Below are 55918 nucleotides of genomic sequence, written 5' to 3' on the forward strand. Positions count from 1 at the left end.
GTTCGATGCGGGGGTTTTCTGCGTTCCGGACCCATCCGCGTCATCTAGGCTCGACGGCATGCGCTACGACCTGGTGATCTTCGACAACGACGGTGTCCTGGTGGACAGCGAGTCCATATCGAACCGGCTCCTCGCCGCCTATCTGACCGAGCTGGGACACACGACGTCGTACGAGGACTCCATCCGGGACTACATGGGCTCCGCCATGCACCGGATCCACGAGCTGGTCCTGGAGCGGACCGGACGGCGACTCCCCGCCGACTTCGACGACGTCTTCCACGCGCGCGTCTTCGCCGCGTTCGAGCAGGAGTTGCGGCCCGTGGCCGGAGTGGCCGGCGTACTGGAGAAGCTGGCCGCGGACGGCATGCCGTACTGCGTGGCCTCCTCCGGGAGCCACGCCCGGATCCGGGTGGGGCACCGGACGACCGGGCTCGACCGCTGGTTCGCGGAAGAGCGCATCTTCAGCTCGGAGGACGTCGGGCGGGGAAAGCCGGCGCCGGACCTCTTCCTGCACGCCGCCGAACGGATGGGCGTGACCCCCGACCGGTGCGTGGTCGTGGAGGACTCCCCGCTGGGCGTACAGGCGGCCGTGGCGGCCGGGATGGACGTGTACGGGTTCACCGCCATGACACCGGCGGCGAAACTCGCGGCAGCCGACGAACTCTTCTCCGACATGGGCGAGTTGGCCGACCTGCTGGTATGACCCGCGTCGGCGGCCCGGGCTGACATTTGTCATGCGGAGCTCCGGACGATCGTTTCTACTGCCGGACCCGCTCCGACAGCGAAGCTGGGGGCATGACGAAGAACACGGGGTCCCAGGTCCGCAAGCCGAGCGTGCTCGACAACTTCAAGCCGCTGCTCATCGATGTGGCGGTGCCGCTCGGCTCGTACTACGTCTTCAAGGACGCCCTCGGCATGAGCACCTTCGCGGCGCTCGCCTGGAGCAGCGTGGTGCCCGCCATGCGGACCGTATGGGCCCTGGTCAAGGAGCGGAAGACCAACGGACTCGCGGCGATCATCCTCGCCGCGAACCTCGTCTCGCTGCTCCTGACCTTCGTCACGGGCGACCCGCGGCTCATGCTGGCCAAGGACAGCGGTGTCAGCAGCACGGTGGCCATCGGCATCCTGGTGTCCGTCCGGCTCGGCAAGCCGATGATGACCGCCGGCATGAAGCCCTTCCTCATCAAGGGCGACACGGCCAAGGAAGCCGCCTGGCAGCGGCTCGCGTCCGGTGCGGCGGCCGACTCCGCGGCCTTCCGGCGCAAGGAGAACGCGTTCTCGGTCGTCTGGGGCACGGTGCTGCTCGCCGAGTGCATCGCGCGGTTCGTGGGCGCCTACACCGTCCCGGTGGACACCATGGTGTGGCTCGGCAGCGTGTTCATGATCGGCGCCATCGCGATCGGCTTCGTGGTCAGCGGCGGGCTGGCGGTGGAGCCGATGGAGCGGATGCTGAAGGCCGAGGCCGAGGCCGTGGCGGAGACGGAGGCCGGCCAGGCCGAGCAGCCGGCCATGTCCGTCGCCGCCTGACCGCGGAACCCTGCGGGTAAAGCTGAGGGAAATTCATCTTTGGCTGGATCTACCCACAGGTAGCCTGGGGCCCTACTCTCGCCGCCATGACTGATGTGCTGCGGCGCGGCAGGGCCTCGCTGGCGTTCGGCTTCTTCGCCCAGGGCGTCGCCTTCGCCCTGCTGGTGACGCGTATCCCGGCCATCCAGGACCGGTACGGCATCTCCGACGCGCTGCTGCCCGTCTTCCTGGCGGCCGTGCCGATCCTCGCCGGGGTCGGCAGCGTGACCACCGAGCAGCTGGTGAAGCGAATACGGCCCAGCCGGCTGCTGCGCTGGTCCCAGCCGGTGGTGCTGCTGGCGCTGCTCGGTGTCGGGGCGGGCGGACACGGGCAGGTGGCCGCGGTGGCGCTGGCACTGGGCGTCTTCGGCCTGGCGGTCGGGGCGCTGGACGCGTCGATGAACATGCTCGGCGTCAGCCTCCAGCGGTCGTACGGGCGGAGCATCATGCTCAGCTTCCACGCCGCCTACAGCCTGGGCGGGATCCTGGGCGCCTCGCTTGCCTGGGCCGGGGCGCACTGGCATCTCGCGCTGTGGGTGTCGTACCTGCCGGTGGTGGCCGTGCTGCTGCCGGGGACGCTGGTGGGGAGCCGGTGGTACGTCGACGCGGAGCCCGGGGCCGTGCCGGAGGGCCGGGCGCAGGGCGGAGGCGTGGTCTTCGCACTGCTGCTGCCGCTGTGCCTGGTGATGACCTTCGCCTACATCGGGGACTCGACCGTCTCCAACTGGAGCGCGAAGTACCTGAAGGACGTGCTGGGCAGCTCGGAGCAGCTGGCGACCGTGCCGTACAACGTGTACATGCTGACCACGCTGGTGGGGCGGACCATCGGGGACCTCGGGGTGCGGAGGTTCGGGGCGACGGCGGTCGTACGGCTCGGGGCGCTGGTGGCGGCCGGCGGGTTCGCGGTGGTGGCGGCGGCACCCGGCGCGTGGGCCGGGATGCTCGGGTTCACCCTGCTGGGTCTCGGGCTGTGTGTGCTGGTGCCGCAGACCTTCGCGGCGGCGGGACGGCTGTTCCCGGGGGCGTCGGACGCGGCGGTCGCGCGGCTGAACATCTTCAATTACGTGGGCTTCCTGATCGGTTCGCCGCTCGTGGGTGCCCTGGGCGACGCCTGGAGCTACCGGGGTGCCATGCTCGTGCCGATGGTGTTGGTCCTGGTGACACTGGGGTACGCCAGGTCGTTCGCGGCTCAACCGGACCGATACGGTGGCGGGCATGAGCGGCCGCGCACAGCTGATGTGGGACGAGGCAGTAACGGGCTATGACTTCGGCCCGAACCATCCGATGGATCCGGTCCGGCTGGACCTGACCCGTCGGCTCGTGGGTGCCTTCGGGCTCGACCGGGAACTGAAGGTCGTCGCGGCGAAGCCGGCCGGCGAGTCGACGCTCCGGCTGGTCCACCGGGAGGACTACATCCACGCCGTGAAGGTCGCGTCGGCGGATCCGGCGGGGGCTCGCGGGGAGTACGGGCTGGGCACGATCGACGATCCCGCGTTCGCCGGGATGCACGAGGTGTCCGCGCTGATCGCGGGGCAGTCGGTCGGGGCGGCCGAGGCGGTGTGGCGCGGGGAGGCCGATCACGCCGTGAACTTCGCGGGCGGGCTGCATCACGCGATGCCGGGTGGGGCCTCGGGTTTCTGCATCTACAACGACGCGTCGCTCGCGATCGCGCGGCTGCTGGAGCTGGGGGCCGAGCGGGTCGCCTACGTGGACGTCGACGTGCACCACGGGGACGGTGTGCAGGCCGCGTTCTGGGAGGACCCGCGGGTGCTGACGATCTCGCTGCACGAGCATCCCCGTACGTTGTTCCCGCAGACCGGGTGGCCGCAGGAGACGGGGGCGGGCGCGGGGGAGGGTTCCGCGGTGAACGTGGCGCTGCCGGCCGGGACGGGGGACGCCGGGTGGGTACGGGCGTTCCACGCCGTGGTGCCGGAGCTGCTCGCCGACTTCCGGCCGCAGGTGCTCGTGACCCAGCACGGCGCCGACACGCACTTCGAGGATCCGCTCGCGCACCTGGCCGTCTCGCTGGACGCGCAGCGGGCGGTGCAGGTGGCGTGCCACGAGCTGGCGCACGAGTACGCCGGCGGGAAGTGGATCGCGCTGGGCGGGGGCGGGTACGCGGTGGTGGACGTCGTACCGCGGTCCTGGACGCATCTGGTGGGGATCGTGGCGGGGAAGCCGGTGGCGCCGGAAGCGGTGATCCCCGAGGGGTGGCGGCAGGAGGTGTTCGCCCGGACCCGGCAGTTGGGGCCGCAGCGGATGACCGATGGGCGGTGGCCGGTGGGGTACGGCGAGTGGGAGGCCGGGTACGACCCCGCGGACCGGATCGACCAGGCTGTGCTGGCCACTCGGCGGGCCGTGTTCCCGTTGCGGGGGCTGCTGCCTTAGCGGGCCCGCCGCCTCGCCTCGGCTCACTGTCGCCGGCCCGGGGTGTCACTTGCCCGCGTTGGCGGGGTGCCGCTGCGCCCACCCGGGCCGCCCCGGCGGCACGACTGCCCGCAGCTGGGTGTCGACGGCGGGGAGTCACTTACCCGCAGCCGGGTGTCGAGGGTGGGGGAGTCGCTTGCCCGCAGCCGGGTGTCGTGGGTGGGCGGGGTGTGGTGGGGGTTCGTTAGGCCGACCGTGGGGTGTTGCGGGGTTTTCGTCGCGAGCCCTACCGCAATGGGCCACCATCGCATCCGTGTCGACCCCCGCCCGTCTCCGCGCGCATCTGGTGGCCGTACGGCTGGCCGGGGTGGTGGCCACCACACGGGAGGAAAGCCTGCGGAGCTACCGGCTCTTCGCCGCCCGGGATCCGCGCGCGCTGATCGGCATCGATCCCGAAGGCACGTGGGGGCTACGGGAATTGCTCGGGCTGATGGCGGAGAGGTGCGGGGTTTCGGCCGACCCCCGGTACACATCCGGGCCGGATGTGATCGATCCGGAGCGGACGGTCGCCGCGCTGGACGCCTTCGCCGGCCGGATCCGGGAGGTGGCCCGGCGCGGCGCGCCCGTGCTGTTCGGCACCGGGCACCCGCAGCGGCTGCTCGGCTTCTACGCCGGCTTGGCGGACGCGCTGTCGGCGGCGGGATGTGAGGTACTCACCCCGGCGCAGGGTCGCTGTGTCGACATATTGACCCGGTTCGGTCTACGTACCCATCGCCTGGACTACGTACGAGGGGTTGCCCTGGTGCGGGAACCGGCGAGCGAGCGCCCCGGTTGTGAGCCCGGTGCCCACAGCCACTCGCCGCTCCCGGTTCGGGTCGCGCTGGACGCCGCGGCGGAGGCCGGCGGACCGCTGCCGGAGCTGGTCGTCGGGGATCACGGGTGGGTCTGCGGTGCTGGTCAGCTGGGGTTCGAGGCCATCGGTCTGGCCGACACCGATGATCCCGCGCTGTTCGTGGGTGAGGCCGAGGGGCGGGTGTCCGTCGTCGTTCCGGTTGATGACGCAGTGCGGTCTAGTTACTACGGGCCGCTCACTCGCTACGTGCTCAATCGCGCGAGTCTGTCACAGTAGGCCGCCGATGGGTGCACCTCTTCCCCACTCGCATCACCCGCCCCTAGTCTGGGGAGTGAGCACGCAACGACGAAGAGTCACCGGAAGGGGAAGCCGGTGGCCGTCGAGTGCGGAAGGTTCAGGTGTGTCATGGCTGCAGCTGGCGAGAGGCCTCTGAACGAGGTTCAGTTCCTTACCGTGGCGGAGGTCGCCTCGGTGATGCGAGTGTCGAAGATGACCGTGTACCGCCTGGTGCACAGTGGTCATCTGCCCGCGATCCGGGTGGGACGGTCGTTCCGCGTCCCGGAACAAGCGGTACACGAGTACCTCCGCGACAGCTATGTGGGGGTGGAGACGGCCTGACGGTGACCCCCGGGTAACCGGGGGCCACCCCCTCGATTACGACCTCGGCGCTCGGTTGGGTAGGCTAGCCCCTCGTAGGTCGTGTGGGCCCATGGCGCCCAAACAACCGAGTCATGAGAAGTGAGCGAGGGTAGTCGTGGGCTCTGTTATCAAGAAGCGGCGCAAGCGGATGGCCAAGAAGAAGCACCGCAAGCTGCTCAAGCGCACGCGCGTTCAGCGCCGCAACAAGAAGTAAGCGGCGCCGCGAGAGCGTGGCCCTGTGGCCCCCCACCGATATCGGTGGGGGGCCACAGGCATGTTCCGGCTGTTCCGATGGGGGAAATTCCGTCACCTCGCGCATCAGGGGTCATCACAGCGCAACGTCGACCGGCTAGGTTGGCCGCAGACGGGGAACGCGGGATACCGGTTCGCGGGAAGGAAGGCGCTGATCTTGGGAAAGGTCGTGCTCGTCACCGGAGTGGCCCGGCAGCTGGGCGGCCGGTTCGTGCGGCGGATCCAGCGGGACCCGGAGGTCGACCGTGTGATCGCCGTGGACGCGGTGCCACCGGCGCATCATCTGGGCGGAGCCGACTTCATCCAGGCCGACATCCGGCAGCCGACGATCGCCCGGGTGCTCGCCGAGACGGGCGCCGACACGGTCGTCCACATGGACGTGACGGGGACGGCGCTGGGCGGCGGCAGCCGGGCCACGGTCAAGGAGACCAACGTCATCGGCACCATGCAGCTGCTCGGCGCCTGCCAGAAGTCGCCGGCCGTGCAGCGGCTGGTGGTGAAGTCCAGTACGAACGTCTACGGCTCCGCGCCGCGTGATCCGGCCGTGTTCACCGAGACGACGCCGGCCAAGTCGCTGCCCAGCGGCGGTTTCGCGAAGGACGCGGTCGAGGTCGAGGGGTACGTGCGCGGGTTCGCGCGGCGCCGGCCGGACGTCGCCGTGTGCGTGCTGCGCTTCGCCAACATCCTGGGGCCGGCCGCGGACACCCCGCTCGCCTCCTACTTCGCGCTGCCCGTCCTGCCGACCGTGTTCGGCTACGACCCGCGGCTCCAGTTCGTGCACGAGGACGACGTGATCGAGGTGCTGCGGATCGCCTCGCACGAGCCGCGCCGGGGCACCCTCAACAGCGGCACCTTCAACATCGCCGGGGACGGCGTGCTGCCGCTCTCGCAGTGCTCCCGACGGCTCGGACGGCCCACCGTGCCGCTGCTGCTGCCCGCGGTCACCTGGGCGGGTTCCCTGGTCCGTACGCTCGGAATGACGGACTTCTCACCGGAGCAGATCCGGCTGCTCACCCACGGGCGCGTGGTGGACACCGTCCAGATGCGCGAGACGCTGGGCTTCACGCCCCGCTACACGACGGCCGAGACCTTCGCGGACTTCGCGCGCGGCCAGGCCCCCGGCCTGCTGCCGCCGGAGACCCTCTCGAAGGCCGTCGACCGGATCGCCGCGCTGACCGCGAGGGCAGCCGGCCACCCCCAGACGCACAGCGCCAATTGAGGAGAGCGGCAACGATGGCGGACGCCAAGGTCATTCCGTTCGACGACGACCGGTCCCGTGGGAGCGCCGCACAGCGCCAGTCGCGGCGCCGCGGCGGGGGGAGCCGGCGCGGGGCGCTCGGGGAGCCGGGCGAGATCGGTGCGGTCCAGCCCCTGCCGGGCCGGGAGCGGGCGCAGGAGGATGGGCCTGTGAGCCGTGAGGAGCAGCCGCCGGTGCGGCAGACGGCCGACGGGCGGGACGGCGGCCTGGAGCGGCGGGTGGCGGCCGGGCTGGCCTTCCTGCGGCGCCGGCTCACCGGGGACTACGAGGTCGACGACTTCGGTTACGACGAGGAGCTGACCGACCAGGTCCTGATGTCGCTGCTGCGGCCGGTGTACGACAAGTACTTCCGGGTCGAGGTGAAGGGCGTCGAGAACATCCCGGCCAAGGGCGGGGCGCTGATCGTCGCCAACCACTCCGGGACGCTGCCGCTGGACGGCCTGATGATGCAGGTGGCGGTGCACGACCAGCACCCGGCCGGCCGTCATCTGCGTCTGCTCGCCGCCGACCTGGTCTTCGTGCTGCCGGTGGTCAACGAGCTGGCCCGCAAGCTGGGGCACACGCTGGCCTGCGCGGAGGACGCGGAACGGCTGCTGGGTCAGGGCGAGCTGGTCGGGGTGATGCCGGAGGGCTTCAAGGGCATCGGGAAACCTTTCAGCGAGCGCTACAAGCTCCAGCGGTTCGGCCGGGGCGGGTTCGTATCGACGGCCCTGCGCCAGGGTGCGCCGATCATCCCGTGCTCGATCGTCGGGGCCGAGGAGATCTACCCGATGATCGGCAACGCCAAGACGCTGGCCCGGCTGCTCGGGTTTCCGTACTTCCCGCTGACGCCGACCTTCCCGTGGCTGGGGCCGCTGGGAGCGATTCCGCTGCCGACGAAGTGGACGATCCAGTTCGGTGAGCCGATTCCGACGGACGGCTATCCGCCGGAGGCGGCGGAGGACCCGATGCTGATGTTCAACCTGACCGATCAGGTCCGGGAACAGATCCAGCACACGCTGTACAAGCTGCTGGTTCAGCGGAGGTCGGTGTTCTTCTGAGGCGTGCCGTACCGCCTGGCGCCGTGGCGTGGCGTGCCGTGTCGTGGCGGTGAGGGGCGGGTGGAGGCCGGCCCGTTCGCGGTCACCCGTGTTCGGCGTACGGCGGTGGGGGCGCCCCTGCTCGGAAAGGGGCGCCCCCACCGCTGTGGCCGTGTTCTCCGGGGCTAGTCCGCGTCCTGGCCGTCGATGCCCAGGCCGGGGAGCAGGTCCGGCAGGAGCGGCGGGATGGTGACGTCCGGCTGGCCCGTCGGGGTCTTGCCGGCGGACGGTGTGCTGCTGTCGGATCCGGTCTTCGGCGGTTCGAGCAGGCCGCCCGTGTCGCCGCCGATGAGTCCCTCGCCGCTGGTGCCGGTGGCCGAGCCGCTCGGTGTGCCGGGACCGGTGTGCTCGCCGGCGGACGGTGTGCTGCCGGCGGAACTCGGCGCCGTCGACCGGTGGCTGCCGGTGGAGCCGGCGGACGGCGTGCCGGAACCGTCCTGGCGGGTGCCGACGCTGGGCTGGGCCGGTGGTTGCGGCAGCAGGGACTGAAGCGGGGCGACCTCTTCGTCTATGGCGTCGAAGACCGAGGACACCTGCTGTTTCACATCGCCCAGCTGCACGGGCAGCCTGTCGCTGAGCGCGCTCCAGGCCTCCCGGTGGGACCGTGAGAACGCGGACAGCGCCTGGATGGGGCCGAGGGAGTCCGGATCGGCCTCGTAGGCGGCGTGGAGCAGGCGGTGTCCCTCGGTGACGTCCTGCTGCATCCCGGACAGGGTGCGGCGGATCTCGCCGATGGACTCGTGGTCCAGATGGCCGCCCCGGCCGCGCTCCAGCAGCCGGCGGGCCTCGCTGAGCCGGGTGGAGGCCTGGTCGAGGTAGGTCTGGCCGCGCTGGTCGTCGCCGTCGGTCAGGTAGTTGAGCTTGAAGTCCTCGATGCCGCGCTTCAGGCCGTACAGCGAGTCTCCGGGCAGGGCGTCGGAACTGGCGGCGGCCACTCCGCCGAAGGCTCCGGCGGCCACGCCCACGCTGAGCCCGCCGGCCGCGAGCCCCTTGGTCAGCCTGGTGCGCGGGCGGAGCTTGCCCAGTGGGCTCGCCCGGTGTGCGCCCCGGTTCCGGTGCGAACGCTGTTCCGGTACCGACGCGTCCGTCGCCCCCGCGCTCTCCTGGAGCATGGCCTCCATCGCGGCCACCAGCTGGGCCCGCTGGACGACCTTGACTTCCGGGTCGAGCTGCGGTTTGGGCAGCGCGGCGAGACCGGCTGCCAGCGTCAACAGCTCGCCCTGCGCGCCCTGCTCCTCGGCGGTCGGCGGTGACCCCGCCGGTGCTGCGGACTGCTCGGCCGCCGTGTCCCGGTCGGACTGCTCATCCAGGGCCTGGGCGAAGGCGTTCGCCCGCCGGTGTGCCGATACGTTCGCGATCACTGGCGGCACCTCCTCTCGTCATGACGGTCGACTCCCCAGGGGGTCCTGAGGGTTGCACGTCCACGACCACTTCCCCCGATCGAGCGATCGGGGTCGGCCAGGACGTGACCACAGGGAGCCTGTATCCCGCACAACGACTGGCGCGGCACTTGGGTTACGGATGGCGGATGGTCGGATCGGAAAGGCAACGCGCTTTCACGGAGCGTGAGTTGAACGTCGCCCACCGTAGCCCGGTTCAGCGGGCGTCGTCCGGAAGCAGCCGGGCGAGTGTGCGCACGGCGCGGTACTGGAGGGTCTTGATGGCGCCCTCGTTCTTGCCCATGACCCGGGCGGTCTCGGCGACCGAGAGGCCCTGGAGGAAGCGGAGCGTCACGCACTCCTGCTGCTGCGGGTTGAGCCGCCGTACGGCGTCGAGCAGGGCGGCGTTCGACAGGGACTCCAGGACGGAGTCCTCCGGGGAGCGCTCGACCTCGTTGGCGTCGAGCATCTCGCCGGTGGTGACCTCCAGCCGGAAGCGGCTGGACTTGAAGTGGTCGGCGACCAGGTTCCGGGCGATGGTGACCAGCCAGGCCCCGAAGTCGCGGCCCTGCCAGGTGAAGGTGCCGATCCTTCTGAGCGCCCGCAGAAAGGTCTCGCTGGTGAGGTCCTCGGCGGTGGCCCGGCCGCCGACGCGGTAGTAGATGTACCGGTAGACGGTGTCGCTGTACTGGTCGTAGAGCCGCCCGAAGGCCTCGGCCTCACCCGCCTGGGCGCGTTCGACGAGGTCCATCATCCGGGCGCTGTCGCTGTCGGCGGCCGGGCGGCGGGCGGTGGCCGCGCCGGTGGCGCGCCCGCGTCTGCCGACGGTGGCGCTGCCGTCGGCCAGTGCGTAGCACGGGCCCACGGGCGCGGCGGCGGCGAAGGCGGGGACGGCGTACGCGGGGGGGACGAGGCCGCGCAGCGTCCGTTTGACCGTTGCGACTGTTGCGCGCAGCGTAGCCAGGCCCGAGGCGTCAACCCCGACGTGTGGGTACACGGGACTCCCAGAGGCAGAGCTTCCATCACGTGCAGTGCGGGACCGTTCACCCGTCGTGGCGACGGAGGGGTACCGGTTTGCGTCTGAGGAGAATAACGCTTCGTGCAGGCCCTGCTACACCGAGTTGCTCAAATCATCGATTGCGTCGCATCTGTAGCCGTTTGATGGCAGGTCAAGTTCCGCAAGATGATCGATGGTTGACCGGAAAAGGGCGTGTTTCGGTGAAGTGCGGGGCGTGTTGAACGAGGTGATGTACATGCGTCGTTCAAACAACATGAGGTGCCCGCGCCGTTCGAAGGGCACACCGGACAGCGCCCCGGAGGGGCACGGGGAACTGCGCGCGGAAACCGTGGCGCCTCCGCGGCCGCGCCACGGCCCGTGGTTCTCGTGGCGCCGATCCGTCTCCGCCGGCCCGGTACTACCGGCGCCGTCGGCTCAAGGCGATCGCGGCCGCCGTGCCGCCCGCGACCGCGCCCACCCCGGCCGCCGCCGGGATGCCGACCTTGGCCGCCTTGCGGCCCGTGCGGTAGTCCCGCAGGCGCCAGTCCTGCTCGCGGGCGTGCCGGCGGAGCTTGGCGTCGGGGTTGATGGCGTACGGGTGGCCCACCAGGGACAGCATCGGGATGTCGTTGTGGCTGTCGCTGTAGGCGGCGCAGCGGGAGAGGTCCAGCCCCTCGGCCGAGGCCAGGGCGCGGACCGCCTCCGCCTTGGCGGGCCCGTGCAGCGGCTCGCCGACCAGCTTGCCGGTGTAGACGCCGTCGACCGACTCGGCCACCGTGCCGAGGGCGCCGGTCAGGCCGAGGCGGCGGGCGATGACCTGGGCGATCTCCACGGGGGCCGCGGTGACCAGCCAGACCTTCTGGCCCGCGTCCAGGTGCGCCTGGGCGAGCGCGCGAGTGCCGGGCCAGATGCGGTCGGCCATGTACTCGTCGTAGATCTCCTCGCCGATGGACTCCAGCTCGGCGACCCGGTGGCCCTTGACGATCGACAGCGCCGAGTCGCGGGCGTCCTGCATGTGCTCCGGGTCCTCCACGCCGGCCAGCCGGAACCACGCCTGCTGCCAGGCGAACCTGGCGAGGTCGCGGGTCTCGAAGAACTTCCGCTTGTACAGCCCCCGGCCGAAGTGGAACAGCGCGGCGCCCTGCATCACCGTGTTGTCGAGATCGAAGAAAGCGGCGGCCCTGTCGTCGCCGATCACCGGGAACTGGGGTTCCTCCGGCGTCGCGGGCGGTGCCGCCTGCGAGGACTTGCGGGCGGCCTCCGCCGAGGCCTCGCCTGCCAACACGCTCCGCGCCGTGGCGGAGCGCCTACGGGGAGTGAGCCATCCGAGAGCGGCCATGACGCGAGCATAGCCAGTCTGTTCGGTGGTTCCGGAGTCGAGAGGTTGGCAAGGTGTGAACTCTGCGCGACAGGGGCGTCAAAGAAGCGATCCGGAATGGGTGCGGAGCGCGCGAGAATGGCCCGTATGAGCCCCCTCTTCCGGCGCAGGCGCGCTCCCCGTGAGCGGCTGGTCACCCTCGTCCGCAAGCCCGGCTGCCATCTGTGCGACGACGCGCAGCTCGTGGTCGAGAAGGTGTGCGGTGACCTGGGCGTCCCGTTCGAGCTGAAGGACATCACCGAGGACCGGGAGCTGCACGACCGGTACTGGGAGCAGATTCCGGTCGTACTGGTCGACGGTGAACAGCACACCTTCTGGCGCGTGAACGAGGAGCGACTGCGCCGTGCACTGACCGACTAGTCCAAACTGGTCGGAAAGTCGCTTAGGATCGACGGCGGTTTGATCTCGGGGGCGGGATTCGTGAGGAGTGTGTGCGGTTTTGCCCCCAGTAACGAAGGAGCACCGGTGCGTATGCACCGGTTCCCGCCACGGGTGCGAAACCGGCGTGACCCCGGTCACTTCTGCCGGGCAAATCGGACACCATCTTTGTGCACGCGTTCACAAAGACATAGCCTGCTGTCGACGGGGCGGTCTGGGGACGTATGACCGCTCGCAGCCCCGCTCTACCCGCAGGAGCACCGTGGCAACTGGCCGAACACACCGACCGGCGACCCGTAGCCGAGGGATTCCCGAGGCCACCGTCGCCAGGCTTCCGCTGTACCTCCGAGCCCTGACCGCACTGTCGGAGCGCTCGGTCCCCACGGTCTCCTCCGAGGAGCTGGCCGCGGCTGCGGGAGTCAACTCCGCCAAGCTGCGCAAGGACTTCTCGTACCTGGGTTCGTACGGAACGCGCGGTGTCGGCTACGACGTGGAGTATCTCGTCTACCAGATCTCCCGCGAACTCGGCCTGACCCAGGACTGGCCGGTCGTGATCGTCGGTATCGGTAACCTCGGCGCCGCCCTGGCCAATTACGGCGGCTTCGCCTCCCGCGGCTTCCGGGTCGCCGCGCTGATCGACGCCGACCCGGCGATGGCCGGCAAGCCGGTCGCGGGCATCCCCGTGCAGCACACCGACGACCTCGAGAAGATCATCAAGGACAACGGGGTCTCCATCGGTGTCATCGCCACCCCCGCCGGTGCCGCCCAGCAGGTCTGCGACCGGCTCGTGGCCGCCGGGGTGACCTCCATCCTGAACTTCGCGCCGACCGTCCTGTCCGTCCCGGACGGCGTCGACGTGCGCAAGGTCGACCTCTCCATCGAGCTCCAGATCCTCGCCTTCCACGAGCAGCGCAAGGCCGGCGAGGAGACCGCCGCGGGCGACGGCGCGCTGCCCGCCACCACCCGCGACGCCTCCACCGACCAGGGACCCGACGGGGACGTCCCCGCCGTGATGCCGGCATGAGTCTCCTCGTCGTCGGACTGAGCCACCGCAGCGCCCCGGTCAGCGTGCTGGAGCGGGCCGCGCTGAGCGCGGACGCCCAGATGAAGCTGCTCCAGGACACGGTCGCCGCGGAGCCCGCCACCGAGGCCGCGGTGCTCGCCACGTGCAACCGCATCGAGCTGTACGCCGACGTGGACAAGTTCCACGCCGGTGTCGCCGAGCTGTCCACGCTGCTCGCCCAGCACAGCGGGGTCGGCCTGGAGGAACTGACTCCGTACCTCTACGTGCACTACGAGGACCGGGCCGTCCACCACCTGTTCTCGGTGGCCTGCGGGCTGGACTCGATGGTCGTGGGCGAGGGGCAGATCCTCGGACAGATCAAGGACTCCCTGGCCCGCGCCCAGGACCTGCACACCGCGGGCAAGCTGCTGAACGACCTGTTCCAGCAGGCCCTGCGGGTCGGCAAGCGCGCCCACTCCGAGACCGGAATCGACCGCGCCGGGCAGTCCCTGGTCACCTTCGGCCTGGAGCAGCTGGCCGCGGGCGGCGACGTCCGGGACTGGGCCGCGGGCCGGACGGCGCTGGTCATCGGCGCCGGTTCGATGTCGTCCCTGGCCGCCGCCACACTGGCGCGCGCCGGGGTCGCCGAGATCGTCGTCGCCAACCGCACCTTCGAGCGCGCCGAGCGGCTCGCGGAGATCCTCGCCGAGGGCGACGACACCGGCACGGTGACCGCCCGCGCGGTGCGGATGGACGCGGTCGCCGCCGAGCTGACACGTGCCGACGTCGTCGTCTCCTGTACCGGGGCGACGGGTCTGGTGCTCACGGCGGAGGCGGTCGCGCAGGCGGTCGAGGGCCGCACCGGCGCCCCCGCCGCCGAGATCACCGGAACCCCTCGTACGACCGCGCACGCCAAGGCGCCGCTGGCGTCCGCCGGCCCGGGCGACGACAACTGCCCGCTCGACCTGTCCGCCGTGCAGCCCGGCTTCTCCCTCATGGGCGAGGCCGCCGTGGCCGGCATGGACGCGGCCACCCTGGAGCAGCACGCGGCCTGGGTGGCGGGCGGGACCGTCGACCGCCGGGACCGCCGCACCCCCGAGACGGACGCCGAGCTGATCACCGCGCTCGCCGCGACCGCCGCGACGGTGGGCCGCATCCCCGAGCGGCGCAAGCCGGAGCCGGTGGCCGAGCGCCCGGCGCCCTTCGTCTTCCTCCTCGACCTGGCCATGCCCCGCGACATCGACGCGGCCGTGCACCGGCTGGCCGGGGTGCGCCTGGTCGACATCGAGTCGCTGGCGGAGGCCTCCGCCGACGCGCCGATGGCGGCCGACGTGGACCAGGTCCGGCGTATCGTCTCCGACGAGGTCGCGGCCTTCGGCGCGGCACAGCGGGCGGCACACATCACGCCGACCGTGGTCGCGCTGCGCACCATGGCCGCCGACGTCGTCGCCGGTGAGATCGCGCGGCTCGACGGCCGCCTGCCCGACCTGGACGAACGCCAGCGCGGAGAGATCCGGCAGGCCGTGCACCGGGTCGTCGACAAGCTGCTGCACGCGCCGACCGTACGGGTCAAGCAGCTCGCGGCCGAGCCCGGCGGCGCCGGGTACGCGGACGCGCTGCGCACCCTGTTCGACCTCGACCCCGAGACGGTTGCCGCCGTCTCCCGGGCCGGGGACAGCACAGACACGAAGGACCGACCGGCATGAGTGAGAAGGCACTGCGGCTGGGGACCAGGCGGAGCAAGCTCGCCATGGCCCAGTCCGGGCAGGTGGCGGAGGCCGTCCGGCAGGTGACCGGGAAGCCCGTCGAGCTGGTCGAGATCACCACCTACGGCGACACCTCCCGCGAGCACCTGGCGCAGATCGGCGGCACCGGCGTCTTCGTGACGGCGCTGCGCGACGCGCTGCTGCGGGGTGAGGTCGACTTCGCGGTTCATTCGCTCAAGGACCTCCCGACCACGCAGCCCGAGGAGCTGGTCCTGGCCGCCGTACCGGTGCGCGAGGACCCGCGGGACGTGATCGTCGCCCGGGACGCGCTGAAGTTGACCGACCTGCCGCGGGGCGCCCGCATCGGCACCGGTTCGCCGCGCCGCATGGCGCAGCTGAACGCGTACGCCCAGGCCCACGCCCTGGACATGGAGACGGTCCCGATCCGCGGCAACGTGGACACCCGCATCCGGTACGTCCGCGACGGCGAACTGGACGCGGTCGTGCTGGCCGCCGCCGGACTCAACCGGATCGGCCGGATCGACGAGGTGACCGACTTCCTGTCGGTCGACACGGTTTTGCCCGCCCCCGGCCAGGGGGCCCTGGCGATCGAGTGCGCCGCGGACAACGCGGACCTGATCGCGGCGCTCGGCGAGCTCGACGACCCGTTCACGCGGGCCGCCGTGACCGCCGAACGGTCACTGCTCGCCGCCCTGGAGGCCGGTTGCAGCGCCCCTGTGGGCGCGCTGGCCGACCTTCCCCCACTCTCGGCTCCGCTCGAGCGGGGGGACCCCCATGCCGACGAACAGATTGTCAAGGAAATGCGCCTGCGCGGCGTCGTCGGCACGACCGACGGCACCCGCATGGTGCAGCTGTCCACCACCGGTCCCGTGCCCCACACGCACGAGCAGGCGATGGCGCTCGGTCGCGAACTCGCCACCGAGATGCTCGCCCAGGGCGCGGCCGGTCTGATGGGGGAGCGAGCACATTGAGCCCCACCGCCTTTCCCGCCGCCGGTCCGGAACACGGGCACGTCACCTTCCTGGGTGCCGGACCCGGAGATCCGGGACTGCTGACTCTGCGCGCCGTGGAGGCGCTGTCGAGCGCGGACGTCCTGGTCGCCGAGCACGAGGTGCTCGACGTGATCCGGACGCACGCCCGACAGGGCGTCTCCGTCGTGCAGACGGACGCCGATCCCTCTTCGGTCTCGCCGCCGGGCACGGGCACGCCCCAGCTGACGGTCGTTGACGGCACGTCAACACCCGCCGCTGTCCCGGCTGCTGCCCGGGATGCCGCTCATCTTGTCATGGAGGCTGCGCGGGGCGGCAGGCGGGTCGTCCGTGCGGTGTCCGGGGACCCGGGACTTGATACGTACGCGGCGGAGGAAATGCTCGCCTGCGCCGCCGCCGGGGTGCCCTTCGAGGTCGTCCCCGGTGTCGCGGCCGCGGTCGGCGTGCCCGCGTACGCCGGTGTGCCGCTGCGGGACGCCGACGGCGCGGACGTCCGGTTCGTGGACGCCCGTACCGCCTCCGACCGCTGCTGGACGGAGGTGGGCGCCTCGGACGGCACGGTGGTCGTGTCGACGACCCTGGACTCCGTGGCCGCCGCGGCGGGCGAGCTGGTCTCGGCGGGCCGCAAGCCGGACACCCCGCTGACGGTGACCGTCGCCGGTACGACGACCCGCCAGCGCACCTGGACGGCGACGCTCGGCACGATCGCGCAGACGCTGAAGCAGGCGAAGGTGCTGCCGTCGCCGGACGGCGGCCGGCCGGTGATAGCCGTGGTCGGCGAGCGTTCCGCCGCCCGGCGCGACCAGTTGTCGTGGTTCGAGTCCAAGCCGCTGTTCGGCTGGAAGGTGCTCGTGCCGCGGACGAAGGAGCAGGCGGCGTCGCTCTCCGACCAGCTGCGGTCCTACGGCGCGGTGCCGCACGAGGTCCCGACGATCGCGGTGGAGCCCCCGCGCACCCCGCAGCAGATGGAACGAGCGGTCAAGGGCCTCGTCACCGGCCGCTACGAGTGGATCGCCTTCACGTCGGTCAACGCGGTGAAGGCCGTCCGCGAGAAGTTCGAGGAGTACGGTCTCGACGCCCGTGCCTTCGCGGGCATCAAGGTGGCCGCGGTCGGCGAGCAGACCGCCAAGGCGCTGGTGGCCTTCGGTGTGAAGCCGGACCTGGTGCCGAGCGGTGAGCAGTCCGCGGCCGGCCTCCTGGAGGACTGGCCGCCCTACGACCCGGTGTTCGACCCGATCGACCGCGTCTTCCTGCCCCGGGCCGACATCGCCACGGAGACCCTGGTCGCCGGTCTGATCGAGCTGGGCTGGGAGGTCGACGACGTCACGGCCTACCGGACGGTGCGCGCCTCGCCGCCGCCGGCGGAGACCCGTGAGGCGATCAAGGGCGGCGGCTTCGACGCGGTGCTCTTCACGTCCTCGTCGACGGTCCGGAACCTGGTCGGCATCGCGGGCAAGCCGCACAACGTGACGGTCATCGCGTGCATCGGTCCGGCCACGGCGAAGACCGCCGAGGAACACGGGCTCCGGGTGGACGTGATGGCTCCCGAGCCGTCGGTGCACAAGCTGGCCGAGGCGCTGGCCGACTTCGGCATGAAGAGGCGGGCGTCCGCCCTGGAGGCCGGGGACCCGGTGACCCGTCCGAGCGAGCGACGGCCGGGGGCCCGCAGGCGGCGGTCGACGACCTAGCCACGGTCCCACCCGCCTGCCCGACCGGCAGACGCCCTGCGCCCCGTCGCCCGCACAGCGGACGACGGGGCGTCGCCGTGCGGCAGGGTGGCGAGCCGGCGGGGGCGTGGGCGTGCGGCCGGGTGGTGAGTCGACGGGGGCGTCACTGTGCGGTCGGGTGGCGAGCCGACGAGGGCGTCAGTGTGCGGCCGGGCGGCGAGCCGACGGGCGGCTGTGACGGGCCGCGTGCCGGCCTCGCCGAGCCGATGACGGGCCGGCCGGGCGCCGACGTCGCGTCGGCAAAGTGGCATGCGGTGCGGGCGTAGCGTAGAGGGCATGACGAAGTACGGATCGTTTCCCGGTACGCGTCCGAGGCGGCTGCGGACCTCGCCCGTCATGCGGCGGATGGTCGCCGAGACACGACTGCATCCCGCCGACCTCATCCTTCCCGCGTTCATCCGGGAGGGCGTGAGCGAGCCGGTGCCGATCGCCGCCATGCCCGGTGTCGTCCAGCACACCCGCGACAGCCTGAAGAAGGCCGCGCTGGAGGCCGTGGAGGCCGGGGTCTCCGGGATCATGCTGTTCGGCGTGCCGGAGGAGTCCAAGAAGGACGCCCAGGGCACGGTCGGCACCGACCCGGACGGGATCCTCCAGGTCGCGCTGCGCGATGTGCGGGCCGAGGTCGGCGACGACCTCCTCGTCATGTCGGACCTGTGCCTGGACGAGTTCACCGACCACGGTCACTGCGGAGTGCTGGACGCCGAGGGCCGCGTCGACAACGACGCCACCCTGGAGCGGTACGCCGAGATGGCCCAGGTGCAGGCCGACGCCGGTGCCCATGTCGTGGGCCCCAGCGGGATGATGGACGGCCAGATCGGCGTCATCCGCGACGCGCTCGACCAGATCGGCCGCGAGGACGTCGCGATCCTCGCCTACACCGCGAAGTACTCCTCGGCCTTCTACGGTCCCTTCCGCGAGGCCGTCGCGTCCTCGCTCCAGGGTGACCGCAAGACCTACCAGCAGGACCCGGCCAACTGGCGTGAGTCCCTGCGGGAGCTGGAACTGGACCTGGCCGAGGGCGCCGACATGGTGATGGTCAAGCCGGCCGGCCCCTACCTCGACATCCTCGCCCGGGTCGCGGACGCCGTGGACGTGCCCGTCGCCGCCTACCAGATCTCCGGCGAGTACTCGATGATCGAGGCCGCCGCCGAGAAGGGCTGGATCGACCGGGACCGGGCCATCCTCGAGACCCTGACCGGCATCAAGCGGGCCGGGGCGCGGAACATCCTCACCTACTGGGCCACCGAAGCGGCCCGGCAACTGCGCTAGCGGGCCGACCGGCAACCGCGCCTGCGGGCCGACCGGTAACCGCGCCTGCGGGTGAGTCTGGCAACCGCGCCGGCAGGCGGTCCCGGCAGTTGCGCCGGCCGGGGAGCCGCTCACCAGCCGCTGATGAGGTCCAGGTCCTGCTCCCAGTACGTCACCTTCAGGGCGCTGTCGTAGTAGACGCCCTTGGCGGGCAGGGCCGGGGTCGCGGACGGGCCGCCGCTGCTGTTCGGGGTGTAGCCCTGGAAGGCCAGGGTCAGCTTGTGGGCGGTCTGCCCGCCGGTGCCGCTGCCGTCGGCGGCCGACAGCAGCGCCATCGCGTACCCCGACTCGCCCGGCGCAAGGGAGACCACGGCCTGCGGCTGGGTCGCCTCGTCCGCCTGCGGCACCCACTGCATCTCGTCGAAGCGCAGGACCGGGTAGTACGGCAGGCTGCAGATCTTGCCTCCGGTGTTCTTCACCGTGAGCAGCATGTGGTTGAGGGGCCGCTTGAGCACCTGGGCGGTGACGGTGGTGTTGGTGCCGTTGCACAGCACCGTGCTGCGGGTGCCGGTGCCCTTGGAGGTCCGGCCGGCGGAGGCGTCCGGCTTGGCGCCGGGCGTGTGGCTACGGGTCACGGTCGCACCGCTCGCCGTGCCGCCGGCGGTGCCCGTGGCGTCGCCGGTGGTGGTGCCGGTGGTGCCGGCGGCGGTGCCCCCGGACGTCCCCGACGCGTCCGTCCTCGCCACGTCCGGACTGGAGGCGCCCTCGTCCTGGGCGCCCGTGCCGCCGCCGCACGCCGTGAGCGCCAAGGCGGCGACGGCGGCGCCGGTGGCGGCGAACAGACGAATATGGCGCATACGCATGGCAAGTCCTCTTTCGGGCTGGGCCGGTTGGCGTGCTTGGATGACCAACAGCCTGTGGGCGGGTCCGTCCCGGCGGCCAGCGGCTGCCGGAGATCCGGGACGCTGGAACGCCCGCACCGGCTTCGACCAGCGAAAACGTCTCAGCCCTGGAACGCCGGGGTGGGACGAGGGGGAAGGAGGAACGGTGGCCGACGGCACGTCCGAGAGCGCTTTCGCCGAGCTGCTGCGGGAGTTGAAGAACCGCTCCGGGCACAGCTACGGCACGCTCGCCAAGCGGCTCCACATGAGTACGTCGACGCTCCACCGCTACTGCAACGGGGACGCCGTACCGACGGACTACGCGCCCGTGGAGCGGCTCGCCCGGCTCTGCAAGGCAACGCCCGGGGAACTGGTGGAGCTGCACCGGCGGTGGGTGCTGGCGGACGCGGTACGGGGGCGGAAGGGAGCGGAGCCGGCACGGGCGGCGCAACCGCCGGCGCCGGAAAGGCGGGCTCCAGCCCGGGAAGGCGGGGCTCCGGCGCCGGGAGAGCCGGCTGCGGTGGCGAGAGACCGGGCTCCGGAGCCAGAAGAACAGGCTCCGGCGGCTCAGGGGGAGCCGCACGCGGAAGCGGGGTCGAGGGCGGCGGCGGAGCCGGGTTCGGCGGCGGCCGGACCGGGGCCGGTTTCGGCGGCCGGACCGGACGCGGAACGTGTGCAGGACGTGCCGAATGCGCCGGCCGGGCCGGAATCGGTGCGAGGGCCGGGGCCGGTGCCGGGGTCCGGACCTGAGGCCGGGCCGGAATCGGTGCGGGGACCGGGCGCTGTGCCGGAGCCCGAGCGGGTGTCTGATCCGGTGCCGGAGTCGGAGCGGGGGCCGGGGCGGGTTGGGGCGGCTGGTGCACGGCGGCGGGGCCGGACCGTTCTCCTCGCCGCTCTCACCGTCACCGCGCTGCTCGGCGGTGTGGCGGTCGCCCTGAACCTGCCCTCCGGCGACGAGAGGCCGGACGGCAAGGGCGTCACGGCCACCTCGGACGCCGCGGTCCCGGGCAGCGCGCCGACCGCGTCGACGGGCAAGACCCCGTCGCCGCGCCGGTCCACCACCCCTTCGGCCTCACCTTCCGCCAAGGCGCCGAAGACCTCCGCCACCGCCGACGACACACCGACGGCGGCGCCGCGCGCCTCCACGACCCCGCCCGTCTCCGCCGCCCCGCCGCTCGCGATCACCACCCACCCCTACGCCTGGCAGGACCCCTGCTCCCAGCACTACCTGATCGACCGGCCGCCGGCCGACGTCTCCCCGCCGCCGCTGGAACAGGACGCTCCGGCCTGGGTGGACGTCCACCATGCGGTGTCGTCGGGGGAGCAGTACGTCACCTTCACCGTGCAGGGCACCGGCAACGAGACCGTCGTCCTGGAGCAGTTGTCCGTGCGCATGGCGGGCAAGCGGTCCCCGCTCGCCTGGAACGACTACGCCATGGGTTACCCCGGCGTCGGCTGCGGCGGCGGTGTGCCGGACCGGTCCTTCACGGTCGCTCTGGACGCGATGCGCCCGGCGCCCGTCCCCGTGGCCGGGAGCCGAGACTTCCCGTTCAAGGTGAGCCGGACCGACCCGGAGGTCTTCCGCATCACGGCCGACGCCTCCGCGTACGACGTCAGTTGGTACCTGGAGCTCCAGTGGTCCAGCGGGACGCGCCACGGCACGATGCGGATCGACGATTCCGGCCGGCCGTTCCACACCAGCGGCAACAACGGGCGGCCCGCCTACGCCTTTCCGCTGGGCGGCGAGAAGTGGGAGGCGGCGACGGGCACGAACTGATCCCGGGCATACCCGGACACGCGCGGCCGGCCGTCACGCGGCCGGCCGTCCGGATCACGGAATGAACGGTGTAGGCGGCACGTACTTCTTTAGCCTGACGGTTCCGAGAGCAGCCTGATCGGTTCCTGAGCCGAAGGAGAGCCGTGCCATGACCGCAGTCGAGCCCGCCCCGCCCCACGCCGCGACCACCACGACCACCACCGAGCCCGGCCCGCTCCATGCCGCGACCACCCCCGAGCCCGCCGCGACCACCACCGAGCCCGGCCCGCTCCACACCACGGCCGCCACCGAGCCCGCCACGACCGCCACCGAGCCCGGCCCGCCTCACGTCGTGACCGTCGTCGGGCCGGCCGCCGGGCGCGCGCCCGTTCCGCCGCTCGCCGCGCGTGCCCGCAGTGTGGGCGGTTCGCCCGTGCGGGACATCCTCGCGGTCACCGCCCGCCCCGAGGTGATCAACTTCGCGGGCGGCCTGCCCGCACCGGAACTCTTCGACCAGGAAGGCATAGCGGAGGCGTTCCAGGAGGTCCTGGCGCACACCCCGGCGCAGGCGCTCCAGTACTCCACGACGGAGGGCGAACCCACGCTCCGTGCCGGCCTCGCGGCCCGCATCACCGGCCGGGGCCTGCCCACCGCCCCCGGCGACCTGCTCGTCACGACCGGCTCCCAGCAGGCGCTGTCGCTGCTGGCGACGGTCCTGCTCGAGCCGGGCGACACGGTGCTGGTCGAAAACCCCTGCTATCTGGCGGCACTTCAGGTCTTCGGACTCGCGGGAGCGCGTGTGGTGGCCGTGCCGGGCGACGCGGACGGAGTCGACCCGGAAGCCCTGGAGGAGGCGATCCGCCGCGAACGCCCCAAGCTGCTGTACCTGGTCCCCACCTTCCAGAACCCCACCGGCCGTACGATCCCGGCGCCGCGGCGCGCGGCGATCGCCGCCGTGGCCGCCCGCCGGGGCGTCTGGATCGTCGAGGACGATCCGTACGGCGAACTCCGCTACGACGGTGAGCACATCCCCTGGATCGCCTCACTCCCCGGCGCCGAGGACCGCACCGTCCTGCTCGGCTCCTTCTCCAAGGTGATGGCCCCCGGCCTGCGCCTCGGCTGGCTGCGTGCGCCCGCCGAGCTGCGCCGGGCGTGCGCGGTGGCCAAGCAGGCGGCGGACCTGCACACCCCGACGCTCAACCAGCTCGCCGCCGCCCGCTATCTGGCCGTGCTCGACACCCATGTGGAACGGGTGCGGACCGTCTACGGCGCACGCCGTGACGCCATGCTGGCCGGTCTGCCCGCCGCCCTGCCGGCCGGCTCCCGGTGGAGTCGGCCGGCAGGTGGCATGTTCCTCTGGGCGCGCCTGCCGGAGTCGTACGACACCCTCGCCCTGCTTCCGCGGGCGGTCGAGCAGAACGTGGCCTACGTGCCCGGCGCCCCCTTCTACGCCGGCGAGCCCGACCGCTCCACCCTCCGCCTCTGCTTCGTCACCCAGACCCCGGACGAGATCGAGGAGGGGCTGCGCCGGCTGGCCCGCGGGCTCTCGGGCTGAGGGCGGCTGCTGTGGGTCAGTCCCACCAGAAGGTCCAGGTCTGTTCGCCCAGCAGGCTCTTCGCGTAGGCGCGAAGGGTGTCCTGCTCGCCCTGGAGGATGCTGTCCGGGCAGAACGCGAAGTGCTCCGCCGCCACCGCCTCGGCGTCCTCCTGGGTGGCCGGCGGGGCCGCGACGGACAGGACGAGGGTGTCCAGGCCGAGGGCCACGACCCGTATGCCGAAGCGGTCCTCCCAGGAACGCAGGACCGCGCACACACGGGCCACGTCCCGCTCGTAGTTCACCGGGCCGGTCCAGCCGATCGCCGCCGGGATGTCGGCCGACCGGCGTGCCGGGACCAGGGCGAGGTGCGCCTCCTCCAGGCCCGAGTCCGGATCGCCGCCCAGCGCGTCGGCGACCTGCGCCGCACGGGTGTCGGGGTCGGCGCAGAAGGCGGCGGGGGCGGGGGCGAGTCCGGGCCACTCGTCCCCGAACGGCTCGATCTCCTCGCCGAGTTCGCCGTCCTCCGTCTCCTCCTCCCAGTACTCCGCGAGCACCTCCTCGACGTCGTGATCGCCAGGGTAGGTCGTCTCGCCGGGCAGCAGCACCCAGTCCTTCAGGCCGGCCGCGGCGTCCACGAGCACCGGCAACAGGCCGGCGCGGGCCGCCGGTGCGCCCAGCGCCTTCCAGGTGCCCGGCGCCGCCGGCTTCTCCGCGTGCCACAGCAGGGGTTCGTGCCAGGGGCCGTCGTACGTCATGTCGATCAGCCTGCCGGGAGGCAGCCGGAGCCCCAGGGAACGGCCGCTGGGTTCGGTGGCCAGCGTGGGCAGCGGATTAGGAAGAGTAGCCATACCCGAAACCCTAAAACCCCCCACTGACACCCCAGTTACCCGCGACTCCCCCCTCCCGGAAGGTGGGATCGGCAGATCCGTTCCACCCCCCACCCGCCACCCCCTCCCGTGACCTGCACGTTTCCGGAGCCTCTCCGGAACGGATCCGCCAATCCCACCCTGTGGGGAGGGGGGAGGGGGAGGGTGGGGGGTGGGGGTTAGATGAGGGTTGTGATGCAGAAGGGGTGGCCGGCTGGGTCCAGTAGGACTCGCCAGCGGTTCTCGCCCGGCTGGAAGCCGGGCTTGGTGGCGCCCAGGTCGAGCAGTCGTTTCTCGGCGCTGTCCAGGTCGTCCACGCCCAGTTCGATGTGGGCCTGCTTCTCCTGGGCCGGGTCCGGCCAGGTGGGCGGGCGGTAGTCGGCCAGGCGGTTGAAGCCGAGACCGGTCGCCCCCTCCTTGCCGAGCAGGACGAAGTCGTCCGTGGAGTAGAGGACCGACATGCCCAGCAACTCGACGTAGAAGCGGGACAGTTCGGCGGGGTCGGCGCAGTCGAAGGTGACGGCGGCGTAGCGGAACGCGGGTGTGGAAGTGGTCTCCGTGCTCATGGAGAAGACCGTAGGGCGTGACCCGGACAGTTCCGGTCCTGGTTACCGCCCCGTGTGGGAAACTTCCGGCTGTGCTCAGCTCGTCCGCCCGCCTGCTACGGCTGCTGTCCCTGCTGTCCGCCCGGCCGTCCTGGACCTGCGCGGAGCTGGCCGGGCGCATGGAGGTGACGGACCGTACGGTCCGCCGGGACGTGGCACGGCTGCGGGACCTCGGCTACTTCGTCGACTCCGAGGCCGGGCCCTGGGGCGGCTACCGCCTGCGCGCCGGGTCCCGGGTGCCGCCGCTGATCCTCGACGACGAGGAGGCGCTCGCCGTGGCGGTCGGGCTGCGCGAGGCCGCGTTGAGCGACGCGCTCGGGGGTGACCAGGCCGCGCTGTCGGCACTGCTGAAACTGCGGCAGGTGCTGCCCCGCAGGATCGCGGACCGCCTCGGCGAACTGGACGACGCCTTCGTGCGCCTCCCGGGGGCCGAGGGCCCGCAGATCAGGCCCGGCCTGCTGCTGGAGCTGGCCGTCGCCTGCCGCCAGGGCGAACGGGCCCGGCTGTCGTACTGCGACGGGGAGGGCCGGAGCACGGTCCGGGACGTCGACCCGTACCGGCTCGTCCACACCGGGCGGCGCTGGTACTTCGTCGCTCGGGACGTGTCCCGGGGGCAGTGGCGGACCTTCCGGGCCGACCGGGTCGACCGCCTCCAGCCCACCGGGCACCCGGCGGACCTCACCGACGCGCCGGACCCGGCCCAGCTCGTGTCCCGCAACACCGCGAACGGCCCCTACCCCCTGTCCGCGACCGTCCGTCTCCCCGTCCCCATGGACCAGGCGCTGCGGCTCGTCCCGGCGACGGTCGGCACCCACCGCCCCGACGGCCCCGGCGCCACCCTCGTCGACATCGGCGGCCCCGACCCGGACGGCCTCGCCCGCTACCTCCTCGGCCTGGGGACCCCGCTGCGCGTCGTCGAACCGGAGTCGGTCCGCCGGGCCCTGGCACGGCGGGCGCGGGAACTCGCCGGGGAGAACGCGTGACGTTCCGGCGCGTGGCACGGGCACGGGCACGGGCACGGACGACACCGCGGGGCCCCGCCGAAACGGGGCCCCGCGAAAGTTGGAGTGCCTCACGGGCCGGACGTCACAGCTTCTCCGGCGTCCTGATGCCCAGCAGGGCCATGCCCTGGTGCAGGGTGCGGGCCGTCAGGTCCACCAGGAACAGGCGGTTCTCCACGACCTCGGCCGGGTTGTCGGCGGACAGCACCTGGCACTGGTCGTAGAACGTCGTCAGGTGCGACGCCAGCTGGTACAGGTAGGCCGCCAGCTTGTGCGGCTCGTACGACGCCGCCACCTCGAGCACCGTCTCCGCGAACTGGTCCAGGTGCAGGCCCAGCGCGCGCTCGGCCGGGGCCAGCTCCAGCTCCGGGTGCGCGGCGGGGCGGGCCTCGCCGGCCTTGCGGAGGATGGACTGGATACGGGCGTAGGCGTACTGGAGGTAGACGGACGTGTCGCCGTTCAGGGAGACCATCTGGTCCAGGTCGAACTTGTAGTCCCGGACGGCCGAGGTGGACAGGTCCGCGTACTTGACCGCGCCGATGCCGACGTAGCGGCCGTTCTCCGTGATCTCCTGCTCCGTCAGGCCCACCTTCTCGGCCTTGTCCCGCACCACCGCCGTGGCCCGCTCGACGGCCTCGTCCAGCAGGTCCTGGAGCTTGACCGTCTCGCCCGCACGCGTCTTGAACGGCTTGCCGTCCTTGCCGAGGACCGTGCCGAAGGCCAGCTGCACCGCCGTCACGTCCTCGTCGAGCCAGCCGGCCCGGCGCGCGGTCTCGAAGACCATCCGGAAGTGCAGCGCCTGCCGGGCGTCCACCACGTACAGCAGGGTGTTCGCCTTGAGGTTGAAGACACGGTCGCGGATCGCGGACAGGTCGGTCGCCGCGTAGCCGTAGCCGCCGTCCGACTTCTGCACGATCAGCGGGACCGGGTTGCCGTCCGGGCCCTTGATGTCGTCGAAGAACACGCACAGCGCGCCCTCGGAGCGGACCGCGACACCCGACTCCTCCAGCAGGCGGCAGGTCTCGGCCAGCATGTCGTTGTAACCGGACTCGCCGACGATGTCGGAGTCCCGGACCTCCATGTCCAGCTTCTCGAAGACGGAGAAGAAGTAGATCTTCGACTCGTCCACGAACTTCTGCCACGTGGCCAGCGTGTGCGGGTCGCCGGCCTGGAGGTCGACCACCCGGCGCCGCGCCCGCGTCTTGAACTCCTCGTCGGAGTCGAAGAGCACCCGCGCGGCCTTGTAGAGGCGGTCGAGGTTGGACATCGCCTCCTCGCCGGAAGCCGCGGTGTCCTCGGCGGACGCCTTGTGGTCCAGCTCGTGCGGGTGCTCGTCCAGGTACTGGATGAGCATGCCGAACTGGGTGCCCCAGTCGCCGATGTGGTGGCGCCGGACCACGGTCTCGCCGGTGAACTCCAGCAGCTGCACCACCGAGTCGCCGATCACCGCGGACCGCAGGTGGCCGACGTGCATCTCCTTGGCCACGTTCGGCTGGGCGTAGTCGATCACCGTCGTGCCCGGGTTCGCCGCGGCGGGCACGCCGAGGCGGCCCGTCTCGTCCGCGTACCGCGCGGCCAGGTTCTCGACGATCGCCCGGTCGGCGATCGTGATGTTGAGGAAGCCGGGGCCGGACACCTCGACGTCCTTGATCACGCCATCCGTCGCCACCCGGCCGACGACCTGGGCCGCCAGCTCCCGAGGGTTCGCCTTCGCCTTCTTGGCCAGGGCCAGAATGCCGTTGGCCTGGAAGTCGGCCCGGTCGCTTCGTCGCAGCAGCGGGTCCGCGCCGGCGGCCTCCGGCAGGGTGGCCGAGAGGGCGGACGCGAGGTGCTGCTGGACGCTGTCGCTGAGGGACGTGACCGAGGCCATAGGGATGGTTGCCGTTCTCCTCGTGGGGCGGATGGTCCCGGCCAGTATCCCACGCGGGGTAAAGCCGTTTTCCCGGTCGCCGCACGGTCTGTGAGAATGGGGTGTCACCCCGTTCAGAAAGAAGGACGTGCCGATCGTGGCTCAGAGCACCGAGACCACCGACTGGGTCTCCCGTTTCGCGGATGAGGTCATCGAGGAGTCGGAGCGCCGGGCCCCGGGCAAACCGGTCGTCGTCGCGTCCGGCCTCTCCCCCTCGGGGCCGATCCACCTCGGCAACCTCCGCGAGGTCATGACCCCGCATCTCGTCGCCGACGAGATCCGCCGCCGCGGCCACCAGGTCCGGCACCTGATCTCCTGGGACGACTACGACCGCTACCGGAAGGTGCCCAAGGGCATCCCGGGGGTCGACGAGGACACCTACCAGCAGCACATCGGCAAGCCGCTGACCTCCGTGCCCGCCCCCGCGGGCTCCGCGTACCCGAACTGGGCCGAGCACTTCAAGGCCGCGATGACCGAGTCGCTGGCCGAGCTGGGCGTCGAGTTCGACGGGATCAGCCAGACCGAGCAGTACACCTCCGGCGTGTACCGCGAGCAGATCCTGCACGCCATGAAGCACCGCGGCGACATCGACGCGATCCTCGCCCAGTACCGCACCAAGCCCAAGGCCGCCGCCAAGAAGCAGCAGAAGCCCGTCGACGAGGCCGAGCTGGAGGCCGAGGAGGGTTCGGGCGCCGCGTCCGAGGACGACGGCAGCAGCTCCGCCGGGTACTTCCCGTACAAGCCGTACTGCGGCGACTGCGGCAAGGACCTGACGACGGTGACCTCGTACGACGACGGCACCACCGAGCTGTCGTACACCTGCAGCGAGTGCGGCTTCGCCGAGACCGTCCGGCTCAGCGAGTTCAACCGCGGCAAGCTGGTCTGGAAGGTCGACTGGCCGATGCGGTGGGCGTACGAGGGCGTGATCTTCGAGCCGAGCGGTGTCGACCACTCCTCGCCGGGGTCCTCCTTCCAGGTCGGCGGGCAGATCGTCGGGATCTTCGGCGGGAAGCAGCCCATCGGCCCGATGTACGCCTTCGTCGGCATCAGCGGCATGGCGAAGATGTCGTCGTCGCGCGGTGGCGTGCCCACCCCGGCCGACGCGCTGCAGATCATGGAGCCGCAGCTGCTGCGGTGGCTGTACGCCCGGCGCCGGCCCAACCAGTCCTTCAAGATCGCCTTCGACCAGGAGATCCAGCGGCTGTACGACGAGTGGGACAAGCTCGCGGGCAAGGTGGCCGACGGTTCCGCCCTGCCGGGCGACGTCGCCGCGTACACCCGGGCCGTGGGCACCGCCGCCGCCGAGCTGCCGAAGACACCGCGCCCGCTGCCCTACCGCACCCTCGCCTCCGTCGCCGACATCACCGCCGGCCACGAGGACCAGGCACTGCGGATCCTCTCCGAGCTTGACCCGGAGCAGCCGCTCGGCACCCTGGACGAGGCACGCCCCCGGTACGACAAGGCCGAGGCGTGGATCAACACCCACGTGCCCGCCGACCAGCGGACCATCGTGCGGGACGAGCCGGACGAGCCGCTGCTGAAGTCGCTCGACGAGGCGTCCGCCCAGTCGGTGCGGCTGCTCCTCGACGGGCTGGCCGAGCACTGGTCGCTCGACGGGCTCACGCACCTCGTGTACGGCGTGCCGAAGGTGCAGGCCGGCTTCTCCGCCGACGCCACGCCGAAGGAGCTGCCGGCCGAGATCAAGACCGCCCAGCGGACCTTCTTCGCCCTGCTCTACCACCTGCTCGTCGGCCGTGACACCGGGCCCCGGCTGCCCACCCTGCTGCTCGCGGTCGGACAGGACCGGGTGCGCAAGCTCCTCGGGGAGTAAGCGGCCGCGAGCCCGAGCGGGCGGTGGTGAGCCGCACAGGAAAGGGGCCCTCCTTCCGGGAGGGCCCCTTTCCTGTGCCGTCACGCGATCGCCGTCATGCCGTCGCCGTCACGCGATGTGGTCCTCTTCCAGCTCCGCGTTGAAACGGTTGGTGAAACGGTTGACCATGCGGTCCGTCTCACGCGCCGGAAGCGACATGCCGTACGTCGCCTCCACCGCCTCGCCGAACTGGTGCGGCGTCGGGAAGCTGCCGTCGATCGACTTCCGGAAGACCTGGTAGAAGTCGTCCTCGCTCGGGTTCGGCTCCGGGGGGCCGCCGCCCTCGCCCAGCTCGCGCGTGCGCGTCGCGCTCACCGGGATGGGGAAGCTGCCCGTCTCCTCCGGGGACGGCTGCTGGAACTGCTCCGGGGGCTGCTCCTCGTACCAGTCCTCGTACTGCTCCTCGGGCTCGTACTGCGGCTCCGGGGGCGGCTCGTACGTCGGGTCGTAGCCACCGTGGTACTCGATCTCCCGCTGCGCCTGGAACCAGGGGCTCTCCTCGTCCACCACGGGTCCCTCCGGCCGCTGCCCGCGGGGCAGGCGCGCCTGCGCGGGGACGGCCGCCGCCGCGGCGGCAGGACCGCCCGCGACGGCTGCCGGAGCACCCGCGACCGCCGCCGGCTGCGGCCGGCGGGGCGCCGCGGGCAGCAGCACCGGATCGATGCCCGCCGCCGCCAGCCCCGCAGGCGCCGTCTCCGCCAGCGGAACGCCGTACTTCGCCAGCCTCAGCGGCATCAGGGACTCCACCGGAGCCTTCCTGCGCCAACCCCGGCCGAACCGGGAACGCAGCCGGGCCTGATAGACGAGACGTTCCTGCTCCAGCTTGATCACCTGGTCGTAGGAACGCAGCTCCCACAGCTTCATACGACGCCACAGCAGGAACGTCGGAACCGGGGACAGGAGCCAGCGGGTGAGGCGGACCCCCTCCATGTGCTTGTCGGCCGTGATGTCGGCGATGCGGCCGATCGCGTGCCGGGCCGCCTCCACGGCCACGACGAACAGCACCGGGATCACCGCGTGCATGCCCACGCCCAGCGGGTCCGGCCAGGCGGCGGCGCCGTTGAAGGCGATCGTCGCCGCCGTCAGGAGCCACGCCGTCTGGCGGAGGAGCGGGAAGGGGATGCGAATCCAGGTCAGCAGTAGATCAAGGGCGAGAAGAACACAGATGCCTGCGTCGATACCCACCGGGAACACATAGGAGAAGTTCCCGAAGCCCTTCTTGATGGCCAGCTCGCGCACGGCCGCGTACGAACCGGCGAAGCCGATGCCGGCGATGATCAGAGCGCCGGAGACGACCACGCCGATGAGTACGCGGTGCATCCGAGTCAGCTGCGGTGGCGCGGCCACTCGTACTCCCCTCCCATTGCGACTTGTTGCGCGCAACAGGGTGGCACACGTGTGCGGCGAACGTGTCGCCGGTCAGCTGCCGTGACCCCCGGGTCAGCTCTTCTTGGCGGCCGACTTGGACGGAGATGCACTGGAGGAGGACGACTTGGACGGGGCCTTGGACGCCGACTTCGATGCCGAACCGGAAGGTGACGCGGAACCCGTCGATCCGGAACCAGCCGAACCCGAATCCGACCCGCCGGACCCGCCGTTGGCCGACGAGACCGCCGCCACGACCTCCTTGAGCGCCTTCTGGGCGTCCTTCGCCAGATCGTCGGCGTCGGGGGTCTTCTCGCCCGCGAGACCGGCGCCGTTGTAGTCCAGGGTGACCACGACGTTCTCCACCCGGGCGACGACCGTCTGCTGCTTGAAGAGACCCTCCTTCTTCTTCAAGTCGTAACGAACCGTCGACGCCTCCGCGCCCGTCCCGGACAGCGGCACGACCTTGACGTTCTTCGCGCCGTCCACCGACTGGGCGTCCTTGACCTGCTGGGAGTAGTACGCGTGCGCCTGCTCGTCGGCCGCGCCCCGGGTGGCGTCCGAGTCGAAGCGGAGCAGGGCGACGTTCAGCCAGCGGAACTGCGAGCCCTTCACGCCGTTGTTGTCCAGGCTGTCCCAGGCACAGGACGCGCGCGACGACGGATCGTCCGAACTGCCCTTCTTGCCGGACTTCGAGCCCTCCGGCACCAGGTCCGTCAGGGTCTTCTTCGAGACCACCGAGCACGCCTCGGGAAGCTTCTGGTACGCGGCGGCCCGCACCGTCGGGGACGCGCTCGCCGACGGCTGCGAACCGCCGTCCGCCGACCGCGTGGTCTCCTGACCGGACTTGGCCTTGGAGTCGCCGGAGTCCGAGGAGCAGGCGGCGGTGATCAGGACCGCGGGAACGGCTGCCGCGCAGACAAGGGCGCGGCGGAGGCGCTTGGCTCGCTGGTCCTGCTGGGCACGGTCGTCTCGCTGAGCTGCTCGCTGCATGGTTCCTTCACTCGTGACGCTCGGTGTTCGTGCGGGTTCCTGCGGGGCCACCGTACGCGGTGAAGGAGCCGTGCGGTTTCTGTTCGGACGCTTTGCGGGCGAAGGCCGCCACGCCCGGCGAACCCCTCAGCCGCCCAGCGCGTCGGCCAGTTGGGAGGCCAGATTTCCGGCCCTGTCCTGCATTTCCTTGCTGTCCGGCACCGCTCCGGTGGCCGTCGGCTGCTCCTCGTACTGGAGCGTGACGACCACGTTGGACGTGCGGAACACCACAGTCACCGTCCGCTGTTCGGCCGTCGAGCCGGCCGCGTTCAGCTCGTCGTCCAGATACGCCTCGTCACCGAGGTCGGAGAGCGTACGGGGCTGGAGGTCGGCGGGCGTGGCACCGGAGCCGGCGTCCGGGGACCCCGGGGCCCCAGAGGACGCCGCGGACCCGGAGGGCGACCCCGAAGGGTCCGAGGACGCCGACGACTTCGACGACTGCGGCGACGAACCCGAGGCCGGGGAGGCGGAGGCGGCATCGTCCGGGGAGCCGGAGCCCTTCGAGGACGCCGTGGGCGCCGGCGTCGCGGGCGGCGCCGACGAACTGCTCACCACGGGGAGGTCGGCGGCCGTCTGCTTCTCCAGGAACAGCTTCTGCGCCTGGTCGTCGTCGCTGACCGTGTTGTCGTACGACACCACGCGCTCGAAGTCGATGGAGAGCCGGTCCGTGGCGTCGGCCGACTCGACCTTCCAGTGGCAGCCGACCTTGCGCTCGGTGTCGTAGGTGAGCGTGGCCTCGCCCCGGTAGGCCTGGTCCCGCTGGACCGGGTCGGTGATCTGCTGGATGCCGGGCAGCAGCGAGTCCAGGGTGTCGTGACCGACCGCCCCGCACGGTTCGGGCAGCGTCCGGTACTTGCCGGGCTGGGCCGCGACCGTGGACGTGCCGGCGTCGCCCGGGTTGGCGTTGTCCGTGGCGCCGTCGCCCCCGGAACCGCTCGTGCAGCCGGCCAGCAGCGCCGCGAGGAGGGCGGCGGTGCCGGTTACGTACGCCTTCCGCTGCACGGTCGGGCTCCTCTCGACGGTGTGTGCTCGCTCGGTGCTCCAGTGTCCCCGCCGGTTAATGGCTTGCTGCGGCGGGGCGCCCCCTGGAGACAATGTGTATCGCACGCACTGCGGTGGACGCCGGTCCCTTGTCCCTTTTCATCGACCTTGGCGCCGCTTTTGCGTTTTGATGCTTTTAAGCCTTTTGTTATTGCCCTCGGGGGAATGAGGAAGATATGTCGTACGTGGAGATGCCGGGCGCCAAGGTTCCGATCCGGATGTGGACGGACCCGGCGACGGTCGAGGACGTGGCCCTGCGCCAGCTCCAGAACGTGGCGACCCTGCCCTGGATCAAGGGCCTGGCCGTGATGCCTGACGTGCACTACGGGAAGGGTGCGACGGTCGGCTCGGTCATCGCGATGCGGGGTGCGGTGTGCCCGGCGGCGGTGGGCGTGGACATCGGCTGCGGGATGTCGGCGGTGCGGACGTCGCTGACCGCGAACGACCTCCCGGGAGACCTGTCCCGCCTCCGCTCGAAGATCGAGCAGGCGATTCCGGTGGGGCGGGGGATGCACGACGACCCCGTGGAGCCGGCGGACTTCCACGGGCTGGCCACGGCCGGCTGGGAGGACTTCTGGGGGCGGTTCGACGGGGTGGCGGAGGCGGTCAGGTTCCGTCAGGGCCGGGCGGTCGCGCAGATGGGGACGCTCGGATCGGGCAATCACTTCGTCGAGGTCTGCACAGATGACGACGGCTTCGTCTGGCTGATGCTTCACTCCGGATCCCGCAACATCGGCAAGGAGCTCGCCGAGCACCACATCGGTGTGGCCCAGAAGCTTCCCCACAACCAGGGGCTGGTCGACCGCGATCTCGCCGTCTTCGTCTCGGACACCCCGCAGATGGCGGCCTACCGCAACGACCTGTTCTGGGCGCAGGAGTACGCCAAGTACAACCGCACGCTGATGATGGCGCTCCTGAAGGACGTGGTCCGCAAGGAGTTCAAGAAGGCGAAGCCGGTCTTCGAGCCGGAGATCTCCTGCCATCACAACTACGTGGCGGAGGAGCGGTACGAGGGCATGGACCTGCTCGTGACCCGTAAGGGCGCGATCCGGGCCGGCTCCGGTGAGTACGGGATCATCCCCGGTTCGATGGGTACGGGCTCGTACATCGTGAAGGGCCTGGGCAACGACCTGTCCTTCAACTCGGCCTCGCACGGCGCGGGCCGGCGCATGAGCCGGAACGCGGCCAAGCGGCGCTTCTCCACGAAGGACCTGGAGGAGCAGACTCGGGGCGTGGAGTGCCGCAAGGACTCCGGTGTCGTGGACGAGATCCCGGGCGCCTACAAGTCGATCGACCAGGTCATCGACCAGCAGCGGGACCTGGTCCAGGTGGTGGCGAAGCTGAAGCAGGTCGTCTGCGTGAAGGGCTAGTGCGGGTTCCCGTGCGGGGTGGCCGCCGGTCGGGTGACCGGCGGCGCCTGCCCGTACGGGTCACCCGTCCCCCGGGTGCAGCGCGTCCAGCCAGCTCAGCAGGCGGTTGCCCTCGCGGGTCATGACGTCCGGGTCGCGCAGGGCGTTGGCCAGGAGGGACATGCCCTGGTAGGCGGAGACCAGGGTGAGGGCGTGACCGTCGGGGTCGGGGACGCCCCAGGTGCGGAACTGGGCCGCGGCCCAGTCCAGCAGGCGGCGGATGACCGCGCCGGCCTCGGCGTCCAGCGTGCCGTCCGTGCGCTTGTCGAGTTCGACGGCGAGGGTGCCGGTGGGGCAGCCGTGGCGGGCGGCGGTCTCGCGCTGGTCCATCCACGCCGCGACGAGCCCCTTGAGGCGGTCGCGCGGTTCCGCCGACCGGTCCAGTTCGCCGGTGAGTTCGTCCAGGCGGGCGCCGTGCTCCGCCAGTGCGGCCCGGACCAGCTCGTCCTTGGTCTTGAAGTAGTAGTACACGTTCCCGACCGGGACGTCGGCCTCGCGCGCGATGTCGGCGAGGGTGGTGCGCTCGACCCCCTGCTCGTGCAGCACGCGGGCCGCCGCCGCCGTGAGCCGCCGGCGCTTCTGTGACGCCCGCACCCGCCGATCCACTGAGTTTGTCACCTGACTGACTATAGACACGCCTCGGTGACGGTGTGTAGGTTCGTTTCAAGTTAGTCAACTAACTCACACATGGGGGTTCCAGTGATCACTGTGACCGGGGCTACCGGCAATGTCGGGCGGGTGCTGGTGGAGCTGCTGGCCGGGGCGGGGGAGGAGGTCGTGGCGGTGTCGCGGCGGCCCGGGCCGGCGGATCCGGTGCCGGGGGTCCGGTGGGTGCCGGGCGGGGTCGGGGACGCCGAGAGCATGCGGCCGGCCCTCGACGGGGCCCGCGCGGTGTTCCTCGTGCTGGGCGGCGAGCTGAACCTGCGGGGCGAGCGGCCCGACGCCCTGATGAAGGTGGTCGCCGATGCCGGGGCCGAGCGGATCGTGCTGGTGTCGTCGCAGGTCAGCGCCACCCGGCCGGAGGCGCCCTCGCACGCCCGGCTGCGGGGGTTCGAGGCCGCGGTGCGGGCCTTTGGGCGGGAGTTCACCGTCCTGCGGCCCGGCGGGTTCGCCTCCAACGCCCTCGCCTGGGCCGAGTCGGTCCGTACCCGGCGCACCGTCTTCGCGCCCTTCGGGGATGTCGCGCTGCCCGTGGTCGACCCGGCGGACATCGCCGCCGTGGCCGCCGCGGCGCTGCGCGAGGACGGGCACGCGGGCCGGGTGTACGAGCTGACCGGTCCCGAGCCGATCAGTCCCCGCGGTCAGGCCGCCGTCCTCTCCGCGGCCCTGGGCGAGGAGGTGGCCTTCGTGGAGCTGTCCCGCGAGGAGGCGCGGGCGGGGATGGCGCGGTTCATGCCGGAGCAGGTCGTCGCCGGAACCCTGGACGTCCTCGGGGACCCGCTCCCGGCCGAGCGGAGGGTCGCCCCGGACGTGCAGGCGGTGCTGGGCCGCCCGGCGGCGCCGTTCGCCGCCTGGGTGGCGCGCAGCCTCCCCGCGTTCGCCTGACCCTCGTACGACTCACCCTGCCGGGCGGTCGGCTGCTGCCCCTGCCGGGTGTCCGTCCGTCCCTTGCGGGCGGGCACCCGATCCCTCCCGCGTGGACCGGACGCTACTTGCCGTGCCGTACCGCGTAGATCATGACGAACGCCAGGATGTGGATGCCGAAGAGGAAGTAGGCGAGGAAGTACCAGACCTGGCGTTCGTTCTTCGTCTCCTGGGCCAGGCGGCGCTTTTCCAGGGAGTCGTCGTCGCCGGTCACGACTCGCGGTGCACCTTGGTGTTGGAGGCCTGGGCGCGCGGGCGCAGGACCAGGAGGTCGACGTTGACATGGCTGGGGCGGGTCGCCGCCCAGGTGATGGTCTCCGCGACGTCGTCCGCGGTGAGGGGCTCGGCGACGCCCTGGTAGACCTTCTCCGCCTTCTCCGTGTCCCCGCCGAAGCGGGTCAGCGCGAACTCCTCCGTCTTGACCATGCCAGGGGCGATCTCGATGACACGGACCGGCTGGCCGACGATCTCCAGGCGGAGGGTCTCGGCGAGGACGTGGGCGCCGTGCTTGGCGGCCACGTAGCCGGCGCCGCCCTCGTAGGTGCCGTGGCCCGCGGTGGAGGAGACGACCACGACCACGCCGTCACCGCTCGCGACCAGCCTCGGCAGCAGGGCCTGGGTGAGGTTCAGGGTGCCGATGACGTTCGTCTCGTACATCGTGCGCCAGTCCGCCGGGTCGCCGGTGGCCACCGGGTCCGCGCCCAGGGCGCCGCCGGCGTTGTTGACGAGGACGCCGACCGTCTTGAACGCGGTGGCGAACTCGTCGACGGCCGCGCGGTCCGTCACGTCCAGCTGGTAGGCGACCGCCGAGTGCCCGGCCTTGGTCAGTTCCTCGGCCAGTGCTTCGATGCGGTCCTTGCGGCGGGCGGTGAGGACGACGCGGTAGCCGGCCTCGGCGAGCCGCCGGGCCGTGGCGGCGCCGATGCCGCTGCTCGCGCCGGTGACGACGGCGATCCGGGAGGCGGCGGACGGGGCGGCGGTGGCCATGGCTGCTCCTGTGACTGCGTCGGGGGCCTTCACTCCAGCCTAAGTGAGCCTCAGCTGCCGTTTCGCGGCGCCCACATGATCACGGCCATCCCGGCGAGGCAGATCACCGCCCCGGTGATGTCCCAGCGGTCGGGGCGGTAGCCGTCCGCGACCACGCCCCACAGGATCGAGCCGGCGACGAAGATGCCGCCGTAGGCGGCCAGGATGCGGCCGAAGTGGGCGTCCGGCTGGAAGGTGGCGACGAAGCCGTACGCGCCGAGGGCGAGGACGCCCCCGCTGATCCACAGCCAGCCCCGGTGTTCCCGTACGCCCTGCCAGATCAGCCAGGCGCCGCCGATCTCGAACAGCGCGGCGACGACGAACAGGGCGGCGGAGCGGACGATCGGCATGGCGGCAGCTTCGCACGCGGGGGTCGGGCCGCCGGGCCACGGGTGTCGTCCGGCGGTCTTGTCACCTGTTGGAGGGCGCCTGGCGGGCGGCGCGCGTGGCATACATCCGTACGGCAGTGGGAGCGCGAGCGAGAAGTGGTGAGGGCCGTGCGGATGCGGGCGTGGGTGTTGTCCGGGGTGTGTGCCGGTGCCGTGCTGGCGCCGGGGGTGGCGGTGGCCGCTCCGGCTCCGGAGGCCGATGTGGCTCTCCACGGGAGGGCGGTGATGGAGGAGGACCGGGTGGAGGTACGGCTGACCCCTTACAACAGCGGGCCCGCCGTGGTCACGGACGCCACGGTCCGGCTGCGCTGGTCGGTGGCGCTGGCCGACGATCAGGAGCTGCCCGCCCGGTGCGTCCGGGAGGACGAGCGGACGGTGCTGTGCGGGACCGGGGCGCTGGCCGTGGACGTGGCGGGGGACCAGCTGCGGTTGCCGGTCCGGCTGCGGGAGCGGGCGGCGGAGGTGACGCTGGAGATCGAGACTGCGTGGAACTCGGGCGCGGTGGACAAGGACCGGTCGAACGACCGGATGCGGGTGCTCGTCCTGGCGACGGGAGACTCGTACGCCTTCTGAGGCGACGGGGACGACGAGGGCCGGCCGCCTTCCGGGTCGGCTTCCGCGGCTACGGGGGATCCGTCTGCCTCCCGGTCGGCCTCGGCGGCAACGCGGGATCCGTCTGCCCTCCGGGTCGGCTTCGGAGGGCCTCGGGGGACTCGTGCGCCTTCCGGGGCGCGGGCCGTCAGGCGGGGTTGTCCGTGTCATAGCGTTCGCGGGCGGCGCGGACCTCGTCGAAGTGGGTCTCGGCCCAGTCCTTCACGGCCGTGAGCAGGCAGGCGAGGCTGGCGCCGAGGGGGGTGAGTTCGTAGTCGACGCGGACCGGGACGGACGGGGTGACCGTGCGGCTGATGATGCCGTCCCGCTCCAGGGAGCGCAGGGTCTGGGTCAGCATCTTGGGGCTGACGCCGGCGATCTTGCGGCCGAGGTCGCTGTAGCGGCGGGGGCCCGGGGCCAGGGCGGCGACGACGAGGCCGACCCACTTGTCGCTGAGCCGGCCGAGGAGCTGGTTGGTGGGGCAGGCGCGCAGGAAGGCGTCGTAGTCGGCGCGGGCCTGTTCGCGGCGCTGGGCTGCGGTCATGGTCGCCATGGGTTCTTCCCTCCGGGACAGCTACGCACTCACAGGTAACTACTTACGAAAGGATAGTACCTCTCCTACGGTTGGTGTCGCGGCCGGAAAGGTGCCGCGGTGACCGACAAGTGCTCCGTATATAGGGAGAGTTGACATGCGTGCTGCTGTGGTGAAGACGTTCGGCGGTCCGGACGCGGTGGAGATCGCGGAGGTGTCGCTGCCGGAGCCGGGGGCGGGCCAGGTGCGGATCAAGGTGGCGGCCGGTGCGCTGAATCCGGTGGACCTGTACGTCCGGGCCGGTGCCTTCGGCGGGGCCGGCAAGACGATCGGGCTCGGCTGGGACGTCGCCGGGACGGTGGACGCGGTGGGGGTGGCCGCCGCCTGGCGGGTCGGCGACCCGGTGGTGGCGCTGGTGCCCGGCGTGGCGGAGCCGCTGGCCGCGCACGCCGAGTACGTCGTGGTGGCGGCGGACGCGGTGGCCGCGGCGCCGGCCTCGGTGGACGCCGTGCACGCGGGCACCCTGCCGCTCAACGGGCTGACCGCGCTCCAGGCGCTGGACCTGCTGGACCTCGAGCCGGGCGCGTCCCTGCTGGTGACCGGTGCGGCGGGTGCGGTCGGCGGGTTCGCGGTGCAGCTGGCCGCGCGCCGGGGGATCGAGGTGACCGGGCACGCCCGGGCCGGCGACGAGGAGCTGGTGCGGTCGCTCGGGGCCGCACACTTCACGGCCGAGGGGGTGCCGGCGGGGAGCGTGGACGCGGTGCTGGACGCGGCGATGCTCGGCGGGCCGGCGCTGGAGTGGGTGCGGGACGGCGGTGCCTTCGTCAGTGCGCAGCCCGGCCGGCAGCCCGAGTCCGTGCGCGGGGTGCGTGTCACGGCCGTGGAGGTGGGCGCCGACGGGGCGCAGCTGGCGGAGCTGGTCCGGCTGGTGGACGCGGGCGCGCTGACCCTGCGGGTGGCCGAGACCTACGCCCTGGACGAGGCCGCGAAGGCGCACGCCCGACTGGCGGAGGGCGGGCTGCGCGGGCGGCTGGTGCTGGTGCCCTAGGGGGGCCGGAGAGGGGGTGGAATACCGGGGCCGGGGTGACCGTTGGAGGGCTATAGTTGAACGGTCAACAACCTGGAGGGTGAGCGACCATGCAGTTCGGGATCTTCACGGTCGGCGACGTCACGCCGGACCCCACCACGGGGCGGACCCCGACCGAGCGCGAGCGGATCAAGGCCATGGTCGCCATCGCGCTCAAGGCCGAGGAGGTCGGCCTGGACGTCTTCGCGACCGGCGAGCACCACAACCCGCCGTTCGTGCCGTCGTCCCCGACCACCATGCTCGGCTACATAGCCGCGCGGACGGAGAAGCTGATCCTCTCCACCTCCACCACCCTGATCACCACCAACGACCCGGTGAAGATCGCGGAGGACTTCGCGATGCTCCAGCATCTGGCCGACGGCCGCGTCGACCTGATGATGGGCCGCGGCAACACCGGGCCGGTCTACCCCTGGTTCGGCAAGGACATCCGCGAGGGCATCAACCTCGCCGTCGAGAACTACGCCCTGCTGCGCCGCCTCTGGGACGAGGACGTCGTCGACTGGGAGGGCAAGTTCCGCACGCCGTTGCAGGGCTTCACCTCCACCCCGCGGCCGATGGACGACGTACCGCCGTTCGTCTGGCACGGCTCCATCCGCTCCCCGGAGATCGCCGAGCAGGCCGCGTACTACGGCGACGGCTTCTTCCACAACAACATCTTCTGGCCGGCCGACCACACCAAGCGGATGGTCGAGTTCTACCGGAAGCGGTTCGCGCACTACGGGCACGGAACGCCCGAGCAGGCGATCGTCGGCCTGGGCGGCCAGGTGTTCATGCGGAAGAACTCGCAGGACGCGGTGCGGGAGTTCCGGCCGTACTTCGACAACGCGCCGGTCTACGGCCACGGGCCCTCCCTGGAGGACTTCACCGAGCAGACCCCGCTGACCGTGGGCTCCCCGCAGCAGGTGATCGAGAAGACGCTGTCCTTCCGGGAGTACGCCGGCGACTACCAGCGCCAGCTCTTCCTCATGGACCACGCGGGGCTGCCGCTGAAGACCGTGCTGGAGCAGCTCGACATGCTCGGCGAGGAGGTCGTACCGGTGCTGCGCAAGGAGTTCGCCGACGGGCGTCCGGCGGATGTGCCTCAGGCGCCCACCCACCAGTCGCTGCTCGCCGCCGCCGCCCGGAAGGAGACCGTCGCATGAAGCTCGTCGTCGTATCGGCGGGACTGAGTGTCCCGTCCTCCACCCGGCTGCTGGCCGACCGGCTGGCCGCCGCGGTGGACCGGCACACACCGGTGGACGTCCGGGTGGTCGAGCTGCGCGAGCTGGCCGTCGAGATCGCGCACATGTTCACCAACGGGTTCGCCGGGAAGGCGCTGGCCGCCGCGCAGGACGCGGTGGCGGGGGCCGACGGGCTGATCGTCGTCACCCCGGTGTTCAGCGCGTCCTACAGCGGGCTGTTCAAGTCGTTCTTCGACGTGCTCGACAAGGACGCGCTGGCCGGCAAGCCGGTGCTGATCGCCGCGACCGGCGGTACGGCACGGCACTCGCTGGTGCTGGACCATGCGCTGCGGCCGTTGTTCGCGTATCTGCGGGCCGTGGTGGTGCCCACCGGTGTGTACGCCGCGTCCGAGGACTGGGGCGCGGAAGGGCTGGCCGAGCGGACCGAACGGGCGGCGGGGGAGCTGGCGGCGCTGATGCCGCTGGGTGTGCGGGCCGGTGAGCCCGACATCGTGCCCTTCGCCGAGCAGCTGGCGGCGCTCCAGCGCTGACCCGGCCCTGCCGCCCCGCCCACCCGTCCCGGCCGGCCGGAAGGCGGCCGTCCCGGGTGGGGGTGGCCCGGACGGCCGCGAGGTTGCCGTTCCACGCCGGTGGCTCGGGCGGGAGCCTGCCCTCAGCGGTGGGGCGGTGGGCTGAGCGGCTTGTGCTCCCGGGTGCGCGGGGGACGGTGAGAGGGCGGTAAAAAGGGTGATCCCAGGGCCATCGTGTCCGGTCGGACCGTCGGTGGCCTTGGCAGACTGGGGACGTGCCCCAGACTGTGCTGCTCGCCGAAGACGACCGTGCCATCCGTCATGCCCTGGAGCGTGCCCTGTCGCTGGAGGGCTACGAGGTGACGGCGGTCGCCGACGGCGTCGAGGCGCTGGCACAGGCCCACCGGAACCCGCCGGACGTCCTCGTCCTCGACGTGATGATGCCGGGCATCGACGGCCTCCAGGTCTGCCGCGTACTGCGCGCCGAGGGCGACCGCACCCCGATCCTCATGCTCACCGCCCTGGTGGAGACCGCCGACCGCATCGCGGGCCTGGACGCCGGCGCCGACGACTACGTGGTCAAGCCGTTCGACGTGGAAGAGGTCTTCGCACGGCTGCGCGCGCTGTTGCGCCGTACCAGCCCCGCGCCCCTCGCCGACGACACCCCGGAAGTCCCCGTACGGGAGGCGCAGGTCTCCGACCGGCAGCTGGAGGCGGCCGGCATCCGCATGGACCTCCAGGCCCGCCGGGCCTGGCGCCGCCGGCGCGAGCTGGAACTGACCCGCACCGAGTTCGAGCTGCTGGAACTGCTGGTGCGCAACGCGGGCATCGTCCTCGACCACTCCACCATCTACGACCGCATCTGGGGCTACGACTTCGGACCGGGCTCCAAGAACCTCGCCGTCTACGTCGGCTACCTGCGCCGCAAACTGGACGAACCCGGCGCCTCGCAGCTGATCCACACCGTGCGGGGCGTGGGCTACGTGCTGCGGGAGGACTGAGTGGGCCGCCGCTGGCGGCTGCCGGACCGGTCCCGGCGGAAGCTGGTCTCCCTGCGCACCACCTTCGCGGTCTCCTTCGCGGCCGTCACCGCGGCCGTCACGATCCTCGTCGGCATCCTGTCCTACAGCTCCGCCGCACGGCTCGTCCGCGTCGACCAGCAGTCGGTGTTCACCCAGGTCGTGCAGGACGTGCGGGACGAGGTGCGGCAGCACGCCATGGGCCCGGAGGACTTCTCCTCCTCCCGCCCCGGACACGACCTCGTCCGCCCCGCCCGCACCGACGTCCAGGTGCTCGGCGCGCAGGGGCAGATCGTGGACCACGGCAGTCCGGTGCTGCCCGTCACCTCCCGGGACCGGGCGATGGCGGTCGCGCGTCCGGCCGGGCAGGTCGCCCAGCACAAGGACGTACGGGTGGACCAGGACCTGTTCCGCATCGCCACCGTCTCGCTCGGCGACGGACGGGGCGCCGTCCAGGTCGCGCAGGAGTTCAGCGACACCGAGGACCTGCTGCGGGCACTCCAGCAGCGGACGCTGATCCTCATGGCGGCGGTCGTGGTGGCGGCCGGTCTCTTCGGGTGGTGGCTGGCCCGGCGGATCACCCGGCGCCTGGTCGTCCTCACCTCCGCCGCCGAGGACGTCGCCCGCACCCGGCGGCTGGGCATCCAGGTGCCGGTGGCCGGCCTGGACGAGGTGGGACGGCTGGGGCGCGCCTTCGACCGGATGCTGGGGCGGCTCGCGCAGTCGGAGGAGGACCAGCGCAGGCTGGTGCAGGACGCGGGCCACGAACTGCGCACACCGCTCACCTCCCTGCGCACCAACATCTCCCTGCTGCGCCGGATCGACGAACTGCCGCCCGCCACCCGGGACGAACTGGTCGCCGACCTCTCCCAGGAGGCCCGGGAACTGACCGACCTGGTCAACGAGCTGGTCGCCCTCGCCGCCGGGCAGTCCGACGCCGAGCCGCCGCAGCGGGTGGACCTCGCCGACCTGGCCGAGGACGTCGTCGGGCTGGCCCGGCGCCGTACCGGCCGGGACGTCGTGCTGCACACGAGCGGTGACACGACGACCGACGGGCGGCCCGGAATGCTCCAGCGGGCCATCTCCAACCTGGTCGAGAACGCGGCCAAGTTCGACCCGGACGGCAAGGCGCCGATCCAGGTCGGTGTCACCGGGCCGGCCCGGCCGGGCACGGTACGGGTGGAGGTGCTGGACCGGGGGCCCGGGATCGCCGAGGGCGACCTCGTGCGCATCTTCGACCGCTTCTACCGCGCCGCCGACGCGCGCTCCCAGCCCGGCTCGGGCCTCGGCCTGTCCATCGTGCGCGAGGTCGCGATGGCCCACGGCGGCACGCCGTTCGCCTTCCGGCGCGAGGGCGGCGGGGCGGTCATCGGGTTCACGGTCGGGGGCGGCTTCACCGGGAGCCACGGCGGCTCCGGCTGACCGGCCCGCCCTTCACCATCGGATACGTCCGCGCCCGGCGCGATCCGCAGGGCGGCCCGGCCGGCGCCTGCGCGAAGTCCCCGCCGCTTCCGGCCTCTGGGCCGGCCGGTCGGCGGGCCGGCCGGACCGGTGGATGGAGCCGACTCCGCCGCCGGCTCCGTGACACCGTCCGCTCTCGGACCCGGGGGCCTATGAGCGGCCCGGCAGCGTGAGGAAGCCCTCCGCGCGGGCGCTGGCCAGGCCGATCCGCGGGATGTCGCTGCTCTTGGCGAACAACAGGAAGCGGGGCTCCCACACCGGGCGGTACTTGGCGTTGGCCCGGTAGAGGGACTCGATCTGCCACCAGCGGGAGAAGAAGGTGAGCGTCGAGCGCCACAGCCGCAGGACGGGCCCCGCGCCGAGCCGGGCGCCGCGTTCGAAGACCGAGCGGAACATGGCGAAGTTGAGGGAGACCCGCTCGATCCCCAGCTCCCGTGCGTTCAGCAGGAGTTCGACCACCATGTACTCCATCAGGCCGTTCTCGCAGGAGCGGTCACGGCGCATCAGGTCCAGCGAGAGCCCGTGCTCTCCCCAGGGGACGAAGCTGAGCAGGGCGCGCGGTTCGCCGTCCGCGTCCCGGCACTCCAGCATCACGCAGCGGCCGTCGGCCGGGTCGCCGAGGCGGCCGAGGGCCATGGAGAAGCCGCGTTCGGTGGCTCCGTCGCGCCAGTGGTCGGCCCGGCCGACCAGGACGGCCATCTCCTCGGCGGGGATGTCCTCGTGGCGGCGGACGCGGACCGTGTAGCCGGCCCGGCGGACCCGGTTGTGGGCCTGGCGGACCACGCGCATGGCACGGCCGTCGAGGGTGAAGTCGGCGAGGTCCACGATGGCCTCGTCGCCGAGTTCGAGCGCGTCGAGGCCGTGGCGGGCGTAGATCGTGCCGGCTTCCTCGCCGGCCCCCATGACGGCCGGTGTCCAGGCGTGCCGGCGGGCCTCGGCGAGCCAGGCGTCGATGGCGCCGGGCCAGGCCTCGGGGTCGCCGAGCGGGTCGCCGGAGGCGAGGCTGACGCCGCCGACGACACGGTAGGCGACGGCAGCCTTGCCGCTGGGGGAGAAGATGACGGACTTGTCGCGGCGCAGGGCGAAGTAGCCGAGGGAGTCGCGGTCGCCGTGGCGGTCCAGCAGCTCCCGCAGCCGGGCCTCGTCCTCCGGTGCCAGCAGGCGGGCACCGCGGGGGGCGCGGAAGCAGGCGTAGAGGACCAGCAGGAACGTGGCGGCCGTCAGGACGTTGATGACCATGTCCGTCCAGCGGGGGGCCTGCACGGCGGCGACGCGGTCGGCGAGCGGGCCGACGCTGATGCCGCGCAGCAGGGTGTAGGCGATCTCGTCCTTGAGGCCGGCGCCGGACACCTTGTTCGTCGCGTGGGCCAGGAGGGTGCCGAGGCCGCCGCTGACGAGGGTGCCGCCCACGCCTACGGCGAGGGCCAGGCGCGGGTTGGAGCGGTCGCCGATGGCGTCGAACTCGCGCCGGCCGATCAGCAGGGCGGCGACGAACAGGGCGGTGAGGGCGGTGGAGACCCAGTTGAAGGCGTGCCCGCGGTAGGGGGCGTGGGTCAGGGCGACGGAGTAGAGGCCGAGGAGGGAGCCCGCGAGGAGGAGGTTGAAGAGCCAGGCGGCTCGTTTGCGGCGGCGCATCACCACCGCGAGGAACAGGGCGAGGACCGCCGAGCCCAGGCCGGCGGTGGCCAGGTACGGGGTGAAGTACTCGCCCGCGTTGTGCTCGTGCACCTCCTCGCGGAAGGGGAGGGACATGACCGCCGCGATGTTCAGGACGGCCAGCAGGCGCAGGTACCAGACGGTCGCCGTGGCGGCGCGGGCGCGCAGCCGGTCGTCGCCGGGGAAGGAGCGGAAGGGCGCCGGGAGGAGGCGGACGGCGCGGCTGCCGGGGCCGCGGGGAGCGGGCACCCGTGGCGGGGTCAGGGTCGACTGTGGTGCGGGCATGAGGAGTGGTCACCCTTGGGGACGGGGACGGGGCAGCGCAGACCCTACAGCGTGTAGGGGAACAGCCGCGTGCGGTTGTACGGGGACGGGCGGCTGCGCGGTGATCCGCACAGCCGGCGCACAGCGTCTCATCCCCGACGGACTCTGCCGCGCCGGGCGGTCGTCAGTCGCCGTTGCCGCGGCGGGCCGCCGTCAGCAGCCAGGCCAGGTTGCCCACCGCCGCTCCCGCGGCCACCGTGGCCACGATCACCCCGCCGGTCGCGAGGCCGTCGCTGAACAGGTGCGGGCGCCGGTCCAGCATGTGCAGGCCGAAACCGCACAGCTCGTACACACCGACGGCCGCGATCGCCAGGCTGACGGCCAGCATGGTCAGCGTCGGCGCGAGGCTGCGCGCACAGACCCCCGTGCCGGGCTCCGCTTCCGTGATGTCCTGCATACGTCCCCCGTTGAACAGGCGTGTGAACAGCCCGCCAGTGGCTGGCGGTTGGGAACCTACAATACGTAGGGTCGCGCGCGGTCGACGCCGTGCGGGGCGCGGCCGACATCCTGTCCGCCGGCGCCCACGGCCGATGCGCCGGGCGTGTCCCCGGCCGTGTCCCCCGCCGTGTCCACGGCCGTTGTCACCGCTTCGCGGGCCACAAGGCCGAAGCCGACCGCGCTCCCTGATCCGGCCTGATCCAAACGAAAGACCCTAGTCCGGCGCGTTCCGCCCGGTGCGGCGGGCGTAGGCGCGGGCCGCGCGGGCGCGGTCGCCGCAGCGGGTGGAGCACCAGTGGCGGCGGCCGTGGCGGAGCAGGTAGCGGTTGCAGGGCGGGGAACCGCAAGCGGTGAGGCGCTCGGCGTCCGGCCCGGTCAGCAGGTCGGCGGCGTCGGCGGCGAGGGCCGCCAGCGCGTGCTCGACGATCTGGGTGGTGGGGTGGGCGGCGGCCCGGTACAGGCCCCGGTCCGGGGACCAGTGCAGCAGTGAGGCGGCCGGGGCGAGGGTGAGCGCGCCGTTGAGGGCGGCGAGCGCGTCGGCCGGGGCCGGGTGGCCGTCGATCCGGGCGGCGAGCAGCGCGCGGACCTGCTCGCGCAGGGCGCGCAGGCGGCCGGCGCAGGTCTCGCGCAGGTCGGCGGCGTCCGGGGCGAGCCCGCGCTCCACCAGCCAGTGCCGGGCGGCGGAAGGGGTGCCCAGGAGGTCCGCGGACTGGCCACCCGGAAGGGTGATCGCGGTGTTGGCGAGGTCGAGGGCGGGATGCCGGTCGGCGCCGGGGGCGGGGGGCAGCGGCACCCCGGAGCCTGGAGCGGGGGGTGGCGGCTCGGTGCCGGGCGAGGAGGGTGGCGGCGGCTCGGCGCCGGGAGCCGGCGGCAGTGGCGGCTCGGTGCCGGGCGCATCCGGCGGCGGCCCGCTTCGGCCGGGCGCGCCCGGCAGTGGGGACTCGGGGCCGGGCGCCGAAGGCAGCGGCTCGGTGACCGGCGGGAAAGGCGGTGGCCCGGGGTGCCGTCCGGCAGGCCGGTCCTCGTGCCGCAGGAGCCGTCGCCCGCGCGCCGTGCCGTGTGCCTCGTCGCTCTCTCTCACGTCTCTCATGGTAGGGCTTGTGAACATCCGTGAGAAGGGTTAGCGTCTATCACGGATGAAATCCCTTCTGTCCATGAGGTGAGTCGGAATGCAGATACCCGTCCAGGTCCTCGGCGGCCCCACCGTTCTCATCGAGTACGGCGGCCTCCGCTTCCTCACCGACCCGACCTTCGACGACCCCGGCGACTACCCCGCGCCCAGCGGCCGCGTCCTCACCAAGACCGCACCGCCCCGCACGCCGCTCGCCGAACTCGGCCCCGTCGACGTCGTCCTGCTCTCCCACGACCAGCACGCCGACAACCTCGACCACTCCGGCCGCGCCCTGCTCGCCGACGTCCCGCTCACCTTCACCACCCCCGCGGCGGCCGGCCGGCTCGGCGGCACCACCGAGCCCCTCACCCCCTGGCAGTCCGTCGACCTGCCCCGCCCCGACGGCGGCACGGTCACCGTGACCGCCGCGCCCGCCCTGCACGGCCCCGAGGGCTCCGAGCCGGTCGTCGGCGAGGTCACCGGTTTCCTGCTGACCTCCGCCGACCTGCCGAGCGTCTACGTCAGCGGCGACAACGCCTCCCTGGACCTGGTCGAGGAGATCGCGGCCCGGTACGCGCCCGTCGACACCGCCGTCCTCTTCGCCGGCGCGCCCCGCCTGCCCGTCCTCGACGACGCCCTCCTCGTCCTCGACGGCACCGGCACGGCGACCGCCGCCCGGCTCCTCGAGGCCCGCCGCGTCGTCCCGGCCCACTGCGACAGCTGGGCGCACTTCACCGAGACCCGCGAGGACGTGGTGCGCGCGTTCGAGGAGGCGGGGCTGGCGGACCGCCTGGTGCTGGACTGACCGCCGGCTCACCGCGCCCTGCCCGGCCTCGCGGGGACCGCCTGGTGCCGGACCGGCCGCCGGCTCACCGCGCCCTGTCCCGCAGGAACACCGCGCCGACGAGGGTGCCGAGGAGCACGAGGGCCGCGTTCAGCGCGATCGCGGTCCTCAGACCGCCGAGGACGGCCAGGGTGCCCGTACCGGTCATGGCGGCGGTGGCGACGGCGCTCATCACCGGCGCGCCCAGGGTGATGCCGATCTGCTGGGTCATCGTCGCGAGCCCCGTGGCCAGACCCTGTTCGTGGTCGGCGAGACCGGACGTGGCGGTCACCATGAAGCCGACGATGGCCAGCATGTTGCCCACACCGCCCGCGAAGGTCGCGGCCGACAGCAGCCAGAGCGAGGAACGGTCGGCGTCGAGCCCCAGCAGGGCCGCCGTGAACAGGGCCTGGACGAGGCCGCCGGCCCACAGCACCCGGCCGGCGCCGAACCTGCCGATCAGCCGCGGGGCGAGCACACCGCCCACCACGGTCCCCGCGCCCAGCACGCCGAACGTCAGCCCGGCGGCCAGCGGGGAGAAGCCGAGGACCTCCTGGAGATAGAGGGTCAGCAGGAACACCAGGGACGTCTCGGTGAGGAACGCGATCAGACCGGCGACATTGCCCCACGCCACCGACCGCTTGCCGAGCACGCTCGGCGGCACCAGCGGCGCGGGCACCCGGCGCTCGACGGCCGCGAACAGGAGCAGCAGCACCGCACCCGCCGCCAGGGGCAGCAGCGTGGCCGGCGCAACCCAGCCGTGCTCGCCGGCCCGGGTCAGGCCGAAAACGACGGCCAGCAGCCCGAGCGTGACCGTGACGGCCCCCGGCACGTCCAGCCTCGGGCGCTCGGCGGGCCGGGACTCCGCGACGACCGCGGGCGCGACGAGAACCACGGCGAGCGCCACCGGGACGTTGACGAAGAAGGCCCAGCGCCAGGACAGCAGGTCCGTCAGCAGGCCGCCGAGGATCGCGCCCGTGGTGAAACCGGCCGACATCAGCGCCCCGTTGAGGCCCAGCGCGCGCTCCCGCAGCGGGCCCTCCGGGAAGGACGTCGTCAGCAGGGAGAGCCCGGCCGGGGTCACCGCCGCGGTGGCCAGCCCCTGGAAGACCCGGGCCGCGATGAGCACCTCCGGGCTCTGGGCCAGTCCGCCCGCCAGCGAGGCCGCGCCGAGGACGACGAGACCGCCGAGGAAGAGCCGGCGGCGGCCGAAGAGGTCGGCGACCCGCCCGAACAGCAGGGTGAACCCGGCCGCGCACAGGGCGAACGCCGTGCCGATCCACTGCAATCGGCCCATCGGGAAGCCCAGGCCGGCACCGATCACCGGCAGGGCCACGTTCAGGATGGAGAAGTCCACGGCCAGCATGAACTGGGCCGCGAGCAGCAGCACCAGCACCAGGCGGAGCCGGGGGGTCAGGACGGCGGGTGCGCCGTCCTGTCGTGTCGCTACGACGGACATGACGAGGTGGTCCCCTCTGGGGTGACGGAGGCTGAGCGGCGGAAGTCGCCGGGCACGAGCCTCGTCCCGGCCCGCCACCGCAACCAGCACCCCCGTGCGACCGGCCGGCCCGAGGGTGGTCATCGCACGACCACCCTCGGGCATCCCGTTCACGCGTCCCGGAGGGCAGGATGGACGGCGACCGCCCCACATCCCGGAGGCACACATGGACACCCCGTCCGAGCTGGGAGACTTCCTCAAGTCCCGCCGTGCCGCGGTACGGCCGCAGGACGTCGGCCTCGCGACCGCGCCGGAGCGCCGCCGGGTCACCGGGCTGCGCCGGGAGGAACTGGCCCTGCTCGCGGGCGTCAGCATCACCCACTACACCCGCCTCGAACAGGGCCGTGCGGCCGGGGTCTCCGACTCCGTGCTGGACTCGATCGCCCGCACCCTGCGCCTCACCGAGGACGAGACCGCCCACCTCAAGGACCTGGCCCGCCCCGCCGTCCGGCGCCGCCCGGCCACGCCCCGCGCCGAGCACGCCGGCCCGTCGGCCCGTCAGCTGCTCGCGGCCATGACGGACGTCCCCGCGCTCATCCTGGACCGGCGGGGCGACGTCCTGGCCTGGAACCGGCTCGGCCACGCCCTGCTCGCCGGACACCTGCCGTGGGAGGCGCCGGACACGCCCGCGGACCGGCCGAACCTGGTCAGGATGCTGTTCCTGGACGAGCGGTACCGGGAGCGTTACACCGACCGGAAGGAGGAGGCGCACCTCGCGGTCGCCTCCCTGCGCCTGGTCGCCGGCCGGCACCCCGACGACCGGGCGCTGGCCGAGCTGATCGGCCGGCTGTCCATCCAGAGCGACGAGTTCACCGCGCTGTGGGCCCGGCACCCGGTCCGCACCTGCACCTCGGGGCGCAAGTCGCTGCACCATCCGGCGGTCGGCGCGCTGGAGTTGAGCTTCGAGAACCTGAGCCTGCCCGGCTCCGCGGGCCAGCGCCTCATCGCCTACACGGCCGAGCCCGGCACCCCGTCCGACGCGGCCCTGCGCCTGCTGGCCAGCGCGGCCGCCCCCGTAGCCGAACGCCCCCGGTTCCGGCACGGCTGACCGGACCCGCTCCGCGCGGCGTCCACGGCGGCTACCCCCGCGGGCGCACCCCGAGGACGTCGAGCATGGCCCGGGTGGCCGGGCTGGGGTTGAAGCGGCTCCACGCCAGGTATTCGACGCGGTGCGGCCCGTCGACCACCGGGACCAGCGCCAGCGCGGGATCCTCGGCGGCCAGCGGCCGGACGAACGCCGAGGGCAGCAGCGCGACGCCGAGCCCGCGCGCGATCAGCCGGGTGATCAGCTCGACCACACCGGCCTCGTACGCGACATCGCGGACAAGGCCCGCCGCGGCGAACGCCTGGTCCGACTGGGCCCGGCCGGGCGTACCCGCCACGAAGTCCACGAACGTCTCCTCGGCGATCTCCCGCAGCGTCACCCGGGACGCCCCGGCCAGCCGGTGCCCGGCCGGCACGGCCAGCACATGCTCGTCGTGATCGAGCACCACGCCCTCCACCCCCTGGGGCCGCTCGTCCTCCGGCAGCCCGAGGAAGGCGATGTCCAGGTCGCCGTCGCGGATCGCCGCCGCCAGTTCGTCACTGCGCCCGGACCGGAGCATCACGCGGACCTCCGGATGCCGGGCGCGGTACCGCTGCAACAGCTCCGGTACGTCCACGGCGTCGGCGGTCACGATCACGCCGACGGCGAGCCGGCCGCGTACCACGCCGGCCGCCGCGGACGCGTCGGCCACCGCACGGTCGGCGGCGGCCAGACACTCGCGTGCGCCCACCACGAACGCGGCCCCGGCGCTGGTCGGTTCGACGCGCCGGCTGGTCCGCGCGAACAGCCGCACCCCCAACTCCCGCTCCAGGGCGGCGATCCGGTGACTGAGCGAGGACTGCACCACGGCGCAGCGCTCGGCGGCGCGGGTGAAGTTACGGGTCTCGGCGACGGCGACGACGTACCGCATCTGCTGAAGATCCACGGCATCCATGTTCCTCATTCATGGCTGCGATGACAATCATGCGTTGGTTTCATGGCCGCCGCGGCTGAGACTTCCTCACATGCCCGCCACCCCGACCCGCAACCCGCCGGCCCCGCCACGGGCGCCGTCCGCACACCGGGCGGCGACCGTCGCGCTGACCGCGCTCGCCCCCGCCGCATGGGGCACGACCTACGTCGTCACCACCGAACTCCTCCCGCCCGGCCACCCGCTGTTCGCCGGCCTCGTGCGCGCCCTGCCCGCCGGGCTGCTCGGCCTGGCGCTCACCCGCGCCCTCCCGCACGGGGACTGGTGGTGGAAGACCGCCGTCCTGGGCGCGCTCAACATCGGCGCCCTGTTCCCGCTGCTGTTCCTGGCGGCCGAACGCCTCCCCGGCGGGGTCGCCGCCACCCTGGGCGCCGGCCAGCCGCTATTGGTCGCCGCCCTGGCCATTCCGGTGCTCCGCGACCGGCCGACCGCCTGGCGCTGGGCCTGGGGCGTGCTCGGCGTGGCCGGCGTCGGACTCGTCGTACTCGGCCCGAAGGCCCGTCTGGACACCGTCGGCGTACTCGCCGGCCTCGGCGGCACGGCGGCCATGGCAGCCGGCGTCGTCCTCACCAAGCGCTGGGGCCGCCCGGCGGGCGCGGGCCCCCTCACCCTGGCCGCCTGGCAGCTCACGGCCGGCGGACTGCTCCTGCTCCCGTCGGCCCTGGCGGTCGAGGGGGTGCCGCACCGGATCGACGCCGGGGCCGCGGCCGGCTACCTGTGGCTCGGCAGCATGGGCGGCCTGATCGCCTACACGCTCTGGTTCCGCGGCATAGCCGACCTCCCGGTCGGCGCCTCGGCCCCCCTCGTCCTCCTCTCCCCGCTGGTCGCCACGGTCATCGGCACGGCCATGGGCGAATCCCTGAGCCCGCCCCAGGCGCTCGGCTTCGTCCTGGCGCTGGCGGCGATGCTGGCGGCCCAGCTGAATCCACCGAAGACTGCGACGAAGGAACTGATCCGATGAAGGACGGCATGACGATCGCGGTGCTCGGCGCCACCGGAATGGTGGGCGGCCGGGTGATCACGGAAGCCACCGCGCGCGGACACCGGGTCGTGGCCCTGTCCCGCAAGCCGGCGGACGAGACCCCCGGCGTGACCCCGGTACCGGTGGACGCGACCGATCCGCGGGCCGTGCGCGAGGCGCTGTCCGGCTCCGGGGCGGAGGCGGTCGTCCTGGCCGTGCGCACCCAGCCGGTGGACGAGGACTTCCTGCTGGGCGTCACCCGGACCGTGCTGGACACCGCCGCACACCTCGGCATCCGCGTCCTGGTGGTGGGCGGCGCCGGCGCCCTGCGCAGCCCCGGCGCCCCCGGCCTCCTGGTGGCCGACGACCCCGCCTACGTGCCGGCCGAGTGGCGGCCGGTCGCCGAGGCGGGAGTGGCCCAGCTGCGGACCTGCCGCGACCACCCCCACACCGACTGGGTCTACCTGAGCCCGCCGGCCCTCCTCGAACCGGGCCCCCGCACCGCCCGCTACCACCGCGGCACGGACACCCTGCTCACCACGGCCGCCGGCCGCTCGTGGATCAGCGCGGAGGACCTGGCCGTGGCGGTCCTGGACGAACTGGAGACCCCGGGCCGGGACCACCACATCACGGCCGTCCACGCCGAGAACTGACGCGCGCCGGGAGCGGGACGCCGGTGCGGACCCCCCGCGGTGCCGGGCCCGGGCCCGGCACCGCACCGGGACTCAGACAGCGGTGGAGAGCGCCACATGGCGCCACCGGTCGAGTTCGCGTCGCACCAGATCCAGCTTCGCCTCGACGCGCTCGACCGCGTCCGTGCCCAGCTGGAGGCGCAGCGGGGGCTCGGCGGCCTCGGTGATGTCGGCGATGGCTGCGGCCGCCTTCACCGGATCCCCCGGCTGGCGGCCGTCGTTCAGGGCCAGCGCCTCGCGCACCGGTCCCGCGCCGGCGGTGTAGTCGATGATGGAGGCCGGTTCGACGCGGATGCTCGAGCCGCCCAGGAAACCGGTGCGAAGGCCGCCCGGCTCCACGATCGTGACGTGGACGCCGAGCGGTGCCAGCTCGCCGTGCAGGGCCTCGGAGATGCCCTCGAGGGCGAATTTCGACGCGCCGTACAGGCCCACGGCCGGAGCGGTGGCGAAGCCGCCCACGGAGCCGATGTTCAGGACATGTCCGGACCGCTGGGCACGCAACGTCGGCAGGGTCGCCCGCAACGTGTTGAGCACACCGAACACGTTGACGTCGAACAGGTCCCGGGCGGCCTTGTCGGAGATCTCCTCGATCGCGCCCACGAGGCCGTAACCGGCGTTGTTCACCACGATGTCGATCCGGCCGAACTCCGCCAGGCCGGCCTCCACCGCGGCCGTCAGCTGCTCCGGTTCGGTCACGTCCGCGGTCACCGCCAGCAGTCCCTCCGGCTTCTCCGGATACGCCCCAAGAATCGCCGACACGTCCCTCGCCGTGGCGATCACGCTGTGGCCCCGGCCCAGCGCCTCACGGGTGATCTCCGCGCCGAGCCCACGCGATGCACCGGTGACAAACCAAACGCTCATGATCCCCTACATTCCGATCGCCCGACTGGCCAACGGCTCGACGCTAAAAGCTAGAGTCGTATCTAGATCAATGGCTGTGTGACGGGGGTCACTCATGGACCTGAGCATCGGTGAGGTGGCGGAACGCAGTGGGCTGAGCGTTCACGCACTGCGGTTCTACGAGCGGGAGGGCCTGTTCGCCAACCCGGTGCGGCGCCTGCCCAACGGCCGCCGGATCTATCACGAGGAAGATCTGGAGTGGCTGGCGATCTGCACGAAGCTGCGCTCCTCCGGCATGTCACTGGCGATGATCCGGCAGTACGTCGAGCTGGTGCGCCAGGGCCCGGGCAACGAACTTGAGCGGCTGGAGCTGCTGCGCCGGCACGAGAGCGATGTGGAGGCGCAGATCGGGGAGTTGCGGGAGGCCTTGGACGTGATGCGGCACAAGGTGCGGATCTACGAGGACCATGTCGCCCGCGGTGAGGCCGACCGGCTCTGGAATCCGTCCCACCGGGATGCCGCCCGGACCGGCCCCCACCAGGAGTGCCGCCCGTCCGAGGGTGCGTGATCACCCGTCCGCAGCCGGCTCGCGACTCCTTCGCGGAGACGGTCCCCCGGACACCGGCCCGACCCGGCGTACCAGCGCCTTCGGGGCGACGGCTTCGCCGGGTTCACATCCGCTGCCGTCACGCGGCTCCGGCTTGCCGGTCGCTCAGGGCCACACCAGGCAATAAGGCTGATGCCCCGCCTCGTGCAGCCGGTGCGAGAAGTCCTGCCACTCGTGGAGCAGCTGGTAGACGTTGAACGCGTCCCGTGGGCCGCCTCGGTCCGGGACCGTGGACCAGATGAAGGCAGCCGCACCGACCGCCTCCTCGCCGATGTCGCGCAGCGGGTCGACGACCGTCATGGGGAGTTTGACGACCGCGTAGTCGGGATGCAGGACGACCAGCTCCAGGGGCGGCACCTTGTGCAGGGGGACGCCCTCGATGCCGGTCAGCACCATCGCGGCCATCGTCTCCGGCTTGATCTTGGTGAACATGCCGTTCATGCCCAGCTCGTCGCCGCCGAGTTCCTCGGGACGCATCGAGATGGGGACACGGGCCGCGGTCGCGCCGTCCGGCGCGCCGAAGTATTTGTACGTCACCCCCACCCGACCACCATTCCTGCTCCCCGCCCGGAGGCGGTCGGCGCGTAGCCCCTGCGTCTCACGGGCGTCAGCCTGATGCGTGTCCCTCTGACATGCTTCGGTCGCTTCCTCCGCTTCGCGCCGGTGCCTTCCCCGCCGGGCACGTCGAGGACCCAGGTCATCAGTCCCCTCGCCCAGTCCGCCACCGCGATGCATATCTCCACCCGACTGCTTTTCTAGGACGCGTGGCCCCCGCCGCGCAACCCGATCATCGTGTCAGTGACCTCCCCCACGGCCGCCCGCCGAAACGTGCGGTGGAACAACAGTCCACGAGGATCTTCCGGCCCCTGATCATCCGGCTCTGTTGATTACGTGCGTACGAGCTTTGTGTATCAGGTGTCAGTCTCGCAGATGCCCGCCGGATGACAGCGCTTTGATCTTGAGGTCGTCGGCGGTCCGGCCGGGCCGCGGCCTACCCTGAGGAGGTCACCCCGCAACCGGAGTCCGAGAAGCCGGAGAAGCCGCACGTCATGAGTGCCATGAGCGAAACGCCCTATCCCTACGACGCGCCAGCCTCACAGGCGCTCTTCGACCGCGCCTCCGTCGTCACCCCGGGTGGAGTGAACTCCCCGGTGCGCGCCTTCCGCGCCGTCGGCGGCACCCCCCGCTTCATGGTGTCGGGCAAGGGGCCCTACCTCACCGACGCCGACGGGCGGGAGTACGTCGACCTCGTGTGCTCCTGGGGGCCCATGATCCTCGGGCACTCCCACCCCGAGGTCCTCGCCGCCGTCCAGGAGGCCGTCGCCCGCGGTACGTCCTTCGGCACGCCCGGCGAGGGCGAGGTGCAGCTCGCCGAGGAGATCGTCGCCCGCGTCGAACCCGTGGAGCAGGTGCGGCTCGTCAGCAGCGGCACCGAGGCGACCATGTCCGCCATCCGGCTCGCC

General features: G+C 72.4%; 55 protein-coding genes (1 of these 55 cut by a window edge). 33 read left to right on the forward strand and 22 right to left on the reverse strand.

The genetic code is table 11. The features are described from left to right. The first annotated feature begins 58 nt into the window (after nucleotides 1-58). The 9 genes from JK361_RS12545 (at nucleotide 59) to JK361_RS12585 (ending at nucleotide 7975) form a co-directional block, all read left to right on the forward strand. Nucleotides 59-703 (forward strand): HAD family hydrolase, encoded by a 645-nt coding sequence (locus JK361_RS12545; RefSeq protein ID WP_201816178.1) that lies wholly within the window; start codon nucleotides 59-61, stop codon nucleotides 701-703. 92 nt (nucleotides 704-795) lie between these two features. Further along, nucleotides 796-1527 (forward strand): VC0807 family protein, encoded by a 732-nt coding sequence (locus tag JK361_RS12550; RefSeq protein WP_201816180.1) that lies wholly within the window; start codon nucleotides 796-798, stop codon nucleotides 1525-1527. A gap of 86 nt (nucleotides 1528-1613) precedes the next feature. Then, a complete protein-coding gene (locus tag JK361_RS12555) occupies nucleotides 1614-2831 on the forward strand; it encodes an MFS transporter (RefSeq protein ID WP_201816182.1) in 1218 nt (405 codons plus the stop codon). Next, the gene (locus tag JK361_RS12560; protein ID WP_201816184.1) at nucleotides 2782-3954 is read left to right on the forward strand and encodes an acetoin utilization protein AcuC; all 1173 of its coding nucleotides are present in this window, start codon (nucleotides 2782-2784) and stop codon (nucleotides 3952-3954) included. Before JK361_RS12555 ends, JK361_RS12560 begins: the two co-directional genes overlap by 50 nt. A 292-nt stretch (nucleotides 3955-4246) precedes the next feature. Beyond that, complete coding sequence (locus tag JK361_RS12565) at nucleotides 4247-5062, forward strand: phosphatase (protein ID WP_201816186.1); 816 nt, start codon at nucleotides 4247-4249, stop codon at nucleotides 5060-5062. 129 nt (nucleotides 5063-5191) lie between these two features. Next, on the forward strand, nucleotides 5192-5404 hold the full coding sequence (locus JK361_RS12570; protein WP_121791081.1) for a helix-turn-helix domain-containing protein: 213 nt from the start codon (nucleotides 5192-5194) through the stop codon (nucleotides 5402-5404). A gap of 136 nt (nucleotides 5405-5540) precedes the next feature. Beyond that, complete coding sequence (locus JK361_RS12575; RefSeq protein WP_003948845.1) at nucleotides 5541-5639, forward strand: 30S ribosomal protein bS22; 99 nt, start codon at nucleotides 5541-5543, stop codon at nucleotides 5637-5639. Nucleotides 5640-5834: 195 nt separating this feature from the next. Next, complete coding sequence (locus JK361_RS12580) at nucleotides 5835-6896, forward strand: NAD-dependent epimerase/dehydratase family protein (protein ID WP_201816188.1); 1062 nt, start codon at nucleotides 5835-5837, stop codon at nucleotides 6894-6896. Nucleotides 6897-6910: 14 nt separating this feature from the next. After that, nucleotides 6911-7975, forward strand: coding sequence for a lysophospholipid acyltransferase family protein (locus JK361_RS12585; protein ID WP_201816190.1), 1065 nt, complete (start codon nucleotides 6911-6913; stop codon nucleotides 7973-7975). A 164-nt stretch (nucleotides 7976-8139) separates the two neighbouring features. Here JK361_RS12585 and JK361_RS12590 read toward each other — a convergent pair whose 3' ends face one another. The 3 genes from JK361_RS12590 to JK361_RS12600 all read right to left on the reverse strand — a co-directional run bounded on the left by JK361_RS12590 (nucleotide 8140) and on the right by JK361_RS12600 (nucleotide 11729). Further along, nucleotides 8140-9375 carry a DUF5667 domain-containing protein gene (locus tag JK361_RS12590; protein WP_201816193.1) on the reverse strand — a complete coding sequence of 412 codons (1236 nt, stop codon included), beginning with the start codon at nucleotides 9373-9375 and terminating at the stop codon, nucleotides 8140-8142. Nucleotides 9376-9610: 235 nt separating this feature from the next. Then, on the reverse strand, nucleotides 9611-10390 hold the full coding sequence (locus JK361_RS12595; RefSeq protein WP_201816197.1) for an ECF subfamily RNA polymerase sigma factor, BldN family: 780 nt from the start codon (nucleotides 10388-10390) through the stop codon (nucleotides 9611-9613). Nucleotides 10391-10808: 418 nt separating this feature from the next. Then, complete coding sequence (locus JK361_RS12600) at nucleotides 10809-11729, reverse strand: HAD family hydrolase (RefSeq protein WP_201816200.1); 921 nt, start codon at nucleotides 11727-11729, stop codon at nucleotides 10809-10811. A gap of 126 nt (nucleotides 11730-11855) precedes the next feature. Between JK361_RS12600 and JK361_RS12605 the strand changes: the two genes are divergently transcribed. The 6 genes from JK361_RS12605 (at nucleotide 11856) to hemB (ending at nucleotide 18861) form a co-directional block, all read left to right on the forward strand. Further along, nucleotides 11856-12128 carry a glutaredoxin family protein gene (locus JK361_RS12605; protein WP_201816203.1) on the forward strand — a complete coding sequence of 91 codons (273 nt, stop codon included), beginning with the start codon at nucleotides 11856-11858 and terminating at the stop codon, nucleotides 12126-12128. Between the two features lie 280 nt (nucleotides 12129-12408). After that, the gene (locus tag JK361_RS12610) at nucleotides 12409-13170 is read left to right on the forward strand and encodes a redox-sensing transcriptional repressor Rex (RefSeq protein ID WP_201816206.1); all 762 of its coding nucleotides are present in this window, start codon (nucleotides 12409-12411) and stop codon (nucleotides 13168-13170) included. Next, a complete protein-coding gene (locus tag JK361_RS12615; protein WP_201816209.1) occupies nucleotides 13167-14855 on the forward strand; it encodes a glutamyl-tRNA reductase in 1689 nt (562 codons plus the stop codon). Before JK361_RS12610 ends, JK361_RS12615 begins: the two co-directional genes overlap by 4 nt. Continuing rightward, a complete protein-coding gene (gene hemC, locus JK361_RS12620; protein ID WP_201816222.1) occupies nucleotides 14852-15847 on the forward strand; it encodes a hydroxymethylbilane synthase in 996 nt (331 codons plus the stop codon). Before JK361_RS12615 ends, hemC begins: the two co-directional genes overlap by 4 nt. Beyond that, the gene (locus tag JK361_RS12625) at nucleotides 15844-17553 is read left to right on the forward strand and encodes a bifunctional uroporphyrinogen-III C-methyltransferase/uroporphyrinogen-III synthase (RefSeq protein WP_201816224.1); all 1710 of its coding nucleotides are present in this window, start codon (nucleotides 15844-15846) and stop codon (nucleotides 17551-17553) included. The genes hemC and JK361_RS12625 overlap by 4 nt, the downstream gene beginning before the upstream one ends. Before the next feature lie 315 nt (nucleotides 17554-17868). Continuing rightward, on the forward strand, nucleotides 17869-18861 hold the full coding sequence (gene hemB / locus JK361_RS12630) for a porphobilinogen synthase (RefSeq protein ID WP_201816225.1): 993 nt from the start codon (nucleotides 17869-17871) through the stop codon (nucleotides 18859-18861). 110 nt (nucleotides 18862-18971) lie between these two features. Here hemB and JK361_RS12635 read toward each other — a convergent pair whose 3' ends face one another. After that, nucleotides 18972-19697, reverse strand: a complete 726-nt coding sequence (locus JK361_RS12635) for a DUF4232 domain-containing protein (protein WP_201816227.1) — start codon at nucleotides 19695-19697, stop codon at nucleotides 18972-18974. A gap of 226 nt (nucleotides 19698-19923) precedes the next feature. Here JK361_RS12635 and JK361_RS42855 point away from each other — a divergent pair, with 226 nt between their 5' ends. Continuing rightward, nucleotides 19924-21498 carry a transcriptional regulator gene (locus tag JK361_RS42855; RefSeq protein WP_443732164.1) on the forward strand — a complete coding sequence of 525 codons (1575 nt, stop codon included), beginning with the start codon at nucleotides 19924-19926 and terminating at the stop codon, nucleotides 21496-21498. Between the two features lie 331 nt (nucleotides 21499-21829). After that, a complete protein-coding gene (locus tag JK361_RS12645; RefSeq protein WP_201817567.1) occupies nucleotides 21830-23032 on the forward strand; it encodes an aminotransferase-like domain-containing protein in 1203 nt (400 codons plus the stop codon). 16 nt (nucleotides 23033-23048) lie between these two features. Here the strand turns inward: JK361_RS12645 and JK361_RS12650 are convergent, their stop codons facing one another. After that, nucleotides 23049-23861 carry a DUF4253 domain-containing protein gene (locus JK361_RS12650; protein ID WP_201816232.1) on the reverse strand — a complete coding sequence of 271 codons (813 nt, stop codon included), beginning with the start codon at nucleotides 23859-23861 and terminating at the stop codon, nucleotides 23049-23051. Nucleotides 23862-24058: 197 nt separating this feature from the next. Continuing rightward, nucleotides 24059-24445 (reverse strand): VOC family protein, encoded by a 387-nt coding sequence (locus JK361_RS12655; protein WP_201816235.1) that lies wholly within the window; start codon nucleotides 24443-24445, stop codon nucleotides 24059-24061. A 71-nt stretch (nucleotides 24446-24516) separates the two neighbouring features. Between JK361_RS12655 and JK361_RS12660 the strand changes: the two genes are divergently transcribed. Further along, the gene (locus JK361_RS12660; RefSeq protein ID WP_201816237.1) at nucleotides 24517-25467 is read left to right on the forward strand and encodes a helix-turn-helix transcriptional regulator; all 951 of its coding nucleotides are present in this window, start codon (nucleotides 24517-24519) and stop codon (nucleotides 25465-25467) included. 103 nt (nucleotides 25468-25570) lie between these two features. Here the strand turns inward: JK361_RS12660 and argS are convergent, their stop codons facing one another. Then, complete coding sequence (gene argS / locus JK361_RS12665) at nucleotides 25571-27355, reverse strand: arginine--tRNA ligase (protein WP_201816240.1); 1785 nt, start codon at nucleotides 27353-27355, stop codon at nucleotides 25571-25573. 127 nt (nucleotides 27356-27482) lie between these two features. Here argS and lysS point away from each other — a divergent pair, with 127 nt between their 5' ends. Then, nucleotides 27483-29225, forward strand: coding sequence for a lysine--tRNA ligase (lysS, locus tag JK361_RS12670; protein ID WP_201816243.1), 1743 nt, complete (start codon nucleotides 27483-27485; stop codon nucleotides 29223-29225). A 108-nt stretch (nucleotides 29226-29333) separates the two neighbouring features. On the opposite strand, the gene JK361_RS12675 is transcribed toward lysS, so the two are convergent. From JK361_RS12675 to JK361_RS12685, 3 genes are all read right to left on the reverse strand, one after another. Then, on the reverse strand, nucleotides 29334-30584 hold the full coding sequence (locus JK361_RS12675; protein WP_201816245.1) for a DUF2637 domain-containing protein: 1251 nt from the start codon (nucleotides 30582-30584) through the stop codon (nucleotides 29334-29336). 120 nt (nucleotides 30585-30704) lie between these two features. Continuing rightward, nucleotides 30705-31622: a DUF3558 domain-containing protein gene (locus JK361_RS12680; RefSeq protein ID WP_201816247.1), complete on the reverse strand. Its 918-nt coding sequence runs from the start codon at nucleotides 31620-31622 to the stop codon at nucleotides 30705-30707. Nucleotides 31623-31748: 126 nt separating this feature from the next. Then, the gene (locus JK361_RS12685) at nucleotides 31749-32663 is read right to left on the reverse strand and encodes a DUF3558 domain-containing protein (protein ID WP_201816249.1); all 915 of its coding nucleotides are present in this window, start codon (nucleotides 32661-32663) and stop codon (nucleotides 31749-31751) included. Nucleotides 32664-32878: 215 nt separating this feature from the next. Here JK361_RS12685 and JK361_RS12690 point away from each other — a divergent pair, with 215 nt between their 5' ends. Continuing rightward, complete coding sequence (locus JK361_RS12690) at nucleotides 32879-34072, forward strand: RtcB family protein (RefSeq protein WP_201816251.1); 1194 nt, start codon at nucleotides 32879-32881, stop codon at nucleotides 34070-34072. 60 nt (nucleotides 34073-34132) lie between these two features. Here the strand turns inward: JK361_RS12690 and JK361_RS12695 are convergent, their stop codons facing one another. Then, the gene (locus JK361_RS12695) at nucleotides 34133-34729 is read right to left on the reverse strand and encodes a TetR/AcrR family transcriptional regulator (RefSeq protein WP_251094441.1); all 597 of its coding nucleotides are present in this window, start codon (nucleotides 34727-34729) and stop codon (nucleotides 34133-34135) included. A gap of 81 nt (nucleotides 34730-34810) precedes the next feature. Here JK361_RS12695 and JK361_RS12700 point away from each other — a divergent pair, with 81 nt between their 5' ends. Beyond that, nucleotides 34811-35656, forward strand: a complete 846-nt coding sequence (locus JK361_RS12700) for an NAD(P)H-binding protein (protein WP_201816254.1) — start codon at nucleotides 34811-34813, stop codon at nucleotides 35654-35656. A 103-nt stretch (nucleotides 35657-35759) separates the two neighbouring features. Here the strand turns inward: JK361_RS12700 and JK361_RS12705 are convergent, their stop codons facing one another. From JK361_RS12705 to JK361_RS12715, 3 genes are read right to left on the reverse strand one after another with little or no spacing between them, the layout of a single operon-like run. Continuing rightward, complete coding sequence (locus JK361_RS12705; RefSeq protein ID WP_201816256.1) at nucleotides 35760-35909, reverse strand: hypothetical protein; 150 nt, start codon at nucleotides 35907-35909, stop codon at nucleotides 35760-35762. Then, on the reverse strand, nucleotides 35906-36682 hold the full coding sequence (locus JK361_RS12710) for an SDR family NAD(P)-dependent oxidoreductase (protein ID WP_201816266.1): 777 nt from the start codon (nucleotides 36680-36682) through the stop codon (nucleotides 35906-35908). Before JK361_RS12710 ends, JK361_RS12705 begins: the two co-directional genes overlap by 4 nt. A 50-nt stretch (nucleotides 36683-36732) precedes the next feature. Further along, entirely contained in the window at nucleotides 36733-37071 is a 339-nt protein-coding gene (locus tag JK361_RS12715; RefSeq protein WP_201816268.1) for a YnfA family protein, read from the reverse strand. A 264-nt stretch (nucleotides 37072-37335) separates the two neighbouring features. Between JK361_RS12715 and JK361_RS12720 the strand changes: the two genes are divergently transcribed. After that, a complete protein-coding gene (locus JK361_RS12720; protein ID WP_236052902.1) occupies nucleotides 37336-37683 on the forward strand; it encodes a hypothetical protein in 348 nt (115 codons plus the stop codon). A gap of 166 nt (nucleotides 37684-37849) precedes the next feature. Here the strand turns inward: JK361_RS12720 and JK361_RS12725 are convergent, their stop codons facing one another. Next, complete coding sequence (locus JK361_RS12725) at nucleotides 37850-38254, reverse strand: winged helix-turn-helix transcriptional regulator (protein WP_201816271.1); 405 nt, start codon at nucleotides 38252-38254, stop codon at nucleotides 37850-37852. A 136-nt stretch (nucleotides 38255-38390) separates the two neighbouring features. Between JK361_RS12725 and JK361_RS12730 the strand changes: the two genes are divergently transcribed. From JK361_RS12730 to JK361_RS12750, 5 genes are all read left to right on the forward strand, one after another. Continuing rightward, nucleotides 38391-39281, forward strand: a complete 891-nt coding sequence (locus tag JK361_RS12730) for an NADP-dependent oxidoreductase (protein WP_201816274.1) — start codon at nucleotides 38391-38393, stop codon at nucleotides 39279-39281. An 89-nt stretch (nucleotides 39282-39370) separates the two neighbouring features. Then, nucleotides 39371-40462 (forward strand): LLM class flavin-dependent oxidoreductase, encoded by a 1092-nt coding sequence (locus JK361_RS12735; RefSeq protein ID WP_201816277.1) that lies wholly within the window; start codon nucleotides 39371-39373, stop codon nucleotides 40460-40462. Continuing rightward, nucleotides 40459-41031, forward strand: a complete 573-nt coding sequence (locus JK361_RS12740; protein WP_201816279.1) for an FMN reductase — start codon at nucleotides 40459-40461, stop codon at nucleotides 41029-41031. Before JK361_RS12735 ends, JK361_RS12740 begins: the two co-directional genes overlap by 4 nt. Nucleotides 41032-41285: 254 nt before the next feature. Then, complete coding sequence (locus JK361_RS12745; RefSeq protein WP_201816281.1) at nucleotides 41286-42011, forward strand: response regulator transcription factor; 726 nt, start codon at nucleotides 41286-41288, stop codon at nucleotides 42009-42011. Next, on the forward strand, nucleotides 42012-43451 hold the full coding sequence (locus JK361_RS12750; protein WP_201816283.1) for a sensor histidine kinase: 1440 nt from the start codon (nucleotides 42012-42014) through the stop codon (nucleotides 43449-43451). It abuts the gene before it with no gap. Nucleotides 43452-43640: 189 nt separating this feature from the next. On the opposite strand, the gene JK361_RS12755 is transcribed toward JK361_RS12750, so the two are convergent. The 3 genes from JK361_RS12755 to JK361_RS12765 form a co-directional block, all read right to left on the reverse strand. Next, nucleotides 43641-45431 (reverse strand): phosphatidylglycerol lysyltransferase domain-containing protein, encoded by a 1791-nt coding sequence (locus JK361_RS12755; RefSeq protein WP_201816285.1) that lies wholly within the window; start codon nucleotides 45429-45431, stop codon nucleotides 43641-43643. A gap of 163 nt (nucleotides 45432-45594) precedes the next feature. Then, nucleotides 45595-45867, reverse strand: a complete 273-nt coding sequence (locus tag JK361_RS12760; protein WP_201816287.1) for a hypothetical protein — start codon at nucleotides 45865-45867, stop codon at nucleotides 45595-45597. Nucleotides 45868-46122: 255 nt separating this feature from the next. Beyond that, nucleotides 46123-46695 (reverse strand): ABATE domain-containing protein, encoded by a 573-nt coding sequence (locus tag JK361_RS12765; protein ID WP_236052941.1) that lies wholly within the window; start codon nucleotides 46693-46695, stop codon nucleotides 46123-46125. Between the two features lie 382 nt (nucleotides 46696-47077). On the opposite strand from JK361_RS12765, the gene JK361_RS12770 reads away from it, so the two are divergent. After that, on the forward strand, nucleotides 47078-47824 hold the full coding sequence (locus JK361_RS12770) for an MBL fold metallo-hydrolase (protein ID WP_201816306.1): 747 nt from the start codon (nucleotides 47078-47080) through the stop codon (nucleotides 47822-47824). Nucleotides 47825-47888: 64 nt separating this feature from the next. On the opposite strand, the gene JK361_RS12775 is transcribed toward JK361_RS12770, so the two are convergent. Then, nucleotides 47889-49301, reverse strand: coding sequence for an MFS transporter (locus JK361_RS12775; RefSeq protein WP_201816309.1), 1413 nt, complete (start codon nucleotides 49299-49301; stop codon nucleotides 47889-47891). Nucleotides 49302-49506: 205 nt separating this feature from the next. On the opposite strand from JK361_RS12775, the gene JK361_RS12780 reads away from it, so the two are divergent. Further along, nucleotides 49507-50388: a helix-turn-helix transcriptional regulator gene (locus JK361_RS12780; RefSeq protein WP_201816312.1), complete on the forward strand. Its 882-nt coding sequence runs from the start codon at nucleotides 49507-49509 to the stop codon at nucleotides 50386-50388. A gap of 31 nt (nucleotides 50389-50419) precedes the next feature. On the opposite strand, the gene JK361_RS12785 is transcribed toward JK361_RS12780, so the two are convergent. Then, nucleotides 50420-51310, reverse strand: coding sequence for a LysR family transcriptional regulator (locus JK361_RS12785; RefSeq protein ID WP_201816316.1), 891 nt, complete (start codon nucleotides 51308-51310; stop codon nucleotides 50420-50422). Between the two features lie 79 nt (nucleotides 51311-51389). On the opposite strand from JK361_RS12785, the gene JK361_RS12790 reads away from it, so the two are divergent. After that, nucleotides 51390-52316 carry an EamA family transporter gene (locus tag JK361_RS12790; RefSeq protein WP_201816319.1) on the forward strand — a complete coding sequence of 309 codons (927 nt, stop codon included), beginning with the start codon at nucleotides 51390-51392 and terminating at the stop codon, nucleotides 52314-52316. Next, on the forward strand, nucleotides 52313-52969 hold the full coding sequence (locus JK361_RS12795) for an NAD(P)-dependent oxidoreductase (RefSeq protein WP_236052903.1): 657 nt from the start codon (nucleotides 52313-52315) through the stop codon (nucleotides 52967-52969). Before JK361_RS12790 ends, JK361_RS12795 begins: the two co-directional genes overlap by 4 nt. Before the next feature lie 72 nt (nucleotides 52970-53041). Here the strand turns inward: JK361_RS12795 and JK361_RS12800 are convergent, their stop codons facing one another. Further along, nucleotides 53042-53869: an oxidoreductase gene (locus JK361_RS12800; protein ID WP_201816346.1), complete on the reverse strand. Its 828-nt coding sequence runs from the start codon at nucleotides 53867-53869 to the stop codon at nucleotides 53042-53044. Nucleotides 53870-53963: 94 nt separating this feature from the next. On the opposite strand from JK361_RS12800, the gene JK361_RS12805 reads away from it, so the two are divergent. Then, nucleotides 53964-54416, forward strand: a complete 453-nt coding sequence (locus JK361_RS12805; protein WP_201816348.1) for a MerR family transcriptional regulator — start codon at nucleotides 53964-53966, stop codon at nucleotides 54414-54416. 144 nt (nucleotides 54417-54560) lie between these two features. Here the strand turns inward: JK361_RS12805 and JK361_RS12810 are convergent, their stop codons facing one another. Beyond that, entirely contained in the window at nucleotides 54561-54998 is a 438-nt protein-coding gene (locus tag JK361_RS12810; RefSeq protein ID WP_010353923.1) for a hypothetical protein, read from the reverse strand. 515 nt (nucleotides 54999-55513) lie between these two features. Between JK361_RS12810 and hemL the strand changes: the two genes are divergently transcribed. After that, nucleotides 55514-55918: the beginning of a glutamate-1-semialdehyde 2,1-aminomutase gene (hemL, locus tag JK361_RS12815; protein ID WP_201816350.1), read on the forward strand. 912 nt of this gene lie beyond the right edge of the window; only the first 405 of its 1317 coding nucleotides appear in the window; the start codon lies at nucleotides 55514-55516; its stop codon lies beyond the right edge, outside the window.

The organism is Streptomyces musisoli (genome assembly GCF_016741855.1).
Lineage (GTDB): Bacteria > Actinomycetota > Actinomycetes > Streptomycetales > Streptomycetaceae > Streptomyces > Streptomyces musisoli.

Coding starts and splice junctions, on each gene's coding strand:
- JK361_RS12545 (WP_201816178.1), top strand. CDS start 59: ATGCGCTACGACCTGGTGATCTTCGACAACGACGGTGTCCTGGTGGAC.
- JK361_RS12550 (WP_201816180.1), top strand. CDS start 796: ATGACGAAGAACACGGGGTCCCAGGTCCGCAAGCCGAGCGTGCTCGAC.
- JK361_RS12555 (WP_201816182.1), top strand. CDS start 1,614: ATGACTGATGTGCTGCGGCGCGGCAGGGCCTCGCTGGCGTTCGGCTTC.
- JK361_RS12560 (WP_201816184.1), top strand. CDS start 2,782: ATGAGCGGCCGCGCACAGCTGATGTGGGACGAGGCAGTAACGGGCTAT.
- JK361_RS12570 (WP_121791081.1), top strand. CDS start 5,192: ATGGCTGCAGCTGGCGAGAGGCCTCTGAACGAGGTTCAGTTCCTTACC.
- JK361_RS12585 (WP_201816190.1), top strand. CDS start 6,911: ATGGCGGACGCCAAGGTCATTCCGTTCGACGACGACCGGTCCCGTGGG.
- JK361_RS12600 (WP_201816200.1), bottom strand. CDS start 11,729: ATGGCCGCTCTCGGATGGCTCACTCCCCGTAGGCGCTCCGCCACGGCG.
- JK361_RS12605 (WP_201816203.1), top strand. CDS start 11,856: ATGAGCCCCCTCTTCCGGCGCAGGCGCGCTCCCCGTGAGCGGCTGGTC.
- JK361_RS12615 (WP_201816209.1), top strand. CDS start 13,167: ATGAGTCTCCTCGTCGTCGGACTGAGCCACCGCAGCGCCCCGGTCAGC.
- hemC (WP_201816222.1), top strand. CDS start 14,852: ATGAGTGAGAAGGCACTGCGGCTGGGGACCAGGCGGAGCAAGCTCGCC.
- hemB (WP_201816225.1), top strand. CDS start 17,869: ATGACGAAGTACGGATCGTTTCCCGGTACGCGTCCGAGGCGGCTGCGG.
- JK361_RS12635 (WP_201816227.1), bottom strand. CDS start 19,697: ATGCGCCATATTCGTCTGTTCGCCGCCACCGGCGCCGCCGTCGCCGCC.
- JK361_RS12650 (WP_201816232.1), bottom strand. CDS start 23,861: ATGGCTACTCTTCCTAATCCGCTGCCCACGCTGGCCACCGAACCCAGC.
- JK361_RS12655 (WP_201816235.1), bottom strand. CDS start 24,445: ATGAGCACGGAGACCACTTCCACACCCGCGTTCCGCTACGCCGCCGTC.
- argS (WP_201816240.1), bottom strand. CDS start 27,355: ATGGCCTCGGTCACGTCCCTCAGCGACAGCGTCCAGCAGCACCTCGCG.
- JK361_RS12675 (WP_201816245.1), bottom strand. CDS start 30,584: ATGCACCGCGTACTCATCGGCGTGGTCGTCTCCGGCGCTCTGATCATC.
- JK361_RS12680 (WP_201816247.1), bottom strand. CDS start 31,622: ATGCAGCGAGCAGCTCAGCGAGACGACCGTGCCCAGCAGGACCAGCGA.
- JK361_RS12690 (WP_201816251.1), top strand. CDS start 32,879: ATGTCGTACGTGGAGATGCCGGGCGCCAAGGTTCCGATCCGGATGTGG.
- JK361_RS12710 (WP_201816266.1), bottom strand. CDS start 36,682: ATGGCCACCGCCGCCCCGTCCGCCGCCTCCCGGATCGCCGTCGTCACC.
- JK361_RS12715 (WP_201816268.1), bottom strand. CDS start 37,071: ATGCCGATCGTCCGCTCCGCCGCCCTGTTCGTCGTCGCCGCGCTGTTC.
- JK361_RS12720 (WP_236052902.1), top strand. CDS start 37,336: ATGGAGGAGGACCGGGTGGAGGTACGGCTGACCCCTTACAACAGCGGG.
- JK361_RS12725 (WP_201816271.1), bottom strand. CDS start 38,254: ATGGCGACCATGACCGCAGCCCAGCGCCGCGAACAGGCCCGCGCCGAC.
- JK361_RS12730 (WP_201816274.1), top strand. CDS start 38,391: ATGCGTGCTGCTGTGGTGAAGACGTTCGGCGGTCCGGACGCGGTGGAG.
- JK361_RS12735 (WP_201816277.1), top strand. CDS start 39,371: ATGCAGTTCGGGATCTTCACGGTCGGCGACGTCACGCCGGACCCCACC.
- JK361_RS12740 (WP_201816279.1), top strand. CDS start 40,459: ATGAAGCTCGTCGTCGTATCGGCGGGACTGAGTGTCCCGTCCTCCACC.
- JK361_RS12755 (WP_201816285.1), bottom strand. CDS start 45,431: ATGCCCGCACCACAGTCGACCCTGACCCCGCCACGGGTGCCCGCTCCC.
- JK361_RS12760 (WP_201816287.1), bottom strand. CDS start 45,867: ATGCAGGACATCACGGAAGCGGAGCCCGGCACGGGGGTCTGTGCGCGC.
- JK361_RS12770 (WP_201816306.1), top strand. CDS start 47,078: ATGCAGATACCCGTCCAGGTCCTCGGCGGCCCCACCGTTCTCATCGAG.
- JK361_RS12775 (WP_201816309.1), bottom strand. CDS start 49,301: ATGTCCGTCGTAGCGACACGACAGGACGGCGCACCCGCCGTCCTGACC.
- JK361_RS12780 (WP_201816312.1), top strand. CDS start 49,507: ATGGACACCCCGTCCGAGCTGGGAGACTTCCTCAAGTCCCGCCGTGCC.
- JK361_RS12790 (WP_201816319.1), top strand. CDS start 51,390: ATGCCCGCCACCCCGACCCGCAACCCGCCGGCCCCGCCACGGGCGCCG.
- JK361_RS12795 (WP_236052903.1), top strand. CDS start 52,313: ATGAAGGACGGCATGACGATCGCGGTGCTCGGCGCCACCGGAATGGTG.
- JK361_RS12800 (WP_201816346.1), bottom strand. CDS start 53,869: ATGAGCGTTTGGTTTGTCACCGGTGCATCGCGTGGGCTCGGCGCGGAG.
- JK361_RS12805 (WP_201816348.1), top strand. CDS start 53,964: ATGGACCTGAGCATCGGTGAGGTGGCGGAACGCAGTGGGCTGAGCGTT.